General features: G+C 39.4%; 56 protein-coding genes and 5 pseudogenes (1 of these 61 only partly in view). 28 read left to right on the top strand and 33 right to left on the bottom strand.

Going from position 1 to position 57,671, the window contains the following annotated elements:
* Window positions 1-50, top strand: the final stretch of a protein-coding gene (locus ACFINX_RS02365) for a hypothetical protein (protein ID WP_375668276.1). Its footprint begins 1,234 nt before the window's first position; the window shows 50 of its 1,284 coding nt (coding positions 1,235-1,284); its start codon lies beyond the left edge, outside the window; it ends in the stop codon at window positions 48-50.
* Between the two features lie 488 nt (window positions 51-538).
* Here ACFINX_RS02365 and ACFINX_RS02360 read toward each other — a convergent pair.
* From ACFINX_RS02360 to ACFINX_RS02320, 9 genes and pseudogenes are all read right to left on the bottom strand, one after another.
* Window positions 539-1,226: pseudogene (locus ACFINX_RS02360) on the bottom strand (inositol monophosphatase family protein); the annotation flags it as partial.
* Between the two features lie 8 nt (window positions 1,227-1,234).
* The gene (locus ACFINX_RS02355; protein WP_375611745.1) at window positions 1,235-2,026 is read right to left on the bottom strand and encodes an inositol monophosphatase family protein; all 792 of its coding nucleotides are present in this window, start codon (window positions 2,024-2,026) and stop codon (window positions 1,235-1,237) included.
* Window positions 2,027-2,037: 11 nt separating this feature from the next.
* Window positions 2,038-2,613, bottom strand: coding sequence for an elongation factor P (gene efp, locus ACFINX_RS02350; protein ID WP_015856958.1), 576 nt, complete (start codon window positions 2,611-2,613; stop codon window positions 2,038-2,040).
* A gap of 475 nt (window positions 2,614-3,088) precedes the next feature.
* Window positions 3,089-3,439 (bottom strand): annotated as a pseudogene (locus ACFINX_RS02345) (helix-turn-helix domain-containing protein).
* 339 nt (window positions 3,440-3,778) lie between these two features.
* The gene (locus ACFINX_RS02340; RefSeq protein WP_375649877.1) at window positions 3,779-4,177 is read right to left on the bottom strand and encodes a hypothetical protein; all 399 of its coding nucleotides are present in this window, start codon (window positions 4,175-4,177) and stop codon (window positions 3,779-3,781) included.
* A 632-nt stretch (window positions 4,178-4,809) separates the two neighbouring features.
* Window positions 4,810-5,178, bottom strand: a complete 369-nt coding sequence (locus ACFINX_RS02335) for a helix-turn-helix domain-containing protein (protein ID WP_375638272.1) — start codon at window positions 5,176-5,178, stop codon at window positions 4,810-4,812.
* Between the two features lie 166 nt (window positions 5,179-5,344).
* Window positions 5,345-6,388, bottom strand: coding sequence for a tetratricopeptide repeat protein (locus ACFINX_RS02330; protein ID WP_375668275.1), 1,044 nt, complete (start codon window positions 6,386-6,388; stop codon window positions 5,345-5,347).
* Between the two features lie 364 nt (window positions 6,389-6,752).
* Window positions 6,753-7,118: a helix-turn-helix domain-containing protein gene (locus ACFINX_RS02325; RefSeq protein ID WP_375668274.1), complete on the bottom strand. Its 366-nt coding sequence runs from the start codon at window positions 7,116-7,118 to the stop codon at window positions 6,753-6,755.
* Between the two features lie 371 nt (window positions 7,119-7,489).
* A complete protein-coding gene (locus ACFINX_RS02320; RefSeq protein ID WP_375668273.1) occupies window positions 7,490-7,855 on the bottom strand; it encodes a helix-turn-helix domain-containing protein in 366 nt (121 codons plus the stop codon).
* Between the two features lie 497 nt (window positions 7,856-8,352).
* On the opposite strand from ACFINX_RS02320, the gene ACFINX_RS02315 reads away from it, so the two are divergent.
* A complete protein-coding gene (locus ACFINX_RS02315; RefSeq protein ID WP_375668272.1) occupies window positions 8,353-8,541 on the top strand; it encodes an antitoxin in 189 nt (62 codons plus the stop codon).
* A complete protein-coding gene (locus tag ACFINX_RS02310; protein ID WP_375611751.1) occupies window positions 8,519-8,827 on the top strand; it encodes a type II toxin-antitoxin system RelE/ParE family toxin in 309 nt (102 codons plus the stop codon). The genes ACFINX_RS02315 and ACFINX_RS02310 overlap by 23 nt, the downstream gene beginning before the upstream one ends.
* 276 nt (window positions 8,828-9,103) lie before the next feature.
* On the opposite strand, the gene ACFINX_RS02305 is transcribed toward ACFINX_RS02310, so the two are convergent.
* Together ACFINX_RS02305 and ACFINX_RS02300 are read right to left on the bottom strand one after the other, a co-directional pair.
* Entirely contained in the window at window positions 9,104-9,868 is a 765-nt protein-coding gene (locus tag ACFINX_RS02305; RefSeq protein WP_375668271.1) for a TIR domain-containing protein, read from the bottom strand.
* Between the two features lie 311 nt (window positions 9,869-10,179).
* A complete protein-coding gene (locus ACFINX_RS02300; protein ID WP_375645650.1) occupies window positions 10,180-10,842 on the bottom strand; it encodes a thiamine phosphate synthase in 663 nt (220 codons plus the stop codon).
* A gap of 366 nt (window positions 10,843-11,208) precedes the next feature.
* Here ACFINX_RS02300 and ACFINX_RS02295 point away from each other — a divergent pair, with 366 nt between their 5' ends.
* The 10 genes from ACFINX_RS02295 (at window position 11,209) to tolB (ending at window position 23,361) form a co-directional block, all read left to right on the top strand.
* Window positions 11,209-12,351 (top strand): OpgC family protein, encoded by a 1,143-nt coding sequence (locus ACFINX_RS02295; protein WP_375668270.1) that lies wholly within the window; start codon window positions 11,209-11,211, stop codon window positions 12,349-12,351.
* 180 nt (window positions 12,352-12,531) lie between these two features.
* A complete protein-coding gene (locus ACFINX_RS02290; RefSeq protein WP_375649927.1) occupies window positions 12,532-13,050 on the top strand; it encodes a DUF1465 family protein in 519 nt (172 codons plus the stop codon).
* A gap of 1,574 nt (window positions 13,051-14,624) precedes the next feature.
* On the top strand, window positions 14,625-15,140 hold the full coding sequence (gene ruvC / locus ACFINX_RS02285) for a crossover junction endodeoxyribonuclease RuvC (RefSeq protein WP_375611756.1): 516 nt from the start codon (window positions 14,625-14,627) through the stop codon (window positions 15,138-15,140).
* Between the two features lie 13 nt (window positions 15,141-15,153).
* Complete coding sequence (gene ruvA, locus ACFINX_RS02280; RefSeq protein ID WP_375611757.1) at window positions 15,154-15,768, top strand: Holliday junction branch migration protein RuvA; 615 nt, start codon at window positions 15,154-15,156, stop codon at window positions 15,766-15,768.
* A 13-nt stretch (window positions 15,769-15,781) separates the two neighbouring features.
* Window positions 15,782-16,876: a Holliday junction branch migration DNA helicase RuvB gene (gene ruvB / locus ACFINX_RS02275; protein WP_375613207.1), complete on the top strand. Its 1,095-nt coding sequence runs from the start codon at window positions 15,782-15,784 to the stop codon at window positions 16,874-16,876.
* Window positions 16,877-17,087: 211 nt separating this feature from the next.
* Entirely contained in the window at window positions 17,088-17,528 is a 441-nt protein-coding gene (gene ybgC / locus ACFINX_RS02270; RefSeq protein ID WP_375611759.1) for a tol-pal system-associated acyl-CoA thioesterase, read from the top strand.
* A 1,755-nt stretch (window positions 17,529-19,283) separates the two neighbouring features.
* On the top strand, window positions 19,284-19,997 hold the full coding sequence (gene tolQ, locus ACFINX_RS02265; protein WP_375606538.1) for a protein TolQ: 714 nt from the start codon (window positions 19,284-19,286) through the stop codon (window positions 19,995-19,997).
* 15 nt (window positions 19,998-20,012) lie between these two features.
* The gene (tolR, locus tag ACFINX_RS02260) at window positions 20,013-20,465 is read left to right on the top strand and encodes a protein TolR (protein WP_375668269.1); all 453 of its coding nucleotides are present in this window, start codon (window positions 20,013-20,015) and stop codon (window positions 20,463-20,465) included.
* A gap of 107 nt (window positions 20,466-20,572) precedes the next feature.
* Window positions 20,573-21,997 (top strand): cell envelope biogenesis protein TolA, encoded by a 1,425-nt coding sequence (locus ACFINX_RS02255; RefSeq protein ID WP_375668268.1) that lies wholly within the window; start codon window positions 20,573-20,575, stop codon window positions 21,995-21,997.
* 38 nt (window positions 21,998-22,035) lie between these two features.
* On the top strand, window positions 22,036-23,361 hold the full coding sequence (gene tolB, locus ACFINX_RS02250; RefSeq protein WP_375668267.1) for a Tol-Pal system beta propeller repeat protein TolB: 1,326 nt from the start codon (window positions 22,036-22,038) through the stop codon (window positions 23,359-23,361).
* 1,074 nt (window positions 23,362-24,435) lie between these two features.
* Here tolB and ACFINX_RS02245 read toward each other — a convergent pair.
* On the bottom strand, window positions 24,436-25,182 hold the full coding sequence (locus tag ACFINX_RS02245) for a YebC/PmpR family DNA-binding transcriptional regulator (RefSeq protein ID WP_375620979.1): 747 nt from the start codon (window positions 25,180-25,182) through the stop codon (window positions 24,436-24,438).
* Window positions 25,183-25,550: 368 nt separating this feature from the next.
* On the opposite strand from ACFINX_RS02245, the gene ACFINX_RS02240 reads away from it, so the two are divergent.
* The 11 genes and pseudogenes from ACFINX_RS02240 to ACFINX_RS02190 all read left to right on the top strand — a co-directional run bounded on the left by ACFINX_RS02240 (window position 25,551) and on the right by ACFINX_RS02190 (window position 37,970).
* Complete coding sequence (locus ACFINX_RS02240) at window positions 25,551-26,246, top strand: DUF1013 domain-containing protein (RefSeq protein WP_375611764.1); 696 nt, start codon at window positions 25,551-25,553, stop codon at window positions 26,244-26,246.
* 6 nt (window positions 26,247-26,252) lie between these two features.
* A complete protein-coding gene (locus ACFINX_RS02235) occupies window positions 26,253-26,396 on the top strand; it encodes a hypothetical protein (RefSeq protein ID WP_375645670.1) in 144 nt (47 codons plus the stop codon).
* Window positions 26,397-26,448: 52 nt separating this feature from the next.
* Entirely contained in the window at window positions 26,449-26,970 is a 522-nt protein-coding gene (pal, locus tag ACFINX_RS02230) for a peptidoglycan-associated lipoprotein Pal (protein WP_375649951.1), read from the top strand.
* Window positions 26,971-27,022: 52 nt separating this feature from the next.
* On the top strand, window positions 27,023-28,927 hold the full coding sequence (locus ACFINX_RS02225) for a tol-pal system protein (protein WP_375668266.1): 1,905 nt from the start codon (window positions 27,023-27,025) through the stop codon (window positions 28,925-28,927).
* A gap of 18 nt (window positions 28,928-28,945) precedes the next feature.
* Window positions 28,946-30,433 (top strand): tRNA lysidine(34) synthetase TilS, encoded by a 1,488-nt coding sequence (tilS, locus tag ACFINX_RS02220; RefSeq protein ID WP_375611767.1) that lies wholly within the window; start codon window positions 28,946-28,948, stop codon window positions 30,431-30,433.
* 114 nt (window positions 30,434-30,547) lie between these two features.
* Window positions 30,548-32,710, top strand: coding sequence for an ATP-dependent zinc metalloprotease FtsH (gene ftsH / locus ACFINX_RS02215; protein ID WP_375638281.1), 2,163 nt, complete (start codon window positions 30,548-30,550; stop codon window positions 32,708-32,710).
* A 551-nt stretch (window positions 32,711-33,261) separates the two neighbouring features.
* On the top strand, window positions 33,262-34,635 hold the full coding sequence (glmM, locus tag ACFINX_RS02210; protein WP_375668265.1) for a phosphoglucosamine mutase: 1,374 nt from the start codon (window positions 33,262-33,264) through the stop codon (window positions 34,633-34,635).
* A gap of 911 nt (window positions 34,636-35,546) precedes the next feature.
* Window positions 35,547-35,792 (top strand): annotated as a pseudogene (locus ACFINX_RS02205) (HigA family addiction module antitoxin).
* Between the two features lie 197 nt (window positions 35,793-35,989).
* Complete coding sequence (locus tag ACFINX_RS02200; protein ID WP_375638282.1) at window positions 35,990-36,178, top strand: antitoxin VbhA family protein; 189 nt, start codon at window positions 35,990-35,992, stop codon at window positions 36,176-36,178.
* On the top strand, window positions 36,165-37,682 hold the full coding sequence (vbhT, locus tag ACFINX_RS02195) for a type II toxin-antitoxin system protein adenylyltransferase VbhT (protein WP_375668264.1): 1,518 nt from the start codon (window positions 36,165-36,167) through the stop codon (window positions 37,680-37,682). The genes ACFINX_RS02200 and vbhT overlap by 14 nt, the downstream gene beginning before the upstream one ends.
* Window positions 37,683-37,850: 168 nt before the next feature.
* The gene (locus ACFINX_RS02190; RefSeq protein WP_375668263.1) at window positions 37,851-37,970 is read left to right on the top strand and encodes a type II toxin-antitoxin system RelB/DinJ family antitoxin; all 120 of its coding nucleotides are present in this window, start codon (window positions 37,851-37,853) and stop codon (window positions 37,968-37,970) included.
* Between the two features lie 866 nt (window positions 37,971-38,836).
* Here the strand turns inward: ACFINX_RS02190 and virB11 are convergent.
* From virB11 to ACFINX_RS02110, 16 genes are read right to left on the bottom strand one after another with little or no spacing between them, the layout of a single operon-like run.
* Entirely contained in the window at window positions 38,837-39,889 is a 1,053-nt protein-coding gene (gene virB11 / locus ACFINX_RS02185) for a P-type DNA transfer ATPase VirB11 (RefSeq protein ID WP_375645893.1), read from the bottom strand.
* Window positions 39,890-39,906: 17 nt separating this feature from the next.
* Window positions 39,907-41,085 (bottom strand): type IV secretion system protein VirB10, encoded by a 1,179-nt coding sequence (gene virB10 / locus ACFINX_RS02180; RefSeq protein WP_375668262.1) that lies wholly within the window; start codon window positions 41,083-41,085, stop codon window positions 39,907-39,909.
* A 27-nt stretch (window positions 41,086-41,112) separates the two neighbouring features.
* Window positions 41,113-41,964: a P-type conjugative transfer protein VirB9 gene (gene virB9, locus ACFINX_RS02175; protein WP_375642883.1), complete on the bottom strand. Its 852-nt coding sequence runs from the start codon at window positions 41,962-41,964 to the stop codon at window positions 41,113-41,115.
* A gap of 2 nt (window positions 41,965-41,966) precedes the next feature.
* On the bottom strand, window positions 41,967-42,638 hold the full coding sequence (locus tag ACFINX_RS02170; RefSeq protein WP_375620969.1) for a virB8 family protein: 672 nt from the start codon (window positions 42,636-42,638) through the stop codon (window positions 41,967-41,969).
* Window positions 42,635-42,922, bottom strand: coding sequence for a type IV secretion protein VblB7 (locus ACFINX_RS02165; RefSeq protein ID WP_375668261.1), 288 nt, complete (start codon window positions 42,920-42,922; stop codon window positions 42,635-42,637). The genes ACFINX_RS02170 and ACFINX_RS02165 overlap by 4 nt, the downstream gene beginning before the upstream one ends.
* 6 nt (window positions 42,923-42,928) lie before the next feature.
* Window positions 42,929-43,864, bottom strand: a complete 936-nt coding sequence (locus tag ACFINX_RS02160; protein ID WP_375668260.1) for a type IV secretion system protein — start codon at window positions 43,862-43,864, stop codon at window positions 42,929-42,931.
* Window positions 43,865-43,890: 26 nt separating this feature from the next.
* Window positions 43,891-44,274, bottom strand: coding sequence for an EexN family lipoprotein (locus ACFINX_RS02155; RefSeq protein ID WP_375668259.1), 384 nt, complete (start codon window positions 44,272-44,274; stop codon window positions 43,891-43,893).
* Between the two features lie 54 nt (window positions 44,275-44,328).
* On the bottom strand, window positions 44,329-44,544 hold the full coding sequence (locus tag ACFINX_RS02150) for a hypothetical protein (RefSeq protein ID WP_375668258.1): 216 nt from the start codon (window positions 44,542-44,544) through the stop codon (window positions 44,329-44,331).
* A 36-nt stretch (window positions 44,545-44,580) separates the two neighbouring features.
* Complete coding sequence (locus ACFINX_RS02145; protein WP_375668257.1) at window positions 44,581-44,871, bottom strand: EexN family lipoprotein; 291 nt, start codon at window positions 44,869-44,871, stop codon at window positions 44,581-44,583.
* Window positions 44,872-44,897: 26 nt separating this feature from the next.
* Window positions 44,898-45,140 (bottom strand): hypothetical protein, encoded by a 243-nt coding sequence (locus ACFINX_RS02140; RefSeq protein ID WP_375668256.1) that lies wholly within the window; start codon window positions 45,138-45,140, stop codon window positions 44,898-44,900.
* A gap of 26 nt (window positions 45,141-45,166) precedes the next feature.
* Window positions 45,167-45,571 (bottom strand): EexN family lipoprotein, encoded by a 405-nt coding sequence (locus ACFINX_RS02135; protein WP_375668255.1) that lies wholly within the window; start codon window positions 45,569-45,571, stop codon window positions 45,167-45,169.
* The gene (locus tag ACFINX_RS02130) at window positions 45,571-45,837 is read right to left on the bottom strand and encodes an EexN family lipoprotein (RefSeq protein ID WP_375612514.1); all 267 of its coding nucleotides are present in this window, start codon (window positions 45,835-45,837) and stop codon (window positions 45,571-45,573) included. The genes ACFINX_RS02135 and ACFINX_RS02130 overlap by 1 nt, the downstream gene beginning before the upstream one ends.
* Before the next feature lie 24 nt (window positions 45,838-45,861).
* Window positions 45,862-46,638 carry a type IV secretion system protein gene (locus ACFINX_RS02125; RefSeq protein ID WP_375668254.1) on the bottom strand — a complete coding sequence of 259 codons (777 nt, stop codon included), beginning with the start codon at window positions 46,636-46,638 and terminating at the stop codon, window positions 45,862-45,864.
* Window positions 46,635-48,995, bottom strand: a complete 2,361-nt coding sequence (locus ACFINX_RS02120; RefSeq protein ID WP_375668253.1) for a VirB4 family type IV secretion/conjugal transfer ATPase — start codon at window positions 48,993-48,995, stop codon at window positions 46,635-46,637. The genes ACFINX_RS02125 and ACFINX_RS02120 overlap by 4 nt, the downstream gene beginning before the upstream one ends.
* Window positions 48,992-49,318 (bottom strand): type IV secretion system protein VirB3, encoded by a 327-nt coding sequence (locus tag ACFINX_RS02115; RefSeq protein WP_375668252.1) that lies wholly within the window; start codon window positions 49,316-49,318, stop codon window positions 48,992-48,994. Before ACFINX_RS02115 ends, ACFINX_RS02120 begins: the two co-directional genes overlap by 4 nt.
* Before the next feature lie 18 nt (window positions 49,319-49,336).
* Complete coding sequence (locus tag ACFINX_RS02110; RefSeq protein WP_375613238.1) at window positions 49,337-49,687, bottom strand: TrbC/VirB2 family protein; 351 nt, start codon at window positions 49,685-49,687, stop codon at window positions 49,337-49,339.
* A 158-nt stretch (window positions 49,688-49,845) separates the two neighbouring features.
* Between ACFINX_RS02110 and ACFINX_RS02105 the strand changes: the two genes are divergently transcribed.
* Window positions 49,846-50,589 (top strand): nuclease, encoded by a 744-nt coding sequence (locus ACFINX_RS02105; protein ID WP_375638296.1) that lies wholly within the window; start codon window positions 49,846-49,848, stop codon window positions 50,587-50,589.
* A 733-nt stretch (window positions 50,590-51,322) separates the two neighbouring features.
* Here the strand turns inward: ACFINX_RS02105 and ACFINX_RS02100 are convergent.
* The gene (locus tag ACFINX_RS02100; RefSeq protein WP_273758902.1) at window positions 51,323-51,487 is read right to left on the bottom strand and encodes a hypothetical protein; all 165 of its coding nucleotides are present in this window, start codon (window positions 51,485-51,487) and stop codon (window positions 51,323-51,325) included.
* 1,024 nt (window positions 51,488-52,511) lie between these two features.
* On the opposite strand from ACFINX_RS02100, the gene ACFINX_RS02095 reads away from it, so the two are divergent.
* Window positions 52,512-52,706, top strand: a complete 195-nt coding sequence (locus tag ACFINX_RS02095; RefSeq protein WP_375612520.1) for a hypothetical protein — start codon at window positions 52,512-52,514, stop codon at window positions 52,704-52,706.
* Between the two features lie 120 nt (window positions 52,707-52,826).
* Here ACFINX_RS02095 and ACFINX_RS02090 read toward each other — a convergent pair whose 3' ends face one another.
* Both ACFINX_RS02090 and ACFINX_RS02085 read right to left on the bottom strand, forming a co-directional pair.
* Window positions 52,827-53,270 carry a hypothetical protein gene (locus ACFINX_RS02090; RefSeq protein WP_375638297.1) on the bottom strand — a complete coding sequence of 148 codons (444 nt, stop codon included), beginning with the start codon at window positions 53,268-53,270 and terminating at the stop codon, window positions 52,827-52,829.
* A 3-nt stretch (window positions 53,271-53,273) separates the two neighbouring features.
* Window positions 53,274-53,600 (bottom strand): YqjD family protein, encoded by a 327-nt coding sequence (locus ACFINX_RS02085; protein ID WP_375612522.1) that lies wholly within the window; start codon window positions 53,598-53,600, stop codon window positions 53,274-53,276.
* Window positions 53,601-54,606: 1,006 nt separating this feature from the next.
* On the opposite strand from ACFINX_RS02085, the gene ACFINX_RS02080 reads away from it, so the two are divergent.
* Entirely contained in the window at window positions 54,607-55,491 is an 885-nt protein-coding gene (locus ACFINX_RS02080; protein ID WP_375668251.1) for a MotA/TolQ/ExbB proton channel family protein, read from the top strand.
* Entirely contained in the window at window positions 55,488-56,081 is a 594-nt protein-coding gene (locus tag ACFINX_RS02075; RefSeq protein WP_375668250.1) for a biopolymer transporter ExbD, read from the top strand. Before ACFINX_RS02080 ends, ACFINX_RS02075 begins: the two co-directional genes overlap by 4 nt.
* A gap of 852 nt (window positions 56,082-56,933) precedes the next feature.
* On the opposite strand, the pseudogene dut reads toward ACFINX_RS02075, so the two are convergent.
* Window positions 56,934-57,503 (bottom strand): annotated as a pseudogene (gene dut, locus ACFINX_RS02070) (dUTP diphosphatase).
* A gap of 78 nt (window positions 57,504-57,581) precedes the next feature.
* Window positions 57,582-57,671 (bottom strand): annotated as a pseudogene (locus tag ACFINX_RS02065) (dUTP diphosphatase); the annotation flags it as partial.

The raw sequence follows: 57,671 nt of genomic DNA, 5'->3' as shown, positions 1-57,671 counted from the left end.
ATGTGCATTTTTATAAATCCCATGCCTATTTGATACATACTTTAGAATAATGCTGAAAAGAAGGAGAAGCTGATAACAATTGTATGAATTAATATATTAATGGAAATTGGCATAATTGCGTATTTTTGTGAAAAGAGAATAGAGGTATATGCCGCAGCTCTTACCAAAAAGGAGAGAGTGGGCTCTTCTAGAGTCAATATTTTTGCGTGCAGTGTAAGAATGATCTCTCAAGAGAAGTAGGAGAGGCTTTTGCCTCAGGTTCGATAATTGCTTTTTGGGGCGTTTGTTATGATGGGATTTGTTTTTATTGCCTTTTGCAGCTTGTTTGCAGGGGAATTTGAATAACAGAAACGTCAATAAGGTAAGCTATTGGGGATTGCTTTTGTGGGGGCTTATAGCAAGTACATTTTTTGTTCGTGGTGATGTTTTTTGTCACTATCTAATCAGTTATTTCCTATCGTTATTTGAAAGAAAATTAAAAACTCTTTCTTCATGTGTTTGTTTAAGGTTCTAAGGGTTTTGTAAAAAACTGTAAGAATTAAATGCTTTTTTGAAGTTTTTTTTTATAGTTTGATGCGAATGTGTTCATTTCCGGCAATGATGTTTTTTTGCGGAATATATCGCTACCGCCTTCTTTATTAGTGACAAAAACACCGGCTTCGCGAAGCATCAGTATGCTGGTAGTTTTATCAAAAATGTGCAGGTTATCTTCCCAAAAGCCATCGGTTCTGCCAGAAGCAACATAAGCTAAATCAAGAGCAGCAGCGCCAAAACGGCGCAATCCAGCAACTTCCATCATCACATTACGTAATTCAATAAGATAGGTTCCATGATTTGGTCGACCAAAATGAGGCATGCTTGTAGCAATGACACAATCTTCCAGTCTGCGTCGAGCAGAAACGCGACAGCGTCGGTTATTGAAAAAAGCACCATACCCGCGTTCTGCGGTGAAGAGTTCATCATTCACGGGATTGTAAATGACACCAGCAACGATTTTCCCTTGGCTTTCTAAGGCAATGGAAACAGCAAAAAAGGGAATGCCATGGAGAAAATTTGTGGTGCCATCTCAAAGGGTCAACAATAAAACGGTGTTGTGAATCTTCGCCAATGATTTCTTCTGACTCTTCCATCAGAAAACCAAATTTGAGGCGCGCTTTGCTTAATTCATTGAAAATAATTTTTTCCGCTTTGCGATCTGCTTGGCTGACGTAATCTGCTAGATCTTTTCTGAGGTTTAAATGCCTTTTTTGAGGGTTTTTTCTAATTTTAGGCGAATGTGTTCATTGCCGGCAATGATATTTTTTTTGCGAAATATATTGTTGCCGCCTTCTTTATCGGTGACAAAACCACCGGCTTCACGAACCATCAGTATTCCAGCAGCCATATCCCAAATTTGCAAGTTATCTTCCCAAAAGCCATCGGTTCGGCCAGAAGCAACATAAGCTAAATCAAGAGAAGCTGCACCAAAACGGCGAAGTCCGGCAACCTCTGCCATCACATTACGTAATTCAATAAGGTAGGTTCCATGATTTGGGCGACCAAAATGAGGCATGCCTGTGGCAATGACACAATCTTCTAGTCTGCGTCGAGCAGAAACGCGACAGCGCCGGTCGTTAAAAAAAGCACCACACCCACGTTCTGCTGTGAAGAGTTCATCATTCACGGGATTGTAAATGACACCAGCAACGATTTTTCCTTGGCTTTCTAAAGCAATGGAAACAGCAAAAAAAGGAATGCCATGGAGAAAATTTGTGGTGCCATCTAAAGGGTCAACAATAAAACGGTGTTGTGAATCTTCTCCAATGATTTCTTCTGACTCTTCCATCAGAAAACCAAATTTGGGGCGCGCCTTGCTTAGTTCATTGAAAATAATTTTTTCCGCTTTGCGATCTGCTTGGCTGACATAATCTGCTGGTCCTTTCAAAGACACTTGCAAATTTTGCACTTCACCGTAATCACGTACCAACGAGCGTCCTGCTTTCATTGCAGCTTGCACCATGACATTCATGACTGCAGAATGGGCCATTTTTTATTCCTTTATTTATCTTTTTCATTTGCGCGACGCAAATAAATCAACTCATTGGTGTCTACAATGATACGTTCACCAGCATTCATAAAGGGGGGAACAAGAATCCGAATCCCATTTTCAAGAATAGCGGGTTTATAAGAGGAGGTAACCGTTTGTCCTTTGATGGCAGGATCGGCTTCCGCAATTGTGACAGCAACCTGATCAGGAAGTGAGATGCCGATAGGCTTTTCTTGATAAAGTTCAACTGTGACAGTCATCCCATCTTGGAGAAAAGCGGCACGTTCACCAACAAAATCCTTTTGAAGTTCAAGTTGTTCATAAGATTCTGAATCCATAAAGACCAAAGCATCCCCTTGTTGATAAAGAAAGGTGAAATCTTTTTGTTCAAGGCGCACGCGTTCAACTGTCTCAGCAGCACGAAAGCGTTCATTAAGTTTTGTACCATCAATCAAATTTTTCATTTCAACTTGGTTAAATGCACCACCTTTTCCTGGTTTTACAGCGTTGCATTTAACTGCAACCCATAAACTTCCTTGATGTTCGATCACATTACCAGGGCGAATTTCATTGCCATTAATTTTCATCGTTTCTATCCAATTCTATTCTTGCAAAAAGAACTCTCTTGTTGTCTTTATGGCGCTTTTCTTTGCTGCCTTTAACAGTCAAGCTCTTTTGTTATTTTCGGGCTAAAATCCCTTTGATTAACCTTGCGGCTCTCTCATGGTCCTGTGTGCTCTTTATGGGCTTTCTCCTGCTTTTTGCAAAGAGAAAAGCTTAAGTAAAAAAGGACCTTTATGTATTTTTGCTTTTCAGTTCTTTGCAAGACCATAAAAAGCGCTCAGACGCAAGCTTTTTAAAAATTTGCACAAAAATTTTTTAGAATTTTTGGGGAAATTTATCCCGTTGTGTCGTAAAATATCATCATTGATGGCAATGATATAATTGATGGTAATGATATAAGTTCCCTAAAACCATGAGGTGTTTTTAATTAAGAATATGTGAATACGGAGTTTGTATGAGTGTCTCATGGGATAGAGCGTGGTGTGTTATCGTATGATGTTAGCTTTCGTTTTGATCAGAGATCCGCTGTAAAATGGCTCTTTGTTTTATCGAGGTTAGAACTCTAAATCTTTTGAGCAGCAGGTATTCTTCTGTACTTGATGCGATTTCATCATGAGAGTACGGGGGCAGTTGTTTTGTTAAGATATCAGCATAGAAAAAGGAAAGTAGAACATTTGAGATAGCGGCAATTTATTTTAAACGCCCTATGCTGACACGATTTAATCCGTTTTCATATTTCTGGATTTGTTGGAAAGTGGCACCTAAATGTTGACCTAATGTTTTTTGACACATCTTCAACATTTTTCGTCTCAAACGAATTTTTTTGCCAATGAATTTGCCGCTGAAAATGTCGTTATAAGGATTTTTACCAAAACCCTAGAAAATGCTACACGGGATATAGAAAACTCTTCAGCTGCTTCAATCACAGATAGTCCAAGTTTTGCATTTACATCTTCGCGTAACAATTCACTAGGGTGTGGGGCATTTTCATTATTTTTAGTATTCTTCTTTTCTTAAATCTCAAAGCTATAATTTACACTATTTTGTATTGTCACAATCTATAATAAAATTTATCCACTCTGGCTAAAAATGAGGGTTTTTATTGAGATGCAAATCTCTTTGCCTTTCGCAAGAACTTTTAAGTCTTTACGTGTAAAATATAGAGAATGTTTACATTAAATAGCGGGTTCATTTGGGCTGAGTACTTATATGAGCACGTGGTTCTCCGTTCACATTATACTGAAGAAGAGACACTATAACTCTACTATTTAATCTTATTCTATAACTCAAAGTTACACCCATATTTTGTTGCTTTTGAGGTTGATCTGTATAGATCACATTATATCCATTCCGTCGCAACAGATTGATAAATAAAGGAGTAAAGTTGTCTGCTGTATTATTTTTCTTTATAAGAAGTGTGGTTGTAGCTGGTGGTAGAGATCTCTTGATATCGCTAATAAATTTGTTAGCAACTAATTGTGCCTGACGCTTTGTAAGACTTTGATCAACATAATTTGATGAATAATTGCCTACAGATGCGCAACCAGCCACCAACACAACCGGTGACAGCAATAAATATTTTAACATCTTTAATTCCCCTTACTTATTGTTGCTCTTTATTTGCGAAGCTCCTCTTCCAGAAATAAGAGCAACTTTACTTATAGCACATTAACAACATATCGGTATCTAATCAATCGGTTAATTAATCAATGAATAATGGTTTCAGCTGTAAAGGCTGCTTGAAGTGCTTCTGGTGGCGTATATTTTAATAAACAGCTGCTTTTAGTGATTATGATAAAAAAGCAATTTTTTGCGTTTGCATGTTAAGATCATGTCCTCTATCACCATTATAAAATGATGCGTTAGGTTCTGTTCCAGATCGACCAAAAAAATTTTCAAGCATTGCTTTTTGAGGGCTGTCTTTTTTTAAATACGTATGAATGCTTATTCTGTTTGCTGTAAAATACTGTCGTTTGAGGTGTGGTGCTATAAGACATAAAACTTTGCACATGTGATGTTTTTATGAGAGTGTGTGGTGAATATTTGAGGGAGAGCTTGTCCGGATAATTTTGTGAAATGAACCACATAAAATGGGAAGCTAAAAGAGTTCTGTTCTGAGAAGACGGATTGTTTCCCAACCGGATAGGGAAGGGGCTTCTGTCCTTTGAGGGGTGGGAGGCAAGTCAAGAACAGAGAGTGTAGCGCCCTATATTATGATGTTAAAAGCTTTCATTTTGATCAGAGAGTAATTGTAAAATGGCTCTTTGTTTTATCGAGGTTAGAACTCTAAATCTTTTGAGCAGTAGGTATTCCTCTGTACTTGATGCGATTTCATCATGAGAGTACGGGGGCTGTTGTTTTGTTAAGATATCTGCATAGAAAAAGACAAGTGGAACATTTAAGATATCGGCAATTTCTTTTAAACGCCCTGCGCTGACACGATTTAAGCCGTTTTCATATTTCTGGATTTGTTGGAAAGTAACACCTAAATGTTGACCTAATGTTTTTTGAGACATCTTCAACATTTTTCGTCTCAAACGAATTTTTTTGCCAATGAAAATGTCGTTATCAAGATTTTTGGCTCGCATTTTAAAGCCCCCGCCGGTTGCGAGCGCCCTCGCGTTGGTATTCCGAGAGTTTGAAAATACTGAATCCGAATCAGCCTTTTTGCTTTTAGTGCTTAAAGCACCTAGACAGAGCAAAATCTCCCGGAATTTCTATAAATTTTATCTTTTTGATGCAGAGAGGAGTATTTTAAAAAACAGGAAGGAGCTTTATTGCTTCTTTGTGCGCTTTTTCTAGTTGTGCCTTATCCATGCCTTGGAGCATTATTTCAAGATCAGGAGCTTGCATTTTTGCCTCCTTTGCGAGCATATACCATGCCGCTGCCATTATTATATCGCCTTTTGTTCCTGTGCCATCTCGATAAAGCCTTGCAAGGGAAATCTGTGCTGGTGCAATCATGTTGACGGCATTTCTGTGAAGTAAATGAAAAGCACGCTGAAAATCTGTTTCTCCTCCACGCCCCTGTACAAGCCATTGTGCTAAATGAAGTTGAGCTTTTAAGTGGTTGTTTTGAGCCGCTACCTCCATGAGCTTGCGGGCATTGCGATCATCCTTTGGTCGCTTTAATGTGCCTAAGGAAAGAATTTTTGCAGCAGAAAAAGCCGCTTCAGCATCCCCAAGAGCAGCACCTTTTAAGTACCATTTTAAGGCTTGCTCTATTGCTTCATTTTCACGACTTTGGGAAGAAACACCAGGGAGAGCTTGTTTTTCCTGTGAGGCTTTATAAAGAAGCAGTTGTCCATAATAAAAATAGGCTTCCTTGACGCCTGCTTTGACAGCTTTTTGAATGAATTGCGCACCAAGTCCTTGATTTTGTTTTATAAAGTGACCATCAAACAACATAAGTCCATAGCGTAGTTGTGCTTGGGGTTCCCCCTGTTTTGCAGCGCGTTCAAACCATAAAGCAGCACGCGCACCGTCAATAGGAACAGCACATCCTTCCATATAAATTCGGGCAAGAAGAGTTTGTGCAAAAGGATCATTTTTTTCAGCACGTCGGAGTGCTTCACGAAAAGCTTTTAAATAATAACCTTGGATGTAATAGTCATAGGCTTGATCATAGTCTCCAGCTTTTAAGGGCTGAAAGGGTTCTTGAGTGTTTGAAGCTTCTTGAATCGTATTGAAAGAGCTTTCAGAATTTGAGATTTCTTCAGTGTTTCCCGCTGAACTTACAGCAGAACTTGCAAGCCCAATCACGCCTAAGATGAGCAGCTTCACGCTTCTCTTGATCATGGTGTTTTCTCCTCATTACCGATCAGAATTTTCACATTTTTTTTTCATCATTACAAGCCGTATAAGAATTTCATTTCTATATTACTTTTTATCTCTCAGTTTTTCGTCTTGGTTCAAGGTAGGGTTGGGTAAGTTAAAAAAGTAGCATAAATGTCGACGAGAGACAGACTGTTTAAAACAGTTCTGTTAAAAATAATACAGTCCTGTTAAAAATAATAATGATGAGGGGTTATCGTATGTAAAGATGCTTATCTTCTATTATATCAAGGGCTTCTCCGCTTAAAATGAAAAAATGCTTACAATGGAGGTTGCTTTTTAAAATATGTATGAATGCTTATGAATAGCGCACGCTATCCGTGTGATGTTAGCTTGCATTCTCATCAGAGATTAGCTGTAAAAAGGCTTTCTTTTTTACCGTTGTTAGAACTCTAAATCTTTTGAGCAGCAGGTATTCTTCTGTACTTGATGCGATTTCATCATGAGGGTATGGGGGCTGTTGTTTTGCTGAGGTGTCCGCATAGAAAAAGACAAGTGGAACATTTAAGATATCGGCAATTTCTTTTAAACGCCCTGCGCTGACACGATTTAAGCCGTTTTCATATTTCTGGATTTGTTGGAAAGTAACACCTAAATGTTGATCTAATGTTTTTTGAGACATTTTTAGCATTTTTCGTCTCAAACGAATTTTTTTGCCAATAAAAAGATCAATATTAAGATTTTGAGATTGCATTTTTCCCCGCCGGTTGCGAGCGCCCTCGCATGAGTATTCCGGGAGCTTGAAAGTACTGAAATCTAATCAGCTTTTTTTGCTTTTAGTGCTAAGAGCACCTGGACATAGCAAAAACTCCCGGAATTCCGGGATACCCACAAAGTGGGGTAAATTCATGTTTAGATTTTCGGGCTTTCAAGACCCTCTTGGTCGTTGCGTATGCGACCAAAACATCTTTTAATTCATAAAGTAATTTTAGGAAATTTACAATAAAAATTAAAATAGTGTCTCTTAACGTGTCGTTTCTTAAAATGGAGGGGTGGCATGTTTTGCATTCAAGCAATAAAGTGTTCACAAAGGGGACTTTGAATAGCACACTCTATCGCGTTATGTTAGCTTGCATTCTCATCAGAGATCAGCTGTAAAAAGGCTTTCTTTTTTACCGTTGTTAGAACTCTAAATCTTTTGAGCAGCAGGTATTCCTCTGTGCTTGATGCGATTTCATCATGGTGGTATGGGGACTGCTGTTTTGTAATGATATCGGCGTAAAAAAAGGCAATGGGAACATTCAAGATATCAGAAATTTCCATTAAACGCCCTGCGCTGACACGATTTAAGCCGTTTTCATATTTTTGAATTTGTTGGAAAGTGACACCTAAAGCGTGTCCTAAAGTTGTTTGAGACATTTTTAGCATTTTTCGTCTCAAACGAATTTTTTTGCCAATAAAAAGATCAATATTAAGATTTTGAGATTGCATGTTTCCCCGCCGGTTGCGAGCGCCCTCGCATGAGTATTCCGGGAGCTTGAAAATACTGAGTTCTAGTCAGCCTTTTTGCTTTTAGTGCTTAAAGCACCTGGACATAGCAAAAACTCCCGGAATTCCGGGATACCCACAAAGTGGATTCATCTTTACGCTAGAACTTAGGGTTTTCAAGGCCCCTTTTGGTCGTTGCGTATGCGACCAAAACATCTTTTAATTCATAAAGTAATTTCAGAAAATTTACAATAAAAATAGTTTTTTACTTACAAAATTTGTTTTTTTATGAGAGGTTATCTGCTTCTTAAATCTCTCTGGAATGATTGTCAAAATCATGACATCAGCCCCCGTGTTTTTTGAGAGGGTTAAAAAGCCTTAAGTTTTAAGATCAAAAGAACTTTGGACGCTTAAAAGTTAAACATTTTCAATTCTCTAGTATTGACAACATAGCCAAGAGTAATTATCTTCAATATTCAGGAATAGAAAGGACATATATTATGAAGACCACCCTTTCTCCGCTAATTTCAGAGTTCGAAACCGTTGAACAGGAAAGCAGCTACACTGCATGGCTGCGCGATAAGGTAGCGAGCAGTCTTGCAAATCCATATCATCCTATTCCGCATGATGAGGTTATGGCTGAAATGGAAGTTATAATCAGTCAGCTTGAAGCTGAACAGGACAAGTGATGCTTCCGGTTGTTTGGTTGTCTTCGGCGCGCGACAATTTGCGTCAGATGTTACCTATATTGCTCGCGAGAAACCATCTGCTGCGCGCCGAATGAAAAGGTTTTTGGAAGCATCTGTATTGCCATTGGCTGAACATCCATATTTATACAGACAGAGTGAGAAGGTATTAGGATTACGAGAAATTGTAGCGCATCCAAATTACCTTATATTGTATCGAGTAGCTGCACATAAAATCGAAATTGTAGCTGTAGTACATGCCCGACGTGAATTTCCTATTTTTCTTTAATCTAATGAGAGGCTGCCTCTTAAACCTTTCTGGAACAATTACCAAAATCATGACAACAGCCCCGCGTTTATCAAAGAGACTAAAATGATTTCTTCTACGGTAGTGAATTCACACGCGGTCTCTTCATTTGAATTTGCACAATCGCTTGCTGTTTGAAGAAGGGTGGGGGATGATCGTTTCTTTGAGCCTATAGGATGTGTGTCTGTGGAATGTGGTGGGGTGGCATGTGGTTTTGGGTGTGCGCTTTAAAAAAATAAACATAAGCATTATTCAAATTTAACGTGATGCTGTAGTAACTTTCTTTTCATCTAATTTCTTTGCATCTAAATTGAAGCCGGCTTCACATAGTCGATGAGAAAGATCTTTAAGTGTTTCTTTTACGTGTTCTTTAAAAGGAAGGTATATAATTCCATTAATATCTGAAGGGAGTTCAAGGTCTTGTTTTTTTAGAATAGCGACATTTTTGCGAGAAAGTGCAGCGATTAACATGCCCATTTCGAAAATAACGTTTTGTCGTGCACGGGGTTGTGCTGCTTTTTTGCCGGCAGATTTGGCATAGCCTATATCATCGGGAGTAAGCAGCACAATACCAAATTTTATGAAATCGCTACAGATTCCTTTTTCTAAAGCTTCAATGATGGTTAAGCCATTCCCGCCAGTATTTTGTAAAATGTATGGTTCAAGATTAAAATCATTAAGAATAGATGTAAGTTGCTTTAGGGCAGTACGGTCATGACCATGAACGATAAAAATTTTTTTAGGAGAAGATTCTAAGGTATTGGAAGCAGTCTTTGGAGAAGGATTCGTTGATGTTTCTTGTATGTGTTTAACCAAAGCTTTTTCTAGATTTGTCACAGCGGATTCTTTGCCTTGAACGTTGATTGTTCCTGTACTTTCATACCAATTAATAACGCCTCCTTCGGAGGTTTTGATCTGATATCCTCTAGAAGAATTAAGTGATAGAGACTTAACTTCCATGATTTTATATCCAGCTGTTTTAACTATATCTTTAAGGTCTTCGACGGTTCCGCTATATTTCACTGTTTATATTCTTTCAATATCGCTGGTTATTAATATAAAATGTTGATTTATTTTTATAACTATTTGAATTTAAATAGCTTTATGATTTCATTTTCTTATACAATGCACAAAAAGAGATGGTCACCTTCCATTCAATTGATTGAAACGTGGGAAAACTTGACTAAATGATGGGAAATTTTACTGCGTGATAAAGCGATCTGATTGAATTGTGAATGAACGAAACGAATTTTTCTCCTATTTGTATATGCCGTTATGTGCTCTATATAAGAAGCACGAAAGTTAACGCTTTATTTATAAATTCTCCTCCTATATTACAAGGGGGTTTTCTCACATTTTTCTTGCATTGTTTTAAGCAGTATTAAGGGGTTGTCGTTCCTCAAAATGACTTCTTCTACAGCAATGAATTCACATCCAGTCTTTAAGACTTCATCAAAGGTTGAAAAATCGCTTCCTGCTTGGATAATGGCGGGGGTTTGCATAATTTCTGCCCACCATGTTGCTAACTGGAGATTGCGGGGGTGCGCTTGGGGTTTTTTATCAGCACCGAGTTTTCCAAAGAACAGGTAATCAACACCTGTTTCCGCTGCAAGCATAGCACTATGGCGATTGCGTAGATTGCCAAAGCCTATGATTTTTTGTTCCTTTTGCTGATTTTTGAAGCTTTCAAGAGCGTTAAGATCATCTTCTATGTGCAATCCATCAGCCTTTATGCGCCCAGCAATGCGGCTGTCATCAGCGATGAGAAGGGCTGCGTCATGATGTTGAATATCTTCTGCGTAAGTTTGCGCTTGTTGTTGCAAAAAAGAGCCATCATCTTTCAACCTTTCAGAATCATAGAGGATGACGCATGCAAAAGACTTTGTTTGCAAAATTTGCTGCAAAAATGTGTGTGGGGTGTTGCGCCGAACATCAAGTGTTAAAATCAACTGAGGGAAAAGAGGTGGATCAATTGGTTTATTTTTTTGTTGTGTCATGTCAAATCCCTGTTTCTTAGAAAAAATAACGCTTAAAAATTAAAGTTTCATTCTATTATGCTTATTTGCGATGAAAGTGACCACCATTTTCACGTAATTTAAAGGATTTGTGGGTGTGTGGAAGCCTGTTTATGAGAAATGAGAGTGTTTTTAAGCATAATATGTTACCTTTTTGTTGTGATACACGTATGGACGCTTTTCGTTCTTTTGCCTTTAAAAAACTTTTGCTTTTAAAAAAATAAACGCTTAAAATGAAACTTGACTCTTAAAAATTAAAATTTCATCCTGTTCATGCTTGTTGGCAATAAGGGTAAGCACCATTTTTATTGGGACTTCAAGGGGTTTGTGACGTGTGGGAGTCCACTGATGAAATACCAAGGTATTCTTGAGCATAATACTCAACCTTCTCATCGTGATACACGCATTGATGTTTTTCGTTCTTTGGCCTTATTGACGATTTTCATCAACCATATTCCCAGAACGATCTATGAGTCTTTTACTCATAGAAACTTCGGTTTTTCTGATTGTGCAGAAGTGTTTGTTTTGCTTTCAGGGATTGCTCTTGGGTTAAGCTTTCATGGACGATTACAGCAAAAATCCTTTGCTTTTATTATCCGAAAACTTTGGTACAGAGCTCTGCAGCTCTATGGTGCATATCTTTTTACGACTTTTGTCACGTTAAGTCTTTTTTTTGCTGCCTTTTTATTATGGCGAACAGAAAAACTTTTATCGATGAACAATGTGGGACTCTTTTTTAAAGAGCCTGGTATCGCATTTTTGAGTACCTTAAGCTTTGGGCATCAATTGGGATATAATAATATTCTTCCTCTTTATATCGTTTTGATGTTTTTTGCGCCTTTTATCCTTTATTTGAGTTGTAAGCAGACAAAATGGCTGCTTTTGGGCTCCTTTACACTGTATCTTATCTGCGGATTTTACAAAATTGCTCCTCCTTCTTATCCTTTAAAGGGAAAGTGGTTTTTAAATCCTTTGTCTTGGCAATTCTTATTTGTCATAGGATTGACCAGTACTTTAGCGCTTAAACAAGGAAAAAAAATCGCTTTTCAGTCTTTTTGGATTGTTTGTGCGGCAGCGTATCTCTTGTTGGCGCTGTTATGGGTTCGCTTAAATTGGTGGGGCATTTTGGGGTGGCTTGGCTGGTCTTCCCCATTGTTGAACTTTAATAAAACCTTTTTAAGCTTGCCACGTTTACTCCATGTTCTTGCATTAGCCTTTCTCATTCTTTCTTTGCCGCGCATCAATAAATGGTTTTATGTCTCTCAGAAACATCCTTTAGCAATTTTAGGAAAACATAGTTTACCGGTCTTTGTAACGGGAACCATTTTTGCGATGTTTGGACAAATTATAAAAACAGTGATGACAGAAACGTTTTTTTCCGATACCCTCTTAATAATAACGGGTATTGCTTTGCAATTTGGAGTCGCTTATTATTGTGAAAAACGGCAATCTTGGCAGTGGTCATTTTCAAGGAAAATGACCCGTTTATAAAAAACATTCCTATAGTGTTTGTTGGGCACGTTAACCTTAGTATAAAAAGTGCGTTGCGCAAAAAAATTAAAAGAGGTAGCAGTTTTAAAAAAAAGCGTTCTATACAGCAACAAAAGAAACTTTTTAATACTCTGTTCGTTGAGTGGTATAATTTTGTGCTGATACTTGGAGTATAAAAGCGTGAGTGTACATAAACGTCCATATGATGAACCTATTATCATGATTGAGCATAATGCTTTTGAAAATGCTTTTAATCGTCTCTATGAAGAAACAATGGCGCTGATTGAAAAAACCGCAGCGTATATTGACTCAGAAGGGAAATTAGTAGCACGCTCTCTTTCGGCAGAGGTTTCTGCAATCTATGCAAAAGAGGCTATGTATTTAAGTACACGACTTATGCAAATCGCTTCTCAACTCCTTCTTCTTCGCGCAGAGCGTGAAGGGGAAATGTCATCAGAACAAATAAAAAAAGAAATTGTAAAAGTGTCACTTCATACACCGACATTGGAACTTGAAACCCCGCATTGGCATGAATTGCCAGAAATTTTTCGCCAATTTGTTTCTCATTCATTGCGTTTAGAAGCGCGGATAACCTATATGCGTGCTGGGTGGGAAACTGCGGCCTCCTGTGCTCTAGAAGATGATAATCCAGTGGGAAAACAAATCGAATTGCTCAAAACAGCCTTTGGGCGTTCTTAGAGGTACTCCCTTGCTTTGTGCGAAGGGGAAATATCATCAGAACAAATAAAAAAAGAAATTGTAAAAGTGTCACTTCATACACCGACATTGGAACTTGAAACCCCTCATTGGCATGAATTGCCAGAAACTTTCCGTCAATTTGTTCTCATTCATTACGTTTAGAAGCGTGCATTTTGTTTCATTTAGAGATGCGGCTGTAGTTTAAGCGCTTTGGTCAATAAGCGGCGGCTGTACGTTTAAGCGATGATAATCCAGTGGGAAAATAAATTGAATTACTGAAAACAGCTTTTGGGCGTTCTGAGAAGAATAGCGCCTTGCTTCTTTCTTACGATATTTAGAGCAGTATACCCATTTTTTTTACAACCGAAATTTCACAATTAAAACTAATCTAGAGTGTTTTTTTCTGCCTAATTTCTATTTGGCGTAGAAATATCTTGAGCTTATAGCTTAGAGGGGGTGTATAAGTATTGATTTCGAATATGGCATGGGATGGAGTATGGTTGGTCTTATGGAAATCGACTTTGGTTGATTGCAGCTGGAACACTTTCTGTTGATCTATCGTGTGATTTTGTTTTGGCTCTGAGATAGAGCAGGGGCTTGTACATCAATTTATTTATGCTCTATAATTTATGCCTATAAAGCTGCTGTAAAGTGTGTGTTAATGAGGATGATACACATTGTTACAGTTTTGGGGCTTCTTTTGTTTTGAATGGAAGGTATTTTCCCTCGCGTAAAGTAAAATATCCAAAATAAAGTGCCATATAATGAATGCCCCATGGGTTCCCTGTGCCCCCATGCAATGTCCCTCTATATGCAATGTCATTGTGGTGTGATGAGTATATTCAAAAACACCTCTCAGTTCTTATTCACATTCGTTGAGCTCTCCTCATCTTTACGTTTGCAACAGAGCACGCCGACACTATCATCATCTTTGCCAGTCCCCAATGTTGCAACAGCTTTTGGAACTTGAGACAATTCATTAGAGGCATTTTTAGTCCTGTCTTGTACAGTTTCACTCTATACGGCAATCCCACGTTTCATATGTAAGAGAATGGTTTTGATTGCTTCAATATAAACAGATTTGTAATGAGAAAATCTTAGGATATTCGGGATTCTTATGCAACATACAAAATAATTAATTATCTTTGTAAATCAATGTGTTGAGTTATTGTGGTAGCGTCATGCTATAATGTAAAAAGTTTCCGTAAAGTGTATACTATTCATTGCATAGCCTCTTTATACTTATGAATGTGCAATCCAGCACTGATCTATTTTCTCGTTTGCGATGTTTAACCATTATGGCATTGGAAATGATACAGAAAGGGAATTTTTATGCTTTAGAGGGTGCTTGATAAGGTGCTTGCTTGTGATGTGTGAATGGTTTTGATTGATTTCAGTTATGCTTCATAAAGTGTATTTCATAAAGATGCTGTTCGTTGTGTGTTATAATTGTATAAATTTGGGGGATATGATTATCTTTTTACTGGTTTTGTCTTGGGTTGCTGTTTTCTTTGTGGTCTTGTCTTTATTCACATCTTTATTCACAGGGGGGAAAAGTGTATAGACTGTAGTTTATGGCAGAGACGATTCGTATTATAGGCATTGATCCCGGATTACGGCGTACAGGGTGGGGCGTTATCGATGTTGCGGGTAATCGTCTTCAGTTTATTGCAGCAGGGACGGTTTCTTCTGATGTACAGTGTGAGCTGGCTTCCAGACTATGTCAGATCCACAAAGGTCTTTCAGAGGTTGTGCATCAATTTATGCCCCATGAAGCCGCTGTAGAACATGTATTTGTCAACAAAGATGCTACAGCAACTTTAAAACTTGGCCAAGCGCGTGCAATTGCACTACTGGTTCCTGCGCAAGCAAATCTTCCTGTTTTTGAATATGCGCCCAACAAAGTGAAAAAATCAGTTATTGGGGTTGGACATGGGGCTAAAGAACAAATCCATATGATGGTCAAAGTTCTCCTCCCACGGGCTGAATTTGATAGCAGTGATGCGGCTGATGCTCTTGCTCTTGCTCTTTGTCATAGTATGCACCGTAACAGTATTGACCGATCTTATCAGGCAAGGATAGCGATATGAGTGGGGTGGCAACATGATTGGCAAATTAAAGGGCACTCTTGAACATATCTTTGATGATCATATCCTTCTTGATGTTCACGGTGTGGGGTATGTTGTTTTTGTGTCAAATCGGCTGCGTCCTTCTTTACCCTCTGTTGGGGAGGCGTTAAGCCTTTTTATTGAAACGCATGTTCGGGAAGACGCAATCCGCCTTTTTGGTTTTGCTACAAGAGCTGAACAGGAGTGGTTTTGTCTTCTACAAAATGTTCCTGGAGTAGGGGCAAAGGTTGCTTTGGCAATCTTGGGTACTTTATCGCCAGATGAACTTGCACAGGCTATTGCTTTAAACGATGTTGCGATGATTAGTCGAGCGCCAGGCGTTGGTAAAAAAGTCAGTGAAAGAATTGTGGGTGAACTGAAAAGTAAAACACTCCCCTTTGAACAAGCTGTCAAGACTGTTTCGGTTTCTCAGCGTGAGATGACCAATCAACCTGCGCATGATGCGCTTTCCGCGTTGATGAAGCTAGGGTTTGAACGGGAGCATGCATCTCGTGCTCTTGCTCTTGCGATGAATGCTCTTGAGGGGGAAACTGTTTCTTCTGCCCTGCTGATCCGCCATAGTCTCAAATTGCTTTCTTCTCCTACTTAAAATCAAGGTAACAATGCATAAAGATGAAGATAAACGCCTTCTGGGTTCCGCCCCCCTTCCTAACGATCCAGATCGTTCCTTGAGGCCACAAGTTCTCGATGACTTTATTGGTCAAGAAGCGGCGCGGGCTAATTTAAAAATATTTATTGAAGCAGCAAAAACGCGGCAAGAAGCGCTGGATCACGTTTTGTTTGTAGGGCCACCGGGGTTGGGAAAAACAACGCTTTCACAGATTATGGCAAAAGAATTAGGCGTTAATTTTCGCTCTACTTCAGGGCCGGTCATCGCTAAAGCAGGAGATTTAGCCGCTCTCTTGACCAATCTTGAAGAACGTGATGTCTTGTTTATTGATGAAATTCATCGCTTAAATCCGGCGATTGAGGAAATTCTTTATCCAGCCATGGAAGATTATCAACTTGATTTGATCATTGGGGAGGGGCCGGCCGCACGCTCGGTGAAAATTGATCTGGCTAAATTTACTTTGGTGGCAGCAACCACACGTTTGGGGCTTTTAACCACACCTCTACGAGACCGTTTTGGCATCCCAATTCGTCTCAATTTTTATACGATAGAAGAATTGGAATATATTGTGCAGCGTAATGCACGACTTTTTGCCGTTAAGATCAGTGATGATGGTGCTCATGAAATTGCACGCCGAGCACGCGGGACGCCTCGTATTGCCGGACGGCTTTTACGGCGCGTTTGTGATTTTGCTCTGGTTAAACAGGCAAAACAAATTGACCAAAAAATCGCCGATGAAGCCCTTTCGCGCCTTGAGGTTGATCATCTTGGGCTTGATCCGCTTGACCGCCGCTACTTGCTCCTGATTGCGGAAACTTTTTTAGGGGGACCGGTGGGGATTGAAACGATTGCTGCTGCTTTATCAGAACCACGCGATGCCATTGAAGATATTGTTGAACCGTATTTGCTCCAACAAGGTTTTATTCAAAGAACCGCTCGTGGACGCATTCTAACTGAAAAGGCTTGGAGCCATTTAGGGCTTTCTGCTCCAGCCTCTACAACGTCTATACAAAGGCGTTCTCAACTTTCTGATGCTCAAGACAATTCATCACTTCAGACATCTTTATGGGATGGGGAAGATGACTAAGACATTCTCTTTATTAAAAGAAACTATGTGAATATTTTATAGCAAGGTCATAAAATACAAGAGACGTGCCTTCTTTTAGCATATTCTGGCTAAAAAGGTTTGGCACTATTAAAGATTTTTTGCTTTTCACAACTTCAACACAAAAATGTGTTCAATCTTTTGATTGATAGATAATTTGCTATATTAGATGATTTTATGGGATATGAAGTCGATGACAGAAATAACACCTTTTAAGAGCAATCATACAAACGCTTTTCATAATTTTCAGGTCCGCGTTTATGTTGCGGATACAGATTTTTCCGGTGTAGTTTATCATGCGCGTTATCTTGAGTTTTTTGAACGAGGACGTTCAGAGTTTTTACGGGATACCGGTTTTAATAATAAGATGTTAGCAGCAGGGGGTGAGGGGGAAAAACTGTTTTTTGTTGTTCGTCATATGGAAATTAATTTTTCAAGACCCGCTAAAATTGATCATCTTTTAGTCGTTAAAACACGTGTTACTCATATCCAAGGGGCCCGCTTTTTTATGGAGCAATCTATTTTGCATGAGATGACTACGTTGGTAACAGCCAAAGTTGAAATTGCTCTGATTAATGAGGAGGCAAAACCGCGACGTTTACCCAAAGAACTTTTTGCAAAAATGCTTGGTTAAAAGTGTTATTCATTGAAACAGCCGCTTCAGGAGAGATCAGCAGATATAAAGTAATCTATAATCTAAGACTATACATTTATCATAGCCTAGATGTTTTCTAACAAGGTTACACGATACAGCAAAAGAAAGCACCTCTGCTACAATAACTACAATAAATTGAAGATGATATCCCACAAAATTAAACACGCCCTATCCATGTTATGATTCAAAAACAATGTCATATCATCCATTTTCTTCTATAAACTCAAGATATTTTCTTTTTTTGAAGAAAGGTTTGTTGGCATCGGAAAGCAGCGAAAAAGTACAAAATATAAAAAGAAATAAAAATGGATTAAGATTTATTTTTATAAAAATGCACATACCCAGCGCAATATTGCAATAAAGTGATAATAAGCCATTAGGTCGAAAATTGTCTTAAAAACACCCAAAGGGTGTTTTTAAGCAATTTGATTTGTTTTTTTTACTGGATTGTCATTTGGCATCACAAGAGCGCGTGTTTCATCCATTTCTATCCATCATGCATGACTTTATGTGCTATAATGCGCGATTTATGTGCGCTTCTAAGCGTAGTAAATGAGTGAGAGATCAATGTATACAAAGCAGAAATGCATTCTTGATTTAAAGTTTCAAAAGCATATTATTCTATATAATATATTGACTTAGAAAGATAAATTATCACTTCTCACGGGTACAAACCCTAATAGAGGAATAGAATAAAATACTTTACATTTCAAATCTGTTCATGTTGAAACAATTAAAATCATTTGCTTACGCATCATAAGAGAGCAATAAAAATCATTGAAAAAATTGTAAAAATGTTCCTTATGTATCATTTTCAATGCAATAATGATCAAATATCGCAAGTGAGCAAAGAGAGCGAAGAAGCTGGTTTTCATGAAGTAAAGACGTGAAAAGGCTTTTTTCATGTCACGGAAGCTTGTACGTTATACCATGGTGCCAGAGAGATGATAGGCATTGAAAGGGGCTAATTCACAACACAATGAGATTACATGAGACTTACACTAGATTATATAGGACTTATAATAGGGGGGTGCATGGGGGAGGCGCATTGTTGTGAGGTGTGGTAGGGTGGTTTAGTATCGTTTTTTGTGCCCGATGGTGTACCCCGTATTCAATTCGATGGAAAATGAGAGAAATAATAGCCTGAGGCAAAGCGTCATCTTTTATGATGATAACATATTTATTTACAATGATAATTCATTGCGTTGTCACTTTCAGATAATTCTGAAACTTGTAAAATTTTTTCTTTTCAAGCTCTATTGCCGCGAATTAATCAAAAACATTTTCTTACATGTCACAAGCGGAGTTGGTGAGTGGATACAAAAATACTTAAGAAAGGAATAAAATGCTTCTTATGAATCTTTTCAAGTGCTAAGACTTATCGCTGTATTTTAAGCTTAAAACGCGTATGATGATTTAGCGTTCTTTTCATAAGCGTAAAGATGGTGGTGCATAATAGATTTTATATCATGCATTTTTATGTCTTTTATTTTTATAGCATTTATGGAGAAATCCTTATCGTTATATTTTTCATAAATGCTGTTGTGAAATGAGGGGGGTGTGCATTGAGGGATGTCTCTCGTCATCACTTTTTAAGGAAATTTAAGAAACAAGTCTTGTTTTAGCGCATGGATTTATGTGAAACTAAAGTCTTTACTTAAATTTAGAAACTATAAAATAATCTGTTTTATAAAACTTTTAAAAATGCATCTTTCATTTAGAGGGACAAAAATTATGCCGCATGGTGAACTAACAAATCCGGAAACAATTGGAATGTTGCATTTGTTTATGCAAGCGAGTTGGATCGTGAAAGGTGTTATGATCGGGTTGCTGCTCGCTTCTATCTGGAGTTGGGCAATTATTTTTGATAAAATTTTTACGTATCGGAGAATACGGCGTGAAATAAAGCAGTTTGAACGCACATTTTGGTCTGGCAAAGCGCTAGAAGATCTTTATGCATCATGCAAAAGTCAACGTACCAATAGTATATCCGCAGTTTTTATGGCAGCAATGGTTGAATGGAAAAAATCTCTTGAAAAAGGGACCCATACATCGAAAAGTTTGCAGAGCAGAATTGATAAGGCTATGGATTTGACGCTGGGACGTGAAAGTGAAAAAATAGAATCAAAATTAAGTTTTCTTGCGACACTGGGATCTGCGGGACCTTTTATCGGACTTTTTGGAACAGTTATTGGTATTATGGAGTCTTTTCTTTCTATTTCAGCTTCTCAAAATACATCACTTGCCATTGTCGCGCCAGGGATTGCAGAAGCGCTTTTGGCAACCGCTATTGGTTTGTTTGCAGCAATTCCAGCCGTTATTGCTTATAACAAGTTGACTCATGAAAGTGCGCGCATCATTGCACAAATAGAAAATTTTGCCGATGAATTTTCAACAATTGTATCGCGGCGTATTGATGAAACACGCACAGCACCTTCCTCTTTATAAAAAGGATCTTATCCCATGGGCTTTTCTGTTGCTTCTTCTTCTCGCAAAAATACACGTAGGCGGCATCATTCACGAAGCCAACTGATGAGTGAGATCAATGTCACTCCTTTTGTGGATGTCATGCTGGTCTTGTTGATTATTTTTATGGTCTCTGCCCCCCTTTTAGTGAACGGTGTTCCTCTGGACTTACCGCGGAGTCAAGCGGGTCCCGTACAAGCGCAAAAAACACCTCTTACGGTTTCACTTGACGCGCAAGGGCGCTTTGCCATTAATCAAGATTATTATGAAACGTCACAGGAACTGATTGCACACCTGAAAACTCTTCTGGAAGCAGATGCTACACAAAAAGATCAACGGGTTTTTGTACGGGTTGCTAAAACTGTTGAATATCAGCAAGTATTAAAACTGCTGGCGGATATTCAAAAAGCGGGGTTTTCTCAAGTTGCGTTAGCAAGTCTAGCACAATAAATAATAAGTAATAAAATTCGCATAACTAATTGTTTTTAAGATGTTTTTTTAAATAGCATAGAGTGATTAAAAATGAAAAAATGTAAGGCATAAATAAGGCATAAAGAATGAACAAAGACTCCTATCATAGCATGAAACGAGGCTTGGCTTTATCCCTTGTGGTCCATATCATTTTTCTCAGTTGGGGAGCCATTCAGTTTACAAGCTCTATCTCTTTACCACAACCGTTGGAAGCAATTCCCATCACTCTTGCTCCTTTGGTGGACGAGTTTTCCTCTCAACAAGGAGCCGTGAAGGCTCCTATCCGTGCAATCCCTGCCGTCAAACCAACTATGCAGCCACAAGAGAAAGAAGATGCACGCCATATTGGAGAGGGACAAATAGATAGTCTTGCACCATTTCAACCAAAGGAAAAGCCGCGTCCCGTTGAAACAGCATCGCCACCATCAAGCGAGAACACGTCAGAAACATTTGCACCAGAACTTACAAAACCAGAATTATTAGAAGCAAAAACAGAGGATGCACCCAAGGTTGCGCCTGAGATGCCTTTGGAGGCACTGGAGGATGCACCCAAGGTTGCGCCTGAGATGCCTTTGGAGGCACTGGAGGATGCACCCAAGGCTGCACCTGAGATGCCTTTGGAGGCACCAGAGGATGCGCCCAAGGTTGCACCTGAGATGCCTTTGGAGGCACCAGAGGATGCGCCCAAGGTTGCACCTGAGATGCCTTTGGAGGCACCACCGGAGGGTGCGCCCAAGGCTGCACCTGAGATGTCTTTGGAGGCACTACCGGAGGATGCGCCCAAGGCTGCACCTGAGACGCCTTTGGAGGCACCGGAGGATGCCTCTAAGGTTGCGCTCAAGCCTGCGCACAAAAATGAAGAAATGATATCGCCAAAAGAATTGGCTCCAACGGTCCCAAAAGTATCAGCAGAGCAGATTGTTCATCAAGCGCCCAAAATTGTACTTCCAGAAAAATCTCTTCTTCCACAGTTTAAACCAAAGTTTGACGGAGAATTTCCAAAGAAGAATGAGGCTGCATTGAATCAAAAGACGCCAAAGCTTAACAAGAAAAACCAAGAGAAACAGACCATTGAAGATATTTTAGCTCTGGAGGAAAATAATTTGCTCAATCGTGCGCGGTCACAAGGAGGGGGAGCAAAACGTTCTCATACACCAGAAGCTTTGGGTGCAAGAAAAAATATTAATGATACCACAAAAATGGCACAAACATTGGTCAATATTGCGGGGGGATGTATTCAACAGAAGCTTAAACTTGTGGCGCTTGGCGGCGATTTAAAAAATCGTCCGGTCGTGCGGTTGCGATTTTATTTAGACCGTGAAGGGATGGTTGTGGGCGATCCTATCATTGATCCCATAAGCGGCCTTGAGAGTCAACAAGCTATTATGATAAGGCAGGTGTATGCTGCTGTCTTTTCATGCCAACCTTATGCAGATCTCCCACGTGATCAATATGATCTATGGGGGCAAGGTTTTGACTTTAATGTTGATCCCCTCCAAGAAATAAGATGATAAACGAGAAAAAAGCGCTTAACGAAAGGACACATTCCATGATGACTATAACGAGACATAAAGTTTTTGCTTGGTTTATTGTCACTTGTGGGGTGTGGCTTTCAAGTATTTCATCGGGTTATGCGCAATTGAAAGGAACTATTTCGAGCGCTGATTTTAATCCCATTCCCATTGCAATTACAGACTTTATTTCCAATGATTCGATTGGGTTGAAAATATCTGCTGTGGTGACAGCCGATCTCGAACGGTCGGGGCTGTTTTTACCGCTTGATAAAGCAAATTTTTTTGAAAACATTTCTAATCCTAATAAACAACCACATTTTGCTTCTTGGCAGAAAATAAAAGCGCAAGGTTTAGTTACTGGGCAAGTCATGAGAGAAATCGATGGACGTTTGAGGGTCGATTTTCGTTTATGGGATGTGTTTGGACAAAGACAATTGAAAGGACGGCGTTTTTATACTGCGACAGAACGTTGGCGGCGTGTGGCACATATGATCGCAGATGAGATCTATAGTGAGATGACAGGAGAAAGTGGTTATTTTGATACAAGGATTGTTTTTATCGATGAAACAGGTCCTCAAAATGCACGCATTAAACGTTTAGCAATGATGGATCAAGATGGAGCAAATTTGATCTATATGTCTGATGGAAGTGAATTGGTGCTTACACCGCGGTTTTCCCCAAAAAGACAAGAATTGACCTATATGGCTTACGAGGACAATCAAGTACCTCATGTTTATCTCCAACAAATTGAAATGGGGCAAAGAGAGTTGATCGGAACGTTTAATAACATGACAATTGCTCCACGTTTTTCTTCTGATGGACAAAAAGTTATCATGAGTTTGTTACAAAATGATGGGAGTGCCAATCTTTACACTATGGATTTACGAACCCGTACGATGACGCGACTTACAACAACTTCTGCTATTGATACTTCTGCTTCTTATTCACCGGATGGAAAACAAATTGTCTTTTCTTCAGATCGTAGTGGAAAGCCGCAAATCTATAAAATGAATGCGGATGGGAGTGATATTCAACGTATTTCTTTAAACGAGGGGAGTTATTCAACACCTATTTGGTCTCCACGGGGTGACTATATCGCCTTTACAAAACAATTAAGCGGACAATTTTCTATCGGTGTTATGCGCCCTGATGGACAAGGAGAACGAATTTTAACCACGGGGTTTCACAATGAAGGACCAACGTGGGCCCCTAATGGTCGTGTGCTGATGTTCTTTCGCAAAAATCCCGGTATGGGACCAAAAATTTATACGATTGATATTACGGGTCGCAATGAACGTCAATTACCCACCCCCAATGATGCTTCAGATCCAGCATGGTCGCCTTTGCTCAATATACAGTAAAACAAAATGCTTAAAAACAGAAGATAGAAGGAATATAGTCTATACAGTCTCAAGTTTACACAATCTCAATAGTTTTTAATTATTTAAAAGAAGGAATTGATTATAGTGGGTATGGGGAGTTATGTAGATTTCATCTATCATCTATGGTTGTTGATCGATAATGGAATTTCCTTGGGGGAAAATGCTTAAAAAAATTCAAAACAAGACCTTGAAAAAATAGAGCCGAAAATTCTAAGATCTCTAGAGTTCAACTTTTTATTCAAAGTGTCGCTATATATATTTTTTTAAACTTCCTCTTCGATTTTGTTTGTGAAGAGTCCTCTTGTCAGGGGGGCTGTTGCTCTTTGATGTGTTTTATGCAAACGCGGTTGTTTTAGGTCTGAATATTGATTGATTGGTAAGAGCAAAAGGACAGATTTTTAAGATAAATGACGTTATTTTAGAAATATACGATGCCATAAAGTTAATGCCATAAAGTCAAAAATTTATCCGCAACAGATTAGAGAGATGTACCAGCTTTTTATACAATACTTTGCTAAACAATCAGCTCTGGCTTTCCATTTGCTTATTTTTATTCTGTGATGTTGTAAAAACACTGCTCTTTGAGGTGTGGGGATATAGGGCGTATAAACCTCCTTGATATATTCTAAGCGTTTTTAAGTGCGTGGCGAATATTTAGGGGAGTGCATGTTTGTTGAGCCTTAAGTTTCAAGTGAATTTTATGAGTGATTCGTCATAGGAATACGTTAGGAAAATCCCAATTGTTTAGAGGCTAGATCATTTTCATCACTTGAGGGTGGGGAGAGGAGGTTAATCTTAAAGAACAAAAAGATCAAATAGAGAGGGGATATAGGGATAATCTTTGGGGCATGTAAGAAAGGCGTGAGGCTACAGAGTTTTGTATGCTTTTCTTTTTGGGATTATGTTTTCTGCGATTGATTGTGGTTTCTTGTTGCATCAATGGCTTACCCCGCTATTGACGCGGGGCTTTTATATGTGCGGATAAAGAGGAGGGGTGACAGATGCTTTTGAAGCCCTCATGCATGAAGAGAAGGCTTATGCAAATGATGGGAATTATACAGACAATTTTGCCAAAATCTCATCACTGACATCAAAATTTGCATAAACATTTTGCACATCATCATCTTCTTCTAATGTTGAAATTAGTCGTAAAACAGACAAAGCTTTTTCTTCATCTATTGGTGCAAGGGTGGTGGCTTTCCAAATCGTTTTAATCGATTCTGCTTCACCAAGTTTTGCTTCAAGTGTTTTGGAAACTTCACCAATATCTTCAAATGCGCAGGTAATATGATGTCCGGTTTCTTCTGATTGCACATCTTCGGCACCGGCTTCAATTGCTGCATCCATGATGTTATCGGCTGTTCCTGCTTCTGGCTTATAGACTATTTCACCAATCCGATTAAACATGAAACTGACCGATCCTGTTTCCCCTAAGGCTCCTCCTGATTTTGTGAAGGCGGCGCGCACATTTGAAGCGGTGCGGTTGCGGTTATCAGTTAAAGCTTCAACAATGACGGCAACGCCGCCTGGTCCATAGCCCTCATAGCGTACTTCATCATAATTTTCGACATCGGCGCCTGACGCTTTTTTAATTGCGCGTTCAATATTATCTTTCGGCATCGATTGTGCTTTGGCATTTTGAACAGCCAGCCTTAAACGTGGATTCATGGCTGGATCAGGAGCACCTTGTTTTGCTGCTACGGTGATTTCGCGTGCAAGCTTAGAAAATATTTTCGAGCGCATTGCATCTTGACGCCCTTTACGGTGCATAATATTTTTAAATTGTGAATGGCCTGCCATAGTTTTCCTTCCTATTTGAGGGCTTTCTTTCCAGTTGGATACTTCTTAGAATTTAAGGCGATAAAGCATGCATCCCACCAGAATAAATGTGCCACAGCATGAGGTGAAATAATCGAATAAACCCTTTATAAGAAAATTCATCTTAAAGGTAAAGACACCTTAGTTGAGGATCATTACAAGAGAGATCTCTTGTCGTTGAGCAAAAATAACGCTATAACAGAATGTAATCTCATAGCAAAATGGTTTATTCCATGCCGCGCTTTGTTTTAGGAGTGGTTGGAGAGACCTAAACATATAAAAAAGTTCCAGTGCTCTTGAGTGGGCGGTAACCTGCCTCATAGAAGAGGCGCAGAAGAGGATTTATAAAAATGGCAACGCAACTTTTGATGCCCAAAGCAACAGCTGTTTGGTTGGTTGATAATACAGCTCTTTCTTTTGATCAGATTGCAGAATTTTGTAAATTGCATGTCTTGGAAGTAAAAGCTATTGCCGATGGTGATGCGGCTTATGGTATTAAAGGTTTAGATCCGATTAGTTCTGGGCAATTGACGCGCAGTGAAATTGCACGGGTGGAGGCTGATCAAAACGCACGATTGAAAATTTCTCAATCGAGGGTGCATATTCCTGAAAAAAAACGTAAAGGGGCGCGCTATATCCCTCTTTCTCGACGCCAAGATCGTCCCAATGGTATCCTATGGTTGGTTACGAACCATCCCGAGTTGAAAGATGCGCAAATTGCACGGTTGATTGGGACAACAAAAGCGACAATTGAACAAATCCGCCTTAGAACCCATTGGAATAGTGCAAATTTGGTTCCTCTTGATCCTGTAGGACTTGGTTTGTGTTCGCAAATCGATTTAGATTTTGAGCTCCAGCGTGCGGCGAAAAATCGTCCTGTTGCAGCAGAAGAAGATAGGTCGTTGCTTCCCGCTTCTGTGACGGAAAACGCTGCTCTAGAGGAAAATGAGAGTGAAGAAAATCTGCATAAGACTTTTGATGCTGATAAAGTTTTTGCAAAGCTGAACGCGCTGCAAAAAAATCGTCAAGATCAAGATGATGCATAAAAAGCCATGACGCATAAGGAAAACATTTCTTATGGAAATGTTAGAGGAATGGCTGAGGAGAAGAAAAATTGGCAGAGACTTAAAAGTAAAAATGAGGACGAAAAAACAGAAAAAATTTCTTCTTCATTAGGAATTAACGGTTATTCTTAAAAATATTTTTAAGAATTGACCCTTCTTTACGAAATTCAAGGAGAAACGGACTATGCGCTCTACCAAAAAAACCATCTCTCATTCCTTAGCTATCCTCTTTCTTTTCTCACTATGCCTGGGTGGGTGTGGCAAAAAAAATGTTGGTGCACTTAACGGTATGAATGGCGCTTATATGAATGATGCTGGTTTGAATCAGGTGTCACCAGGCTCAGGACAAGAATTTACGGTTAATGTGGGTGATCGCGTGTTTTTTGGTCTCGATTCTTCTTCACTTGATGCTGATGCTGAACGTATTTTAACGCGCCAAGCAGAATGGTTGCTTCATTATCCTTATTATTCTATTATGATCGAAGGTCATGCTGATGAGAGGGGAACACGTGAATATAACTTGGCACTTGGACAGCGCCGTGCTGTTGCTGTGCGAAACTATTTGGTGTCTCTTGGTGTGTCCGCACAACGGATTCAAACAATTTCTTACGGAAAAGAAAGACCTGTAGCAGTATGTGATGATATTTCCTGTTGGAATCAAAATCGACGTGCTGTGACAACGTTGAATGACATGAATAGTCATTAAAAAGAAGATTGTTTGTTTCAACTATTTAATAAGCTCTTAAGGGGAAAAAAGAATGTATCGTAAAATCAATTGGAAAACACTCTTTTATATGGGGGTTTTCATAGCTTGTTCTACTTCACTTGTTCAAAGTGCGGCACGAAAGGCTTCCGAATATCCTGCACATGATACGGATAAAGTTGATGCAGTTGATAAGGCAACTGATGACGTGAAGAAAGCACCTGATGCAGCCGATAAAGCAGCATCTGATGTGTTGGAAAAAGCCACTGACGCTGTTGATAAGGCTGTTGATGCTGTTAAAGAAGCGCCTGAAGCAGCCGATAAAGCAGCATCTGATGTGATAGAAAAAGCCACTGACGCTGTTGATAAGGCAACTGATGCAGTGAAGAAAGCACCTGAAGCAGCCGATAAAGCAGCATCTGATGCGGCGGAAAAAGCCACTGACGCTGTTGATAAGGCTGTTGATGCTGTTAAAGAAGCGCCTGAAGCAGTCGATAAAGCAGCATCTGATGTGATAGAAAAAGCCACTGACGCTGTTGATAAGGCAACTGATGCAGTGAAGAAAGCACCTGAAGCAGCCGATAAAGCAGCATCTGATGCGGCGGAAAAAGCCACTGACGCTGTTGATAAGGCTGTTGATGCAGTGAAGAAAGCGCCTGAAGCAGCCGATAAAGCAGCATCTGATGCGGCGGAAAAAGCCACTGACGCTGTTGATAAGGCTGTTGATGCTGTGAAGGAAGCACCTGACGCAGCTGATAAAGCAGCATCTGATGTGATAGAAAAAGCCACTGACGTTGTTAATAAGGCTGTTGATGCTGTGAAGGAAGCACCTGAAGCAGCTGATAAAGCAGCATCTGATGTGGAGGAAAAAGCCACTGACGCTGTTGATAAGGCTGTCGATGCAGTGAAGAAAGCACCTGAAGCAGCCGATAAAGCAGCATCTGATGTGGAGGAAAAAGCCACTGACGCTGTTAATAAGGCTGTCGATGCAGTGAAAGAAGCACCTGAAGCAGCTGATAAAGCAGCATCTGATGTGGAGGAAAAAGCCACTGACGCTGTTAATAAGGCTGTTGATGCAGTGAAAGAAGCACCTGAAGCAGCTGATAAAGCAGCATCTGATGTGGAGGAAAAAGCCACTGACGCTGTTAATAAGGCTGTTGATGCAGTGAAAGAAGCACCTGAAGCAGCTGATAAAGCAGCATCTGATGTGGTGGAAAAAGCTACTAGTGTTGCAGAGCACCAAGGGATTATTTTAGAGAATCAACAGGCTTTATTTAAAGATTATGATTTAGATAAGCTTTTGCATAAGATACGAATGGTGCTTGAGCATAACAGTTTAAAAAATGTTAACAAGCAGTTTCACGAGCTTTTTGATACAGAAGCCTCTTCTGTTTATTCTTGTTCTTTTGAAAAGTCTGCTGTAGATGAAAAATCTCAGACTGTAAAAGAAGAGATGGAGCAGGACTATAGTACAGGTGACCAGACAAAGGTTGCTGCTGTGGAAGCTAAGGTGGAGAGCCATGACCATGAAAACAGTCAACCTTTTAACAAAGCGCATGAAGTAAGTGCTCCAATTGAAGCACATCAGAGTGACAATCTTTCTTCTTCTAAAGCTTTGTATAAGGAAGGGTATGATTTTATTCGTTCTGCTAACTATGTTGATGCTGAAAAAAGCTTTTGCGCTTTTCAAAATCGTTACAAAAAAGATCCTTTGAGTGATGATGCTTTATTTTGGTTGGCCGAATCTTTGTTGGGGCAAAAACGCTATCATGAAGCAGCACAAGTTTATCTTACCGCATGGTATGCAGATAAAAAGAAGCTCTATACCTCCGAGATTTTACTGAAATTAGCAAGAAGTATGGTCGCTCTTGAGCCAAATAAAGACGATTGTGCTCATTTTGTGAAAAAATCAAAACGTCAACAAACATTAGCATCTGTTTTTTGTAAACCTGCAAAATAAACAGCGAGGTCGTTTTCGGTGTGCGTTAGACTGGCAAGAAATCTCTTTAAAACATCGGATTTTATTCAATGTCAGAAGTTGATTCTTGCCGTCTCAGGGGGAAGTGATTCTTTGGCTTTGATGTTTTTGGTCAAAGAGCATTTGGAAACACTCGTATTTCCTCCAGAAATGATTGTTGTCACGGTTGATCATCAATTGCGTAAAGAATCGATGCGTGAGGCAGAAACTGTTGCGAAAATTTGTCGTGTCCATGATATTCAACATATCACTGTGCGATGGGAAGGCGAAAAGCCAAAGACGCATATTGCTTCCAGCGCGCGTGTTGCACGCTATGATCTCTTGGTTAAAGAAGCACAAAAACAAGGCGCATCACTTATTATGACGGGGCATACACTCAATGATCAGGTTGAGACCTATCAAATGCGGTATCAACGTCTCCAAAAGAATAGAGGTGCTTTATATAGTGAAGCTGTTGCCATGCGCGATGAGGTTTATGCCAGTGGTTTTGCTGGTATTTTGCGTGGTGAAGCCGAGGGTATACGTGATGAGGATCATACCAGAAAAACAAGAAAAAATATTGCCGAAAAAAACTATGGTCCCCTCTATGAACGTGGTTTATCCTGTATTCCGCGTGAGGCGCTGTTGCATAGAAAAGTGCGTTTGATTCGGCCACTCCTTGGTGTAAAACGCCAAACATTACGGAATTATTTACGCTTACAAGGACAAACATGGATTGATGATCCAACCAATGAAGATCGCAATTTTGAACGTGTGCGCGTGCGTCAATCTCTTTCTCCACAAAAATTGGCTTATATTGCTCAAAAAATAAATGAAGCCGCATTGCAGCGTCGTCAACAAGCTAAAAATATTGCTGATTTGATCTTAGCGCTGGATATTACTGTCCAACATGGGCGTTGTTTCATAGAAAAGCCTGCGCTGTTTTTACAGAAACATTCCAGTTTTCCTTTTGTGGTGGGGCTCTTTGCTGTGCTGATGGGAGGGGGATTTTATTTGCTCCCCAATCAGAAATTAAGCATGCTTGTTCAAAAACTCTGTCTTGATTCTCCAGAAAAGCGGCGTTTTACTTATGCGGGCTCTGTTATTGAATATAACAAGCAGGGAATTTCTTTGTGGCGTGAAGGGCGAAATATGAAAGAGGCTATTGTTGAGCCAGATAAAACTTTTATATGGGATGGGCGCTATCATATCACAAATCATGGATATGAGGCTATAAAGGTTGGAGCCGCAAATTTAGAACAGCTGAAATTTTTATTAAAAAATAGCGATTTTGAGCTTGAAAAGCCTCATTTTCCCTCTTTACAATCGCTGCTGATGATCTCAAATCATAAAGGGTATGATATTCCAGAGTTGATTTCTCAAGCAGTTGTTCATAAACATGTTATCGTCAAGCGAATTATGGCACCTTTCGATTGGCTTTCCTCACGAGAAGATGCAGCCTTGGTGAATGTTGTGGAACCTTTTTTTAATATTGAGGTGAAAAGATAAAGGAAAATTACTCTAAAAGAAAATAAACAGCTTCTCATCCCTTGGCAAGGGGCTGACAAGGTTATATGTTAAGGGGAACTGTTTGAAATCTATATTTGATTAAGTGGGCTGAATATGAATTCCAATTACCGCTCTCTCCTTATTTGGGGAGTTATTGCATTGATTTTGATTGTGTCGTTTTCTCTCTTTAATGGAGATAGCCAACGTTCTGGTGGTGGAGAAGTCTCCTATTCTGAATTTTTGCAAAAAGTTGAGAATAATGAGTTGAAATCTGTGACCATTCAAGGTCAAAAATTAACAGGAAAAACCATTGAACATAGAGCTATTTCAACCTATGCTCCTCGCGATCCAGGTTTGATACAAAAATTGGAAAGTAAAAACGTCAATGTTAAAGCTATTCCTGAAAGCTCTGGAAATAGCATTTTCCTCAATCTCCTCTTTTCCTTGTTACCTGTTATTATTATCGTGGGGGCGTGGGTCTTTTTTATGCGGCAAATGCAAAATGGATCACGCGGTGCAATGGGATTTGGGAAATCGAAAGCAAGATTGCTTAATGAAGCGCAAGGACGTATTACCTTTAAAGATGTTGCTGGCGTTGAAGAAGCAAAGCAAGATCTTCAAGAAATTGTTGAATTTTTACGCGAACCACAAAAATTTCAACGCTTAGGGGGGCGTATCCCACGCGGTGTTTTGCTTGTTGGTCCTCCAGGAACCGGTAAAACTTTGCTAGCACGTTCTGTGGCCGGTGAAGCCAATGTGCCATTCTTTACCATTTCAGGGTCTGATTTTGTTGAAATGTTTGTTGGTGTTGGGGCAAGCCGTGTGCGCGATATGTTCGAACAGGCTAAAAAAAATGCACCTTGTATTATCTTTATTGATGAAATCGATGCTGTTGGGCGCCATCGGGGGGCTGGTCTTGGCGGTGGAAACGATGAACGTGAACAGACCTTAAACCAGTTGCTTGTCGAAATGGATGGGTTTGAGCCCAATGAAAGTATTATTCTTATTGCTGCAACAAACCGTCCCGATGTGCTTGATCCCGCTTTGTTAAGACCAGGGCGCTTCGACCGACAAGTTGTTGTGCCAAACCCTGATGTTTCTGGGCGTGAACAAATCTTGAAAGTGCATGTGCGCAACGTGCCTTTAGCGCCTAACGTTGATTTGAAAATTTTGGCAAGGGGAACACCAGGATTTTCCGGTGCGGACCTGATGAATCTGGTCAATGAAGCTGCTCTTATGGCTGCAAGCCGTAATAAAAGAGTTGTCACGATGCAAGAATTCGAAGATGCCAAAGATAAGGTGATGATGGGGGCGGAACGTCGTTCAACCGCTATGACACAAGAGGAAAAAGAACTCACTGCCTATCATGAAGCAGGACATGCTATTGTGGCTCTTAATGTGCCGGTTGCTGATCCTGTCCACAAAGCAACAATCGTTCCAAGGGGAAGAGCATTGGGAATGGTGATGCAATTGCCTGAAGGCGATCGCTATTCTATGAGTTATCGGTGGATGATTTCTCGTCTGGCCATTATGATGGGTGGACGTGTGGCTGAAGAATTAAAGTTTGGAAAGGAAAATATCACATCTGGTGCTTCTTCTGATATTGAACAAGCAACGAAATTAGCTCGCGCGATGATCACACGGTGGGGATTTTCTGATCTGCTTGGAAATGTAGCTTATGGCGATAACCAAGATGAAGTCTTTTTGGGTCATTCTGTTGCGCGAACACAAAATGTCTCTGAAGAAACAGCGCGCATGATTGATATGGAAGTGCGTAAGCTTATTGATGATGCCTATAAAAATGCGACAAACATTTTGAAAACAAAAAGAAAAGAATGGTTTGCTTTGGCACAAGGTTTGTTGGAATATGAGACTTTAACGGGAGCTGAAATTAACGAAGTTATTGCAGGAAAGCCTCCTTCACGCACACAGAAAGATGAGGGTGCTGCGCCACGGGGGTCTTCTGTTCCAAAAACTGGAAAAATGAAGACAGAGACAACAGTGGTAGATGAAAAAAGCGCTGAAGCAGCCCCTAAAACAGTGCTTCATAAAGCAGAGACAGATAAAGGCGAGGTAGGCAAAGCAGAGGCAGCTGTTGGGAAAAAAACAGCAAAATCCGGTAATGTTGAGCCTAAGGAGGCTCAGTCTAAAGAAGTGCAATCGGATGAGACTGAGAAAAAAGCGCAAAGCACAAAAGGCACCACAAAATCAGTCAACCGCTCTAAAAGTAATGCTGAAAAGAAGTCCAATACTGCGGGACATGATAAAGAAAAATAAGAATTATTTAATATCGCTTGAGTGACGATGTTTTAGGAAAACTTCTAATTTTTTTGAGAAAGGCGCAAGTTTTGTTTGCGCCTTTCTTGTAATATTTGCAAAAATATGGAAGCAAAAAATTAAGCAAAGCCGTTGTATTATGACGGCTTTAGCATGCTACAAGGCGAGGTGGACTGTTGCTTTTCTAATGTGGTAGGGTTGTGAGGTTAGGCGATAGATTTCCTTGCTGATTTTGTAGGGTATGAGGTTTGGTGCTGGGTTTCTTTACGGATTTAGCAAGTGTGTGAGATTATCCGTTGGTTGTATTAAAGGGGTGTATAGAGCATTTTGAGGAGATAATATTGCTTTTATGTGGAAGGGTGTAAACATAATTGCTTGAGAGTGGTTTAGATGTGTAGATGGTGAATAGGGGGCTTGATTGTTTAAATGCATGAAGGTTTAGATCAATGATCTGATTTTATACGGGGAGCGGGGGGACTATTGTACCAAGGGGGCTTGTTAGGGGTTTAAGGAAAAGCCAAGGGAAGAATTATATATTAAAGGAAAGAGGCATGGTGCAAAAATATTTTGGTACAGATGGAATTCGGGGGAAAGCCAATTCATTTCCTATGACACCCGATTTTGCCATGAAGGTGGGGATGGCTGTAGGGGTTTTATTTCGCTCACAACATCAATCTCATCGTGTGGTGATTGGCAAGGATACACGATTATCTGGTTATATGTTGGAAAACGCTTTGGTTTCAGGATTGACTGCTGCGGGGATGGAAGCTTTTTTATTGGGTCCAGTGCCAACCCCTGCTGTTGCAATGCTTTGCCGCTCTTTGCGAGCGGATCTTGGGGTGATGATTTCTGCTTCTCATAATCCGTTCTATGATAATGGAATTAAACTTTTTGGTCCTGATGGTTTTAAACTTTCAGATGATATGGAAGCCAAAATTGAACAATTGATCGATACAGATCTTTCAAAATCTTTAGCAAGTTCTGCCGAAATTGGTTATGCAAAACGGGTTGAGGGGGATATTTATCGTTATATTGAATATGCCAAACGAACTTTGCCGCGTGATGTTCGCTTAGATACTGTGCGTATTGTTGTGGATTGTGCCAATGGGGCTGCTTATAAAGCGGCTCCCCGTGCTTTATGGGAATTGGGGGCTGAGGTTTTTGCTATTCATGATGAACCCAATGGGACCAATATTAATCAAAAATGTGGATCAACCGATTTAAGCTCTTTAAAACGAAAAGTGCATGAAGTGCGTGCTGATGTGGGGATTGCTCTTGATGGAGATGGAGATCGTGTTCTCATTGTGGATGAAAAAGCACAAACGGTTGATGGAGATCAGTTGATTGCTGTAATTGCTGAAAATTGGCATAAAATGGGACGATTACGGTGCAATGGTGTTGTCACAACGATTATGTCAAATCTTGGACTAGAGCGTTTCTTGAATAGCAAAGGGTTGCACCTTGTAAGGACAAAAGTTGGAGATCGTTATGTTGTCGATGCCATGCGCCAAAAGGGATATAATGTTGGTGGTGAGGCTTCTGGCCATATCGTGCTTAGTGATTTTGGTACCACGGGTGATGGCTTGGTGGCTGCATTGCAGATTTTAGCTTGTATGAAGGAAAGTCAAAGCCCTATGAGCCAATTGTGTAAACGGTTTGAACCTGTACCGCAAATTTTAAAAAATGTAACGATTAAAAATAAAAATATCTTGAAAAAAAATCCCGTCAAAGCGGCCATTGATCAAGCAGAGAAGCGGTTGGGAAAAGAGGCACGGCTGGTGATCCGCGCTTCTGGAACGGAGCCGGTTATCCGCCTTATGGCTGAAGGCGATGCACGAGAAGTATTGGACACTGTCGTGACAGAGTTGATGGATATTATTATTCATCATGATGTACGCATGGGGACTGCACTTGAGGAATCTTGAATTTTTTGAGAAAATTATCAGATCATCTTTGAATAAAGGTCTGATTTTAATGCGGGATTTTGGCAATTACAAAAGGTATGATTATTAACTCTGTTAGTGATGTAATAACGGTAATGGATACTCTATCTACGAACAAATTAAATAAAAAAGGGAAAAGTCTAATTCTAATAACTACAATGCGTATAGATTTCTCTATAGTTCGTAAAATATGAAAAATATGCCTTTTTTTGATTTTCCTTTTTCTTTTACTTATTCGTAAACCGGTTATTAGTTTAACAGAGTTTGTAGGGGGTTATTAGTGTTATTCATTCTTTTTACTCGATATACAGCGGGTGCAGCGCCTCATGAACATCAAACAGCAATGGTCATTGTGGTTATATCATCTTGATGTTTCTAAGTGCCGCTGCCAATTGGAGATATGATACGCTCCTATTACGTTTAGCTCCTCCTAATTATGAACTTATACTTTTCCAATAATTAGTAGAATAATGAGAAAGAGATGAGAATGAGCAATTTTTTCACGACAGTTCTAATGTTTATAAAGTAAAAAAAGCCGTGTGATGTAAAAATAATGAACATTTTTTGTATCTTGGAAGGGTACACTCTATATTCATTTACAATTTTAAGATTTAAACATAAAAGGATTGAAGCCTTCTATAATACTGGTACGACTGAAGGGATTAGAACCGCCCATGCTCAAAAATTAAAGCGTATTCTAAGTGCTCTTGAAGGAGATGTATCGCCAAAAGATTTGAGTTATCCATCCTTTTAATTACATCTGCTAAAGGGTGATTTCAAGGATTATTAGTCAATTACTGTAAATGGAAATTGTTGCGTAATATTTCGCTTTGATAGCATAGATGTGGAAATGGTTGATTATCTGGATTGTCATCAAAAAGCAGGTCTAAACAATGATGAAGAATCCTTCACATCTCGGTGAATTATTGCGAGAAGATGTGATCAAAGAGCTTGGTTTATCCGTTAATGAAGCAGCAGAGTAGCTTGGTATATCTCGTGTAGCACTTTCTAGAGTTTTAAATGGAAAAGCCGCTATGAGTGCTAATCTTGCTATTAGGCTTGAAATGTCTGGTGTAAGCACAGCACGTGCTTGGCTTGCTATGCAAACAAATTATGATCTATCAAAAAAAAATCCTTAACAACAGTCCCATGATCAAGATTGCATAAAAGAGTTTCAAATGGCAGTTAAGTTTTTGCAACAGAAACGTATACAAGAGCTAAATCATGCGTATGAGCGTACAAGGTCAAAAGATGTAACGCGGGTAAGACAAGGAATAAAATCTTGTTTCTATAGTCTGTTTGGCTATAATAAATGTAAGCAAATGAGGGTTTTAATATGTTGAGTGAAGAGGAACTTAAGCTGCGTCGCCTCTATGCTGAAAATGCATTGGCAAGCCAACGTTTAGAGGGATTAGAGCCAGATCCGCTGGTTGTTGCACAAATGGAGCGTGTTATTATTGGAGAGCTTGAAACAAGTGATATCCTCAAAGATTATATGGAGAGGGTAAAACGTGGAGAAGTATAAGGGGAGCGGTGATTCTTATACTGATCCTGAAACTGGTGTGATGTATAATCGGCTTGGTATTAAAGACAAAGCCACACTGCAACGTGTAGAATCTACGATTTCTTATGTAAAATCTTTCGAATTTGTACATACTCCTATTGGTGGTAAGTTTGATCTGAATTACATGAAAGAGATTCATAGAAGACTGTTTGGTGACATATATGAATGGGCGGGACAAGTTCGTTTAGTGGATATTGCCAAAGGCAATAGTATGTTTGCTAGTTATAATCAGATTGAAAGTTATGCACCGAAGATTACGCAAAAGCTTGCAAAAGAACAGTATCTGCGTGGTCTTGGTGCTTATGACTTTAGCCAAAGGGCTGGATATTACATGGGCGAGTTGAATGCGTTGCATCCGTTTCGAGAGGGGAATGGGCGTACTCAGCGCGAATTTATGGTGCAACTTGCTCGTGAAGCTGGTTATCATATCAACTGGAAGGGTATTGAGCGACAAGAAATGACACGTGCGTCAATTGAAGCACATTTTGGTAATTCAGAATATCTATCTGCACTCATCTATAAGAACCTTATCAAGTTTACAGAAAATAAAAGGGATGATGTTTCTCAAGGTATTGGCAAAAATATTGCTTTTGGCGTTGATCTTAATAAAGAGTGCTTGGAACAACAAAAAGAGAAGATTGAAACTCCTTGGGATAGAGAAAAGACAAGTTTTGCTAAACGTCAAAAAGAAGAACTAGAACAATTACAAAATGATTTGAATGTTGTTGCAAAAGCAACAGAACGAGAGCCATACCTTGCTGCTTATACGGATAACTCTAATCTAGAACAGAAGGTGTTAAGCGCCCTTAGAAATAAAAAATCTTATGTTAATATGTTTAAGGAGTTAAACAGTCGTTTAGCATTTATTTATAGAGATCCACAAGAGGCTGCGTTTAGGATTGAGCAAACGATTTTAGCAGGTAAAGGCGATAAACTTCCTGATATTTTGGATAGGGCACCTGATAGAGCAGGCGAACTGCGTGGGTCAGATCGTTTTATCGATAAATTGAAGGCTACAGGAAAAGAACGAAAAGAAGCGCTTTATCATGTTCCTCTTGCTATTTCTTCTATTAAACTGCTTCAATCCTTTTATGAGAATTCTTATGAGACGCTGATGGTTAGTGTTACACGGGAGCGTGAACAGTTAAAAGTTGAGGTTCCGTCACTTTCACAAGAAGCAGTGACTTTTATGAAAAATGTTGAAGCTGGTTGTGATAGTTATTCAAAGATACCAGAGCAGGTTAATCAAGAGTTTTTAAAGCTACAAAGTGTTTTAGATAAACGTTTTGGACATGATGCCATTCATAAATATGGTTTTGATTTATCAAAAGCAATCCCCAAAGAACAGTCTTATAATAAAGAACGCATAAAAGAGTTTCAAATGGCAGTTAAGTTTTTGCAACAGAGACAACAGGAGAAAATCAACGCAATAGCGCGTGCAAGATCAATAGATATGATACGGTAAGGGCAAGGATAAAGCCTTATGCTGTATAAGCCCTATTAAGCCATACGGTAAAAGAGAGGTAATCAAAGGAGGTGTTTAATATGGGTGTGACAAAAGATGTTGTATGTGCCTGCATAGATAGGGCGTTAAAAAAAATCCGGTGAAATATTAGCAAGTTTAGGACTTACGGTGTCTGATTTCATACGAATTTCTTTAGCTAAAGTTGTTGATGAAAGAGGATTGCCGTTTGATATGTATATTCCTCATGCGAAAACGCTTAAAACTTTTGAGAAAAGTGATAAGAGTTAAGAGAAGTGACAAGGGTAAAGAGATATAGCTGAAGATAGGTAAGATTTGTTTTGTCATTTGGATATTTGATATTTCTGATCATTCACTTCAAGTTAGCTTTTCATTTACATCATTATCGTTATGGGTGTTTCCGTATATTGAATGATGTATGCAAACCGTGATTGAAATGGCAGCTTATTGAACTTCTGTGAAAGAAGAAGGCATATCGCCTGAATAATTATTTGATATTGTTTCTTTTATTGCTACTCATTCAGATGTTGGTGGTTTTATGCAAGGAATGAGGTGAAGCCAAGGAAAGTTAGGTTTAAAAGCATAAGAGTAAAAGTGGGGGATATAAGGTTATACCCTTTTTTGGTGGTTAAAATATTCCGGTGTTGATCGAAGATATTTACAGTCAATCATCTTGAGGTAATTTGACAAAATCAGAGAGGAATGCGTTGAAGAAAATTTTATACTGCGCCTTGATGAATATCGAAAAGAATAATAATGGATAAGGCACATAAAGCAGGACCTCGTATATTAAAAGGTGTTTGTGAAGCTTTTGTCTGAAGCTAAAGGTGAAGCGGATACTAAATTTTGTATCGATATTCCTGCAAATATTGATGTCAAAAAAAATCAGAAAAAATATAGGGTTATAGATATCATTTTCGGCACGTTTTGGTTTTCCTGTGGGGCGCATTCGTGATTGGGAATGGGGATGATATTTTTACTTCTTTTTACTTGTTGTTTTCGATTATTGACACTGAACTTGAAGCTATGGTGGTAATTTAGCACGCGATGATATCCGCGGCTTATAATCGTGTTTTTAAGAAAGCTCTATTGGTATAGTTTTTGCTTATAAAAAAGGGTGTGAGGGTGGCGTTTTTTTAAAAAGCATCACGGCGTTTGAAAGGGTCGTAATAGATTTCTGTTACACGAAATTTTCCTTCAAGGCGTTTACATTGGATGATGACATCTATCATCGAGATTAATAAGCCGCGGATATCATCGCGTGCTAAATTACCACCACCGTCACTTTCTTTGACTAAAAGGGTCATTTGTTCAAAGGCTGCAAGTGCTGTTGAGGCGTGGACGGTGGTAATGGAGCCGGGGTGACCAGAATTGACATTACGGATATAGTAAAAGGCTGTACCATCACGCAGCTCTTGTAGAAGGATTCTGTCGGGGCGCATGCGTAATCCTGATTCAAGCAGTTCTTTTGCGCCTGCTTTTGCTAAGCCTTGATTATCTTTTGAATAAAAGAGCTGCACTTTGTTGGCGTGCGGAACGACAAGTTCTGGCGTGTCTTCAATGGTGAGAATTCGTTCATAGTCAGGGATTTTTGCAATCAAAGCTTTAGAGAGGGTTGTTTTACCAGAACCGGTTTTGCCCGATATTAAGATATTTTGTTGTGTAATAACGGCTTTTTCTAAAAAGGTGCAAAAGTCTTTGGCGATAAAGAGATCTGTTAGCTCTTTGTCTGTGTCAGAGAGTTCGGATAATCGTTCTGTCATTTGTTGCGTGGGTGTGAAACTGGTGTTTTGGGCAACAGAAAAAAGATTGTTTTCATGTAAACTTTCAAGAGAAAAAGTGCGTGATGAAGGTTTACGAATGGTCATGCTAATGGTATTGGCTGCAACTGCTGGAGGCATAACAATTTGTATGCGTTCGTTGTTTGGCAGTGTTGCGGAGAGAACGGGGTTTTCTACACTGATTTTTTGTGTTGTGTAGGCAGCAACAACTTTTGCAATCCCTTCTAGTTCGCTGTAGGTTAGCTCTTTTAAGATGTGGGTTTGCCAACCATTGGGACCCTCAACGATTACTTCGCCAGGGCGATTGATAACAATTTCAAATAAATTGTCATCATTGAGGAAGTCATCTAAGATCTTTAATTTTGTTAAAACGATGGAGGCGCGTTCTGCATTTTTTGCTGATGGCATAATGTGACTTTATTGGCTTAATGAAAAAAGGAATAGCCGGGAGTAGAGCGGTTTCTTTTGCTCTTTACGACTAGTTTATAGACAGAGGAAAAATCGAGATCTTTTGCTACAAAGATGTTGACCAGTTCGCCTTGAAATTTTTCTAAGGTAGGAGGGATGTTGATTTGATTTTCAAGAGCAATACTGGCGGCCTCTTTTCCAGTGTTGTTTGCGCCTTCAAAACCGCCGCCTCCAGAGTTGTTTGAACCTTCTTTATTGGAATTGCCTACTATTTTATTTGTTAAAACTGTTGTGGCACCATCAATAACGGTGAGTAAAAGGGAAGAGCCAAAGCGTTCCCACCAATGGGTGTTGATGTTGCCATCAAAACCGGCTCTGCCTAAACTGTCGGTTGCGGGTGAGGCAAGGTCGATGATGACACCGGTTGGGGTTTTTGCTCTTGTCCAGAGTACAAAGAGGCGAGATTGACCTTGTTTTATCCCTCCGCGGTATTCGCCAATCACTTGGGTTCCTTTATCAAGCAAAACAACGCGCCCATTGTCAGAGAGGATATCACGGTTGATGATGCAGCTTGCAAAGCCTGGTTGCTCACTGTTTAATGCGGTTTCTAAGATACAGGGAATAGAGGTTCCCATGGCGATGATAAAGTTTCTATTGCCGATGAGTTTTGCTTTTGCTTTTGCTTCTTCTGTTTTGGTAGGCTTTAATAGGGTTGCAAAATTTTGTGTGTCTTGAAGGGCAGGAGAATTTTGCGCATTCGCGAGATTTTCAAGGGCATGGAATTTTTCAAAGGGGTTGAGAGTCGTGTTGACGATGTCTTTTAATTGAGATTTAGAGCCTTTGGCAAAAGCTAAAACAGGGGCACGTCTTGCGGCATCAAGTAATGGGTCATCTTTTTTGGGTTCTTGTGCGAGTGGTTGTGGGGGTGGTAAGGTTATTGGCGCTATGTTTGCACGCGGGTCAGAGGGCGCGAGCTCTAAAGGGGCGAGGGAATTGTGAAAGCTTTTTTCTTGTTTTTTATGAGCTTTTGCGGTGTCTTTTTGTTCTGTGGGGGTGGCTAAGATGTTCCAGAGCACATAGCCGCAGATTCCTATACAGGCTATTGCGACAACTATTTTTTTGCCAGCGCTTTTGGCGCTATTGTTTTTGCCATCCCCAATAGATCCGCGATCTTCGATGATTGGTTTATCACTCATGTGTTGTCCCCTTCAATTCCCGCTTATTTAAAGATCTGATGCAATTTTACGTTCAACAGATGGTGAGGTTGTTCCGGTATTTGGATTTGTGCCTTTTGGTTGATAGGCTTCGTTAAAGACGCATAGGACGTTTTTTCCCTGTCTTAGGGTGAAGCGTGCGCTAATGGCATGGACAATCACCATGTTGCCTCTCGTGGTTTTGGGAACCAGCGATTCTGTACCGTCATTGCTGACAATGTAAATGGCAGGGATTTCTTGGTTGTCTGGAAATGTAAATGTTGTTGTTTTGCCATTGTCATAAACGGAGGAGGGTTCAAGAGTGATAGAGCCTTGAGCGGTGTAAGCCCAATTGCGAGGTCCGTAGGTTTCAGAAGCGTTGAAGACATTATCGATACGCTGGGCTTGTTGTTTTTCTTGTCGCATAAGGGCTGCGAGTCTTCTTTGTTCTGCTTCTTCTTGTGGGTAGCGAAATTTCACAAGGAAATATGTTTCTTGTCCAGAGGAAATTTCTCCATCTTTGACCATCAGTTCAAATTGATAGGAGCGCTTTGAGCCATCAAGCTTTGTGGTGACGACTTGGAGATTGGTAATGGGTTGGACTTCCCGCGCTTTAAGGAAAAGAATATTACCCGCTGGTGCAACTTCCCATGCAACGCTGTTGCCAATCGCTACATGAGCAATTTCTTCATTGGGAGAAAATTCTATTTGTACCGATGAGCGTATGGAGCCAATAATTTTTGTGACATTATAGGCATCATAGTTGATAAAGCGAATGCGGCTATCGCTTGGCGCACGAGTGGGAAAAATACTGGCATGGCTAGGCGTTAAAGAAAGGGTAATAGCGATGTTAAGAATGAAAAAAAGAATTTTTTTTGTCATGATCAGTTGACCACTTCCGGATCGGTTCTATATTCACTAACAATAAACCCTAGAGGATTTATCAAACGGTTTTGGACAGAGATAGGGGCATTGATGTATTCAAAGGTAAGTGTTGCAACCCAGTGGGTGATGAATTCTTTGTTGTTGTCGTTGTCATGAATGGTTCTGTAGTAACGCACTTGGGCAACATCGTCATTGATAAAGGAGATTGATTTTATTGTTATTGTAACGGCGGCGTGTTTATAGAGAATTTGAGGACTTTGGGGATTTCTTGCTCCATACCAGCTGGCAAATCTTTCCTGTTCTTCTGAAGAAGAGAGGAGGGAGACGGTTTGGAAGTTGTGTTGTGTTTCTTCTGTGGTGAAGCCTTCACGGGAGCGGACATATTTTGCAGCAAAGTAGCGTGTGATTGCTTCGTCGACATTGGTGGGACCTTCTTTTAAGGCTTCCACAACTTCAGTGATGCCGGTTGAATTGTCCACACGGATGACAAAAGGTTCCACGGTTTTAAGGGGTGTGAGGGTGATGACCGCGAGAGAAGACATTATTGCAACTGCAACGGCGATGCCGGCAATGGCAAGTGAGACGCGGGTGGTGCGGCGTGAGGCGAGCATGCGATCTTGATCAAACGAGCGTGCTTCAGCGATGTATTGTTCTATGTCTTTTTCTTTCATGCTTTTTGCCCGCAATTTTTGTAAGATTTGATTTCTTCATCCGTTAATTTTTGTGCCAGAAGCATTTCCAGCTTCCCTTCTTTTAGGGTTGAAGGGGTGTTGTTACTGATGATAATGGGTGTGGGCGTGGGTTTTTTCCCTTCCCAATTCCACATTGATCTGTTGAGTGGACGTTTAGAATATCCATCACACTTTGGGAGTGACTTCAGTGTGTTTGGTGAAGACACACAGCCACTGAGAAAGAGAAATGGTAAGATAATCCCAATTTTTTTAAATTCCCGCATTTGAACTTAGACCTTTTTTAATAGTGATGCTAATTTTTTAACGCCCTTTGCTATCGTGTTGGCTGTTGCTTTAGCAGCTTTACCTGTTAGTTGAGCCGTTGTTTTAGCGACTGGTCCTGATCCTGTAAGGGAGGCTCCCCCAGAGGCTAAAGCTGATGCGATATCAGGGAGTCTGAGGAAAAGGTGAATACCACCAATACCAACAACCAAGAACTGAATTAAAGTAGTGAAGATATCTTTAATACCTTCTGAAAAAACGTTCATTGAAATCTTGACATATAAACCACCAAGCAGCACGACTAACACATATAAAATGATGAAGTTTGCAACTTGCCCTAACCATGCTTCTGTGAATTTTCTGGTTGAGGAAAACATATAGAGGCTTATGAAGAGTGGTCCTATTGATAGGACAAGAAACAAACCCAATTTAGCAAATAATGAAACAACAAAACCGACTAGACAAAATAAGATAGCAGCAACTAGGCAGATAAAACCAGCAATCCATGTCGCAATAAATTTCCCCATTTGAGTCAGACCTGTGTACTGGTTTGCTGCGTCCAAAACCTGTGCTCCAGCTTTGCCTATCATATTGTCCCATACATTTCGATCCACATGTGCTCCTTGTGTGACATTTGAAATGGCATTCGGCAGATCATGGAAAAATATACCACTGACCCACTCATTATAAAGAGCAGCGTTTGTGGCAAGTGCAACAATGATGCCCAGTTTGAAAGTTGTCGCTATAAACTCCCACAGTGGCATGGAAGAACGCCCATAGATGATATTGTAGCCCATAAATATAATGTAGATTGTACAAGACAGTTTAAGCGGAGCACCTAAGCTTGATGAGAGATTAACAATGGTTTTACTCATTGCGTCTGTAAGGGGATCCATCAACATATTGTCTATCTTAGTGAATATGCCTTTGCTTTCTACTGCCATTGAGATGCTCCGCTCTTCATTATGTCTTAATGGTTATTTTGTTGTTGTTTTGCCGCGCGCTCTTTTGCTTCCTGTTCTTCCTCAGCACGTCGCTTTGCTTCTTGTTCAGCTAATTTTTTTTTAGTCTCTTCTCTCATTTTTTCAATCCAAGCTTTTTGTTCAGCCATAAATTCTTCATCTCTTTTGCGATTTTCTTCTTCAACTTTTGCCTGACGTTCTTTCTCAAGTTCAGCGCCTGCTACTCTTAGGTTTTCACAATTTTTTGAAGTTCCTATCCCTCCACATCTCGTGACCCATTCATCAAATAATTTTGGATTTTTTTTAAATTCAGCGACGCTATAGGTTTTTTCACACCCAGCAGCGATAAGCCCTGTGCAAAGTAGCAATGTTGTTATGAGAACTTTATTCATAGATATTTCCCCTTTTTCCTTTCAGTTTTACAAGTTTTGAGCACAATTTTTAAATTATGCTTGTGTTATCGGTTTTTTATAACCAGTGATGATAAATCTAGGGCACGGACATAATGTTGCCATAAATCTATTATAGAGTGTACAAAGCTCTTTAAGTTGAGCAGCTAAAGCGCAATAGCGATGTGTAGTGGTGCTATCCATTGTCTTTGTAAGGGAATGCATTACAGTATTATCTATCCAAGTAAATACACCTTTGGTTACTATTGCCATTGAGATACTTCGCTATTCGTTGTGTATTTTTATAATTTAATTATTATTTTGTTCTTTTGCTTTTTGTTCTTCCTCAGCACGCTCTTTTATCCCAAATGTAGCGTTCCATATTTCTTTAGCTTTTGCCTGACGTTCCTTATCAAGTTCTAAAAATGCTAACCGCATGTTTTCACAATTTTTTGAAGTTCCTGCAAATCCACATCTAGCATCCCACTCTAGGCGTAATTTTTCATCTTTTTTAAATTCAGCGACGCTATAGGTTTTTTCACAACCAGCAGCGATAAGCCCTGTGCAAAGTAGCAATGTTGTTATGAGAACTTTATTCATAGATATTCCCCTTCTTCCTTTCAGTTTTACAAGTTTTGAGCACAATCTTTAAATTCTGCTTGTGTTATCGGTTTTTTATAACCAGTGATGATAAATCTAGGGCAGAGACATAATCTTGCCATAAATCTATTGTACAGTCTGTAAGGTTCTTTAAGTTGAGCAGCTAAAGGGCAATAGCGATGTGTAATGGTGCTATCCATTGTCCTTGTAAGTGGCTCCATCAACATATTGTCTATTTCGGTAAATACACCGTTGGTTTCTATTGCCATTGGGATGCTCCGCTCTTCATTATGTCTTAATGGTTATTTTGTTGTTCTTCTGCCGCGCGCTCTTTTGCTTCTTGTTCTTCCTCAGCACGTCGTTTTGCTCTTTGTTCAGCTAATTTTTTTTGAGTATTAGCTTCCATTTTTTTAAGTCTGGCTCTCATTTCAGCTATATCTTCTTCTTCTCTTTTACGATTTTCTTCTGCAATTTTACGACTTCTTTCTGCTGCTTTTGCTTCATATTCTTTCTGAAGTTCTAAAAATGCTAACCGCATGTTTTCACAATTTTTTGAAGTTCCTGCAAATCCACATTTAGCATCCCATTCTAGGCGTAATTTTTCATCTTTTTTAAATTCTGCAACGCTATAGGTTTTTTCACAACCAGCAGCCATAAGCCCTGTGCAAAGTAGCAATGTTGTTATGAGAACTTTATTCATTATTTATTGTCCTGTTTCTTTTCAGAATCTTGTTTATCGTCATTTGTTGAGCCAAATCCTCCCCATTTTTTACGGGTTTCAAGTTCAGCTTGCTCTGCATTTTTACAATTTTTCGAATTCAAATCCCCTGACGTCAAACATTTCACTAATACTTCTTCCATCAGTTTTTTATTTTTTTTAAGTTCTTCTACGCTGTGGGTTTTTTCACATCCAGTGGTGATGAGCCCTGTGCAAAGTAGCAATGTTGTTATGATGATCTTGTTCATATTCAAGCCCCTCTTTTTTCTCGTTTATTGACCACGCATTTTTTGGGCTAAAGCTTTGGTTCGTGCTTTAAATTCTTCTATTTCACGTCTTTCTGCCGCTTTTTCTTCTGCTTGTTGAATCATTGCGGCGGCTTGCATTTGAAGGACTTGTGTTTGGAGTTTTGCTTGTATCGCTTCTAGTTGTGCTTGAATGCCTTGAATTTTACCCGCATCTTCAGTACTTCCAAGTTCGTCAAGAAGCTTGGTAATGTTTTTTTGTGTTTCACTGGCTTCTTCGTAGACGTCTTGTCCTTTTGCTGCTTGTCCTACTACGCGCTGTTCAGCTTTTTTCACTTCCTGTGTGTAAAAAGCATCTACTGCCTCTTTTGAGTCTGCGCCCCCCGCGGGCTCTTTGTATTTAAGTTCTTCTTGCCATTTTTGCGTGTTTTTGCTGCCGCCGCCACCGCCACCGCCGCCACCACTGCCCATTGATTGTTGAAAGTGGTTAAAATCTGAAGGAAGGGCGCCACTGCTCCCTTGCTTGTTAAACATCTCTTTCAATCCCGAAATGTCAGGCTTGACATTTAAGGAGTTATATAACTGTTTCGCTTGATCGAGTTGGCTCTTTAATTGCTCAAGCTGTTGTGCACCTTGTTGAATTTGTTCTTGCAACTTGTTAAGCTGTTGTTGGCCTTGTTGAACTTGTTTAATCATTTGTCCAAAAGCCTTGGGATCAAATACAATACCGCCAAAACCAAATGAATTGGTTGTTAAACCAAAAGAAATTGCGCAAAGAGCTGTTGCCAATAAAAGTTTTTTCATTGCTTTGACCTTTCTTGAAAAATAGGAAGCCATTTTTCTGGAGATTGTCCAACTTCATCCATAATGGTCTCTAGGAGTTCAATATTCTTGGTGGTGCCACTTAAAATGGCTATTTCATCATCAAAGCCGCGTAAATTTAGCTCTGCTACAACTGAACTTTGTCCTTGTTTGATGAGAAAACGCCGTGACTCACGGCTTAATTCTGATTGTATCAGGTTAAATTCTCTGTCCGATAATTTAAAACCTTCTACATAATCCCCATGATTGCCCTTTTGATTGGGAAAATAAATTTGTGTTGGACATTGCTCTATAATGGTGTGAGCAATGGTCGAATTGATCGCATCTTTGGGAGATTGCGTTGCAAACAACATCAAACCATTTTGTTTACGGATAGTTTTCAGCCTGTCTTGCGCAAAGGCTTTAAAGGAATCATCCTCTAAGGCTTTCCAAAACTCATCAATGACAATGATAATACGACGCCCATCAATCAGAGACAAAATCCTATGAAAAAGATACATCATTAATGGGGGACGAATTTCATTATTGTCTAAAAAATCCGTCATGTCATAACCAATAAATTTTGCATCAATGCCAATGTCGTCATCAGGATTGTCAAAAACCCACCCTAAGGCATTGCCTTTACACCATCTTTCTAAACGACCCGCTATCCCCTCCCTGTGCGTGGTGTCAAAAAACATTTGTAAGGCGGAGATCGTCCGTTGTTCTTTTGGCAACAAGGCAAGTTGGTCAACAGCAGCAGAAATATCTTGTCTTTCTGATTCACTGATCTTTTGATCTTCAGAAGAAACAAGCTTTATAATCCATTGGCGTAAAAAAACTCTATCTGCTGGATTGTTATAGTCTAAGCCTTTTAGCGGTGCTATGCCTGTCGGTCTACCATTCTTCAAGGGCATATAAGTGCCGCCACCCGCTCTGACAAAAAGTTCTGCGCCCCGATCTTTGTCAAAAAAGACCATATTGGGATCATGCTTTTGAAGTTGTGCTAAAAGAAAATTAACAATAACCGTTTTCCCAGAACCAGAGGGACCACAAACAAACGTATTGCCTAAATCACCAAAGTGAAAGTTAAAATAAAACGGTGAACCAGCAGAGGTTTTCATCAAGGCTACCGCCGGTCCCCACACATTGCCATCTATTTTCCCAACCGGAAAAGAATGAAAAGGAGAAAGCGCTGCATAATTGCGGCTTGTTATTGCACCAGAGCGGGTGCGATAAGCATAATTGCCAGGCAATTGTGCCCACCAAGCCGCCGCTAACCCTAAGTCTTCCCGCGCAATCACAGCCCCACCATCTGTAAGACGAGAACGCGCTTTGGCAAGATTATCCGCTAACTCTTGCGGCGTATCAGCAAAAACTGCCAATGATAAATGATGCTCCCCTAAAACAAAACGATTGGATTCAAGATCATCAAGCGCATCATCCAGTTCCATAATTTGTGAACCTGCTCGATCTCCTGCATTGACCATTTGATTCTGTTTGCGCCCCATAATCTGTTTGGCAGCATTTTTGCTCTTGAAAATAAAAGATTGGGTGAAAATAAACTCAAAGGGAAGGGTGAGCAAACCATCCGCCATGCCTACCCTGGTTTTTGCTGGATATTCTTTCCAACCAAACATGCCCGCAAACCGCTGTGCCGCCTCGGTGCGTATTTCTATGATCTCTTTTCCAAAAATGAGACGGTCTGAATAAACAGTCGAAGCTATCGTCCCCCATGTGAGAGGGATACGTTCACGACGACCTCCCACCAATTGGTGGATAAACTCACTTTGCTGCGAATAAATATTGCCTTCATGTTCATAAAGACTCAATCTTCTTGCACCATAGCGCTCTAAATTTTGAATAAGATCTGTGGTAATATCTTCAAGCTTGCGAATGGACTCTGCATCAACTTCTGTCTTTTCTTGCTTGGCTTTGCCTAAACGTTTGAAAAACTCCACTAATTTATCCGTTTGATCAACGTGTGGATTCCACAAAATAGAAAGATAAAGCTCATTGCGATAAAGCTCCTGTGAAATCATCCGGTCGCGATATTTATCATCTAATTGCTTGGCAAATGCCGATCTGAAAGTCCCATCCGGATAAATCGTTTCACGCTTTCTGATAATATGGCTATAAAGCGCTATCCGTTCATCCGCTATGTTTTTAAACAGATTATTGAGCTGTTCGTGAAGCACATTCAGATCAATAATATCCGCTGTCTCAAAGTTAATGCCTTCAAGTTTAATAACGCTCATGAGAGCGCGTGAATCCAGCGCAATGATGTGCTTGTTGACATGGCGCACATAAGGAATGATCGCCTCTGGCTGCTTTTCACGTTTGCGCTCTGTTCTATTCATTGTAATTCCTCATAATTACGAATTAATCGTAATGGAGAAATACTTCCCCCACCCCATAGACTCGAATTTCTGGCAAAAATACTTGTCTTTTGCCATGTCAGAAGAATACGAAATTTGTTATGGTCATGCTTTAGGATTTCCTTGAATATGAAATGCAGCATCACACCAAAGGTTAGAAGAAAAATATTGCCTGCCATAATGAACAATATCATCGTTCCTATCCCATTTAATCCCATAGCCTCCACTGTTACGCCCGCAATCATTGCAGGGCGCGTGCAAGCAAGAAATAACGTATCTTCTGTTAGCTTGTCGTTCTCTTTCATGGCTTTGAAAGGCAAAGTTTAATGGGAAAACATTGATACGATTTGCGTTGCACCCATAACAATGCCGATGCCAACACAAACAAAGAAAGCTTTACGCATTTCAACATAACCAGCAATCCATGCAAGCCCAATACCAGCAACCGCAATGGTTGCAATTGATGTTGCAATTTTTCCTGTTAAAGCTTCAATGATTTTATCAAGAGCAGTTTCAATTTTTCCGAAGCCGCCATCAGCAAATGCTGGTTCACTCAGTGCCATGAAGGCAATAAACAGCATCAATGCTGCTGTTAACCATTTCTTTTGGGTGTTGGATAGAATAGTTTTTTGTAAGGTATGTTCATTAATGAACGAATTATTCATGTTTTTCATGAAAATTCCCCCGCTTTATGTTTAAGTTGATCACAAAATTAATATTCAAAATATTAATCGGGAATCATATAAATGAAAAAAATAAATTTTTCTATCGATAAATTAATAATATTTAATCTTTTATTATTTAATAAACAAAAAATATAGTAATATTCAAAATGATACTTTTAAAATATCTTCGAGCAGCGCCTAAATATATTGTCTTAATTTGTATTATTATTTTAGGATACTTTTATTTCAGTCAACATACTGAAAATATTATGCAATTTTCTCTTTTTGAAGGATCAGAAAAGACAATTGGAAACCCCGTTCAAAATCCGAAGTCACAATTGGTTGATTATGCAAACCAACAAGACGCAATCCAACAAAATGTGGTGTTGCATTCAGAACCAATCGCATCACAATTTTATGAAGAAAATGTGCCGGTCTATTCCGGTGCTATACAGGTCACAAGTGGTGTGACCTTTAAAATGATTACGCTTGTAGATGATGGGTGGAGAAAAAAGATCATCCGTGATATCCGTTTATATGGTGTGGAAAGCTGTGAAACACGACAATTTGCCTCACGCAACGGAGTTAAGTGGCCTTGCGGTGCTTTTGTTACGGCTTGGCTTGTTTCAAAAACAATTGATAAAAAGGTTACTTGTCGGCAAGCACGTGTCGTTCAACAGGTTCATTATGCACAATGTTTTGTAGATGGGGTTGATCTGGCGCGGTTGGGGCTGGCAGAAGGGTTGATGGTGTTGACAAAAGATCAGCATCATTTTCCATCCCCCGCAGACTATAAAACTCTACAATCTGCTGCTCAAAAAGCACAAAACGGTTTATGGTCGAGCCAATTTCAACAACCAGAAGATTGGCGAAGAGATCATGGGAGCTATAATCCCATTGACCATAATTAATATTGACCATTATTGATAAAGCGTCTTTTCAAGCGCTATTTAAAAATCAAGACAATATTCTACTGCAAATCTTATCAGAAAAAAGTTAATGATAATCCACACAGTCCTTGGTGGACAACGCTCGTTATGAAAATTTGTTGTGTTTAAAATATCCTTATAGGTTGTTTACTACAGTGCTATGGGAGAGCGCGTTTCCTTGGCTATACGTCATTTCGTTTTGCTTTTTAAATGAAAAGCTCTTCGCTTCTCAAACTCTTAATAATCGCACCCCAAAATCATGACATCAAACCTGCATTTAAATGAGAAGGCTAAAAGCCTTAAGTTTTAAAGGCTGGGAAATTCTGTAAAAGCGTATCGTTAGGCGCACGTGTGCCCCTTATCAATAACCAAAAGGCCTATCTTGTTCTTTTCTCACGCGGCTTTGAGATCATGATTAAAGAGAAAGCTTATAGGGGGATAAGTCAAAAGAAAGTGATGAAAATAATAAGGTATTTTAAGTGATATATATTTGAAAATATTATAAAAAAGACAAGAAAAGATAATAAATGGGTATTTTGTTATATAAATACTTAGCGTTAAGCGGATAGGTTATGAAAAGCCTTTCCAAAGTTTTTAAAACTGATTGTCTTCATACGTGTTAAAGTGTACAATGACGTTGTCAGGTGTGAGTTACACAAAATACTCTTTTAGTTAGAGATTGATAACTCACATTTTATTGTCGTGGGGTATTTATTTAATATGCATGTCCACGATCTGTATCTGGCGATTTTGTTTCAAAAAACTTTTTAGCTTGTTCTTCTTGTTGGGCTCTACGTTTTTCCTCTTCACTTTTACCACAACCTGTAATATTCAATCCTATAGTCAATAGAGCCAAGCATATTAAAATAAATTTTTTCATTTTTCCCCTCTTTAAAAATTATATGTATTAATCTCATCAATTATATCGGAATACAGATTTAATTATCGTGATCTTTTGTTTTTTATTAGTATTGTTAATGGAAAAATATGTGAACAGTTTATTGTAAATATCTTATAAGTTTATCATAATAAAAAATTAGAAGGAAAGAGCCAAAATCTAATATAAAGGAACAAATTGTAATGTTTATTAGTGCTTTTGACCAACCTATTGATAATATCATAATAGGAATTGTAAACAATCCCACAAACCCCATTATCATTATAAGGCTTAGTATCAATCTTAAAGGACCACGAAGCCATAAAAGCAAAAGGACGAGCGCCTCTTTGCTTATTTGTGATTTTGACATTATTTTCCCCTCACGCGCTTAAATCAAGATGCTCCACAATATACACAGTACGATAAATGATACAAGTTATTTTGTTATAAAATCTTCAAGATCTGTTTGATGTTCAACGGATGAAATATCCGGTTTGGTAGAAGATGATTCTATTTGATATTCTTTCATAAAAGCAACTTTTTCTTCTTTGAAGAACAGAATAGGATTCACTCAGTATTGATTAGGCAATTTTGGTTTTAAAATTCCTTTTTGTATGAGCTCTCTTAAACCATTGTGAAAAGTTCTGTCGACCATATCGCGCTTTTTTCCATTTATACCCCCATCAAACCAGATTAAGGTAACGCTGCTGGGGTCTTCGTTTGTTGATTTATTAGATCGATATTCTTCTAAAACTATTATCAAAGCACGATGTCCTGTACGAGATAAATTACAAATTGCTTGAATGCCATCAGCAAATATTTCTATAAAATTTTCTTTCTTTATTTTTTCTGTGACGTGAATTGTAGGTATGACCTCTGTTCTATTCGTATCAGAGTTGATAAATTTTTGTTGTGTAATGGACGTTTTTACAATTTTCTTATCGGTAAAAATTTCAGATTTTTTGAAAAAAGAATTTTCATACGGGGAATATTTTTGCTTTATAAATTCAAATCGATGACGTGACCTTTGGTTCTGAAAAAAGCTTATGAAAATATAGAGAAAGGCAGAAACGGAACATCATTTCCTTCAAAAAACAATAAATGGCTTCGAATTAAACTAGGACTTCTAATGCAAGCATTGCCTTATGTTGTTATGTTTATGAAAAATGGGTTGCAATCTGAAAGAGAGTGTAGCGGTTCTATGGAATTTTTAGCAAAATGAAGGGGATTTTTTTCAGGTATTTGAAGAAGCTAAAGAGACTATGAGGAAAAAAATGTGCTTTCTTTTGTTATAAAAGAAAGCACATTGAGAGGGGGATTTAGAGTGACAGCTTTACATATTTTACTCTGAAAAGCGGTCTTTTTTATCTTTTTTCCACAAAAAATAAGTTGCAAGTCCGAGAATGGGAACACCCAATTTGGCAAAAGGGAGATGTTGACTGAGAGCTGCAAGACTGGAAACAGTCGCATCTGTCATGAGTTTGTGGCGTTGTTCTTCTGTCTTTTTTTGTTGGTCATAGCGTTGATAAGTTTTGAGAACGCGACTGATAATAAGACCTAATCCCGCAAGAGAAAGACAAATTAAAAACATGATACTGGCGGCAGCAAGAGGCTTCATAACAGAACATAACGCAATAAAACCGATGGTACATAAAAAAAGCAAAGACATGAAGAATGAAATGCCAATAAACCCATAAAAAATTGCTTGAAGGCGTACTTGCTTGACTGTGCTTTTAAGCCCTCCACCGACAAGATGGTTTAAAAGAGGCGCGATAAACTTATGCATTGCTTAACGACGCAGTAATTGAGAAAGAATAAAACCAACCCCTGCGGCAAACAAAACGCTTTTGCCAGGATTTTTGCGAACGCATTGATTCATGGTTTGTTCAAGATCACTAATTTTGTCTTTTGCTTGAGACATCATGTCTTCACCACTTTCTTTCGCTGAGTGATATAGTTTTTCCGCTTTGTCTTTGGCGGCGTTGAATTTGTTTGCACCAAGATCTGTTAGGGTTGAGGTAATCCCTGAAATTTCAGTGCGTAACGTTTCTAATTGTCCTTGTAGGTCTTTTTCTACGGCTGATTTATCGTGCTGTGTTGTTTTATTATGGGCCATGGTATTTTTCCCTCTTGATTCATTATATTTGTATTGGTGTGTTCATAGTGATCATTTGCATTGGAGTGAAAATTTTCACTGCTTGAGTAACGCCAAAAGCTTTTTTTGGTTCCTTTCATTTTGTCGAATTTAAAATTGTTTTTGATAAAATAAATCTTTCCTATACGATATGCTTTGTCTGTAAAGGGTCGCATCTGTTGAGAATTGTCTTATGCTTTTGCAGTAATTTAGCACCATTCTTCAGTTTCTCGTGGCGCAGTTTTTTATAAAAGTTTTTTAAAAGTGTGCTGAGGCTTATTTTTTAAGCTTGTGACAGGTAAAAAACATCGTTGTTGCGATTTTGCGGCAGAAGTACTGTCATTTTTATACTTTTGCAGCAAAGAAAAAGAAAATAATATTGCGGCTCTTTGCTCTCTATGTATTTGGGGGCAACACGCGCTCCCCATGATACTTTTGGTCAGTTTAAGAATATTGCGATCGTTCTTTTTTAAAAACGTAAGGTATATTTTTATTTTAGGATAGGAGAGGTACTTTAGTGCACTGGTTGTTAGAGAAGTGCATATCCTTTTCTCCGAGGATTTTATGATATTTTTGCTGCTTGTTTCATGTAAGAAAATATTTTGTTGGCTTCAAAAGAGCCGCAGAAATGAGAAAAGCTTTGCGATATGAGAGATTTATTTAACAGGAACGATGATAAATTATTCTTATAAATTAAAATATTATATGCGATACTTCTTGTAAGTTTATCATTTTGCCTAATTTATGCAATAAATTGATTGGGTAAGATAAACTTGTTGAATTGTTAGAGAAAAATTTCTTGAGTAATTTCTTTAGAATTAAGAGAGAGCTTGTGAAATAAAACTATACTTGATTTATCAAGTTTTCTTTCTTAAGAGGAATACACAAGTGACGTTAAAAGGGTAGTGGCATTGTGGAACAGTGATGCTATGCGGGGTGACGATCCAGCTCATAAATAAAGATAAGAGCACAAGAATGTGAGATAAAAATGGAATCTGAAACAGTCCCTTTAGATAATATGTCTGCTGTATTGACAGTGCATGATTTTTCTCCTCTTTCTATGTTTATGGCTGCTGATTGGGTGGTGAAAGCCGTTATCATTATTTTGTTACTTGCTTCACTTATGTCTTGGACAATTGCTTTTGTGAAAATTGTTGAGATCACTTTGGTAAAACGAAGAGTACGTCATGAACTTCAATTGGTTCTAAATGCTCAGACTCTTACGCGTTTGGCAGCTAGCTTGAAAGAAAGCAAAGGAGCTGGTGTGTTTTTTCTCAAAGAAGTCCTTAAAGAGGTGTATCTTTCTGCACAACAGGTTCATTTTTCTGCTCCTGAAGGGATAAACGAAAGCTCTGGTGAAAAAACCAGTGTAGGGGAAAATGCACAAACGATTGAAGATATTCTCTTTTATGAGGAGAGCAATCAATATGAAGATGTTTCCCGCGATGTTCGCGATGCTAGGGTTCGTGATGTTCATGAAGGTTTAAAAGAAAGGGTTCATTCACTTTTGTCACGCTGCTTGCTGGCTGCTACACGCCGTGTTGCATGTGGAAGTGCTGTTCTTGCAACTATTGGCGCAATTGCTCCTTTTGTTGGTCTTTTTGCAACTGTTTGGGGAATTATGAATTCTTTTATTGGGATTGCTCAGTCTCAAACAACGCGACTTGATGTGGTGGCGCCTGGAATTGCTGAAGCCTTATTCGCAACGGCTGTTGGGCTTTTTGTGGCTATTCCCGCCGTTGTTATGTATAATAGCCTTATGCGTGCTTTGAGTGGTTATCGTAGTGATTTAGGTGATATCGCTGCTGCTCTTGAAAGGCTCTTGAGCCGTGAACTTGATAGACAAAGACAACAGAAAAGTCATAAAAAATGAAAGCAAGCCTTAATAATGATTGGGATATAGACGAGAGTGGGTTGCAAAGCGAAATCAATGTGACCCCTTTTATTGATGTTGTATTGGTGTTGCTTATTGTTTTTATGGTTGCAGCGCCTTTGGCAACATCTGCCATTTCCGTTCAGCTTCCTTCTATAACTCAAGCACCTTCAGTGGTTCAGTCTGATGAACCTCTTTATGTTACGTTGCAAAAAGATCGTTCTCTTTACATTGGTGATCATCTTGTAGAACAAGCAGCTTTGAGAGAAGCTTTGTTGAGGGAAACGACGCAAAATTTAGAGGCAAAAATTTTAATCAAAGCGGATAGCGAAATTGATTATGGTACTGTCATCGATTTATTAAATCAAATACGTATGGCTGGATATCATAAAATCGGTCTTGTAGGATTGCAAAACTCTACCAATCTTGTCTCAAGAGGTGAGATCAATAATAAAACAACAGGGGTAGCGAACGCTGCTGTCGATGGAGCGGGTGGTAGCGCGGGCGGTAACGTTGTGGGGCATGTGGATGCCGTAACAACGAGCCCTGCGGGAAACGCTAATATTCCAGCCGATGCCTCTGATCAGTGATAAAAAACAGCCTTTGTTGCAGGAAGCAAAGCATATTACTCAAACTCGTAGAGTGAAATTGATGAGGGTTCCGTGGATTTATTAAACCAAACACGCATGGGTTTGATATTACGTAGGGGGTTGATATTACGCAGGGGGTTCATATATTGAATCGGTTTTTTAGGATTAAGCTCTACTCATCTTGCCGCAAGAGGTGCGATCAAGAAAACAGCAGAGGCGATTGTTGTGTGTCTTAATACATCTTAAAGCCCTTTTTGCGGCGGTGTTCATAAATGGTATAACCGTAAAGCCCCCGTAAAATAATCAAAAAATCTATCGAACCTCACTCTCTTTATGCTGAATAAAAGAGTAAGCGAGCACCATTATCGTATTTATATTTTTTTCCAAGACAGTGTTAATATACGTATTCATTGTAGGCATTTTTTCAGTTTTTATCTGTATGCTAACCACGTTTGGAATGTGAGAAACATGCTTTTGATTGATTTAATATAAATAGGCTTGCCATGAAACAATCTTACAGTATTGAGATTTCTCGTTTAAGTTGAAAGACAATTCATTATTATTATAAATCAATATGATGTATAGATTGTCGACATTACAAGCAGTGTGTGAACGCTCAATGGTTAATGCCAATTTTTTTGTTATGGGGGAGGGGTATCGGGCGATAATGAAGTTTTGTATAGCGTGAGAGACGTAATTGAGAGATGATTATTTAGAGGGGCGTTTAGTGAAAAAACTTTGAAAGCAAATGCGCATTCCCTCTGCACTTTAAAAGCGCAAAGAATTTCCAGTGAAAGAGTGGTTGGAATAAGTATGTGTGTTATTTTGAGAGTAGCGATTTTTCAGAGCCTCTTAAGTGTGTCCTGTTGAACCAAAACCTCCTGTTCCACGGCTCTCGTTATGGCTTTGGGTATTTTGCTCTGGTTCAATGGCGCAAACATTAACTTGGGATACAGGGGCGATGACTGTTTGGGCAATGCGCATGCCCCGTTGGATTGAAAAGTCTTCTTGGCCTAAATTGATAAGAAGGACTTTGACTTCACTTCCGGGTAGTCACACTCAATCGTTCCTGGAGTGTTGAGGCATGTGATGCCGTGTTTTAAGGCTAAGCCAGAGCGTGGACGGATGCGTGCTTCAAACCCAAGGGATAAATGAAAAATGAGACCTGTTGGAATAAGTGTCCGCTGCCCAGGGGCAAGAACAAGCGTTTCTTCTTTACCAATTTGCTGCTTGTAAATCCAAGATCCGCAGAACCAGCCGTTGCGTAGTGAGGAAGCTTTCTTGTCCCAAGTGCAAGATGCTGAACGGATAAAGTCAAGGGGGGTGTGAAGATTGAGAAGAGACAGGAGAAGAGTAAGGATACTTGTTTAGAGGTGCGTTTAGTGAAAAAACTTTGAAAGCAAATGCGCATTCCCTCTGCACTTTAAAAGCTCAAAGAATTTCCAGTGAAAGAGTGGTTGGGTATGTGTTATTTTGAGAGTAGCGATTTTTCAGAGCCTCTTAAGTGTGTCCCGTTGAACCAAAACCTCCTGTTCCACGGCTCTCGTTATGGCTTTGGGTATTTTGCTCTGGTTCAATGGCGCAAACATT

This window comes from Bartonella sp. AP36NXGY (assembly GCF_042195865.1).
Lineage (GTDB): Bacteria > Pseudomonadota > Alphaproteobacteria > Rhizobiales > Rhizobiaceae > Bartonella.
This window is presented reverse-complemented; position numbering and strand designations above follow the sequence as displayed.

Bases quoted from the DNA above. Each gene is read 5' to 3' on its own strand.
- ACFINX_RS02355 (WP_375611745.1), bottom strand. From the start codon at position 2,026: ATGGCCCATTCTGCAGTCATGAATGTCATGGTGCAAGCTGCAATGAAA.
- efp (WP_015856958.1), bottom strand. From the start codon at position 2,613: ATGAAAATTAATGGCAATGAAATTCGCCCTGGTAATGTGATCGAACAT.
- ACFINX_RS02340 (WP_375649877.1), bottom strand. From the start codon at position 4,177: ATGTTAAAATATTTATTGCTGTCACCGGTTGTGTTGGTGGCTGGTTGC.
- ACFINX_RS02335 (WP_375638272.1), bottom strand. From the start codon at position 5,178: ATGCGAGCCAAAAATCTTGATAACGACATTTTCATTGGCAAAAAAATT.
- ACFINX_RS02330 (WP_375668275.1), bottom strand. From the start codon at position 6,388: ATGATCAAGAGAAGCGTGAAGCTGCTCATCTTAGGCGTGATTGGGCTT.
- ACFINX_RS02325 (WP_375668274.1), bottom strand. From the start codon at position 7,118: ATGCAATCTCAAAATCTTAATATTGATCTTTTTATTGGCAAAAAAATT.
- ACFINX_RS02320 (WP_375668273.1), bottom strand. From the start codon at position 7,855: ATGCAATCTCAAAATCTTAATATTGATCTTTTTATTGGCAAAAAAATT.
- ACFINX_RS02315 (WP_375668272.1), top strand. From the start codon at position 8,353: ATGAAGACCACCCTTTCTCCGCTAATTTCAGAGTTCGAAACCGTTGAA.
- ACFINX_RS02300 (WP_375645650.1), bottom strand. From the start codon at position 10,842: ATGACACAACAAAAAAATAAACCAATTGATCCACCTCTTTTCCCTCAG.
- ACFINX_RS02295 (WP_375668270.1), top strand. From the start codon at position 11,209: ATGAAATACCAAGGTATTCTTGAGCATAATACTCAACCTTCTCATCGT.
- ruvC (WP_375611756.1), top strand. From the start codon at position 14,625: ATGGCAGAGACGATTCGTATTATAGGCATTGATCCCGGATTACGGCGT.
- ruvA (WP_375611757.1), top strand. From the start codon at position 15,154: ATGATTGGCAAATTAAAGGGCACTCTTGAACATATCTTTGATGATCAT.
- ruvB (WP_375613207.1), top strand. From the start codon at position 15,782: ATGCATAAAGATGAAGATAAACGCCTTCTGGGTTCCGCCCCCCTTCCT.
- ybgC (WP_375611759.1), top strand. From the start codon at position 17,088: ATGACAGAAATAACACCTTTTAAGAGCAATCATACAAACGCTTTTCAT.
- tolQ (WP_375606538.1), top strand. From the start codon at position 19,284: ATGCCGCATGGTGAACTAACAAATCCGGAAACAATTGGAATGTTGCAT.
- tolR (WP_375668269.1), top strand. From the start codon at position 20,013: ATGGGCTTTTCTGTTGCTTCTTCTTCTCGCAAAAATACACGTAGGCGG.
- ACFINX_RS02255 (WP_375668268.1), top strand. From the start codon at position 20,573: ATGAACAAAGACTCCTATCATAGCATGAAACGAGGCTTGGCTTTATCC.
- tolB (WP_375668267.1), top strand. From the start codon at position 22,036: ATGATGACTATAACGAGACATAAAGTTTTTGCTTGGTTTATTGTCACT.
- ACFINX_RS02245 (WP_375620979.1), bottom strand. From the start codon at position 25,182: ATGGCAGGCCATTCACAATTTAAAAATATTATGCACCGTAAAGGGCGT.
- ACFINX_RS02240 (WP_375611764.1), top strand. From the start codon at position 25,551: ATGGCAACGCAACTTTTGATGCCCAAAGCAACAGCTGTTTGGTTGGTT.
- ACFINX_RS02235 (WP_375645670.1), top strand. From the start codon at position 26,253: ATGACGCATAAGGAAAACATTTCTTATGGAAATGTTAGAGGAATGGCT.
- pal (WP_375649951.1), top strand. From the start codon at position 26,449: ATGCGCTCTACCAAAAAAACCATCTCTCATTCCTTAGCTATCCTCTTT.
- ACFINX_RS02225 (WP_375668266.1), top strand. From the start codon at position 27,023: ATGTATCGTAAAATCAATTGGAAAACACTCTTTTATATGGGGGTTTTC.
- ftsH (WP_375638281.1), top strand. From the start codon at position 30,548: ATGAATTCCAATTACCGCTCTCTCCTTATTTGGGGAGTTATTGCATTG.
- glmM (WP_375668265.1), top strand. From the start codon at position 33,262: ATGGTGCAAAAATATTTTGGTACAGATGGAATTCGGGGGAAAGCCAAT.
- ACFINX_RS02200 (WP_375638282.1), top strand. From the start codon at position 35,990: ATGTTGAGTGAAGAGGAACTTAAGCTGCGTCGCCTCTATGCTGAAAAT.
- virB11 (WP_375645893.1), bottom strand. From the start codon at position 39,889: ATGCCATCAGCAAAAAATGCAGAACGCGCCTCCATCGTTTTAACAAAA.
- virB10 (WP_375668262.1), bottom strand. From the start codon at position 41,085: ATGAGTGATAAACCAATCATCGAAGATCGCGGATCTATTGGGGATGGC.
- virB9 (WP_375642883.1), bottom strand. From the start codon at position 41,964: ATGACAAAAAAAATTCTTTTTTTCATTCTTAACATCGCTATTACCCTT.
- ACFINX_RS02170 (WP_375620969.1), bottom strand. From the start codon at position 42,638: ATGAAAGAAAAAGACATAGAACAATACATCGCTGAAGCACGCTCGTTT.
- ACFINX_RS02165 (WP_375668261.1), bottom strand. From the start codon at position 42,922: ATGCGGGAATTTAAAAAAATTGGGATTATCTTACCATTTCTCTTTCTC.
- ACFINX_RS02160 (WP_375668260.1), bottom strand. From the start codon at position 43,864: ATGGCAGTAGAAAGCAAAGGCATATTCACTAAGATAGACAATATGTTG.
- ACFINX_RS02155 (WP_375668259.1), bottom strand. From the start codon at position 44,274: ATGAATAAAGTTCTCATAACAACATTGCTACTTTGCACAGGGCTTATC.
- ACFINX_RS02150 (WP_375668258.1), bottom strand. From the start codon at position 44,544: ATGGCAATAGTAACCAAAGGTGTATTTACTTGGATAGATAATACTGTA.
- ACFINX_RS02145 (WP_375668257.1), bottom strand. From the start codon at position 44,871: ATGAATAAAGTTCTCATAACAACATTGCTACTTTGCACAGGGCTTATC.
- ACFINX_RS02140 (WP_375668256.1), bottom strand. From the start codon at position 45,140: ATGGCAATAGAAACCAACGGTGTATTTACCGAAATAGACAATATGTTG.
- ACFINX_RS02135 (WP_375668255.1), bottom strand. From the start codon at position 45,571: ATGAATAAAGTTCTCATAACAACATTGCTACTTTGCACAGGGCTTATG.
- ACFINX_RS02130 (WP_375612514.1), bottom strand. From the start codon at position 45,837: ATGAACAAGATCATCATAACAACATTGCTACTTTGCACAGGGCTCATC.
- ACFINX_RS02125 (WP_375668254.1), bottom strand. From the start codon at position 46,638: ATGAAAAAACTTTTATTGGCAACAGCTCTTTGCGCAATTTCTTTTGGT.
- ACFINX_RS02120 (WP_375668253.1), bottom strand. From the start codon at position 48,995: ATGAATAGAACAGAGCGCAAACGTGAAAAGCAGCCAGAGGCGATCATT.
- ACFINX_RS02115 (WP_375668252.1), bottom strand. From the start codon at position 49,318: ATGAAAGAGAACGACAAGCTAACAGAAGATACGTTATTTCTTGCTTGC.
- ACFINX_RS02110 (WP_375613238.1), bottom strand. From the start codon at position 49,687: ATGAAAAACATGAATAATTCGTTCATTAATGAACATACCTTACAAAAA.
- ACFINX_RS02105 (WP_375638296.1), top strand. From the start codon at position 49,846: ATGATACTTTTAAAATATCTTCGAGCAGCGCCTAAATATATTGTCTTA.
- ACFINX_RS02100 (WP_273758902.1), bottom strand. From the start codon at position 51,487: ATGAAAAAATTTATTTTAATATGCTTGGCTCTATTGACTATAGGATTG.
- ACFINX_RS02090 (WP_375638297.1), bottom strand. From the start codon at position 53,270: ATGCATAAGTTTATCGCGCCTCTTTTAAACCATCTTGTCGGTGGAGGG.
- ACFINX_RS02085 (WP_375612522.1), bottom strand. From the start codon at position 53,600: ATGGCCCATAATAAAACAACACAGCACGATAAATCAGCCGTAGAAAAA.
- ACFINX_RS02080 (WP_375668251.1), top strand. From the start codon at position 54,607: ATGGAATCTGAAACAGTCCCTTTAGATAATATGTCTGCTGTATTGACA.
- ACFINX_RS02075 (WP_375668250.1), top strand. From the start codon at position 55,488: ATGAAAGCAAGCCTTAATAATGATTGGGATATAGACGAGAGTGGGTTG.